This window comes from Nostoc sp. CALU 1950 (genome assembly GCF_051172895.1).
GTDB lineage: Bacteria > Cyanobacteriota > Cyanobacteriia > Cyanobacteriales > Nostocaceae > Nostoc > Nostoc edaphicum_A.
In genome coordinates this window covers 1-57,671 of the sequence record NZ_JBDNJQ010000028.1, presented here as the reverse complement: position 1 = coordinate 57,671, position 57,671 = coordinate 1, and the positions used below count along the sequence as shown (strand labels likewise).

The 57,671-nt window shown below is 41.6% G+C and carries 56 protein-coding genes and 1 pseudogene (1 of these 57 running past the window's edge); 33 read left to right on the top strand and 24 right to left on the bottom strand.

Annotated elements, in window-relative coordinates:
- Positions 1–610 carry the end of a DNA primase gene (gene dnaG / locus ABF638_RS10870; RefSeq protein WP_435022716.1) on the top strand. The gene continues 1,346 nt to the left of window position 1, outside the view, so the window shows 610 of its 1,956 coding nt (coding positions 1,347–1,956); its start codon lies off the left edge, out of view; the stop codon is at positions 608–610.
- Between the two features lie 211 nt (positions 611–821).
- Here dnaG and ABF638_RS10865 read toward each other — a convergent pair whose 3' ends face one another.
- Positions 822–2,153, bottom strand: a complete 1,332-nt coding sequence (locus tag ABF638_RS10865; RefSeq protein WP_435022706.1) for a DEAD/DEAH box helicase — start codon at positions 2,151–2,153, stop codon at positions 822–824.
- Between the two features lie 215 nt (positions 2,154–2,368).
- Between ABF638_RS10865 and infC the strand changes: the two genes are divergently transcribed.
- Entirely contained in the window at positions 2,369–2,881 is a 513-nt protein-coding gene (gene infC, locus ABF638_RS10860) for a translation initiation factor IF-3 (RefSeq protein WP_181928348.1), read from the top strand.
- A gap of 270 nt (positions 2,882–3,151) precedes the next feature.
- Here infC and ABF638_RS10855 read toward each other — a convergent pair whose 3' ends face one another.
- Positions 3,152–3,766 carry a TetR/AcrR family transcriptional regulator gene (locus tag ABF638_RS10855; RefSeq protein ID WP_435022703.1) on the bottom strand — a complete coding sequence of 205 codons (615 nt, stop codon included), beginning with the start codon at positions 3,764–3,766 and terminating at the stop codon, positions 3,152–3,154.
- Between the two features lie 219 nt (positions 3,767–3,985).
- On the opposite strand from ABF638_RS10855, the gene ABF638_RS10850 reads away from it, so the two are divergent.
- The 8 genes from ABF638_RS10850 (at position 3,986) to ABF638_RS10815 (ending at position 13,617) form a co-directional block, all read left to right on the top strand.
- Positions 3,986–5,293, top strand: a complete 1,308-nt coding sequence (locus ABF638_RS10850) for an ABC exporter membrane fusion protein (protein WP_435022701.1) — start codon at positions 3,986–3,988, stop codon at positions 5,291–5,293.
- Positions 5,290–6,465, top strand: coding sequence for an ABC transporter permease DevC (gene devC, locus ABF638_RS10845; protein ID WP_435022699.1), 1,176 nt, complete (start codon positions 5,290–5,292; stop codon positions 6,463–6,465). Before ABF638_RS10850 ends, devC (ABF638_RS10845) begins: the two co-directional genes overlap by 4 nt.
- 273 nt (positions 6,466–6,738) lie before the next feature.
- Positions 6,739–7,443 (top strand): DevA family ABC transporter ATP-binding protein, encoded by a 705-nt coding sequence (locus ABF638_RS10840; RefSeq protein WP_420760721.1) that lies wholly within the window; start codon positions 6,739–6,741, stop codon positions 7,441–7,443.
- Between the two features lie 701 nt (positions 7,444–8,144).
- Positions 8,145–9,341 carry an ABC exporter membrane fusion protein gene (locus tag ABF638_RS10835; RefSeq protein ID WP_435022714.1) on the top strand — a complete coding sequence of 399 codons (1,197 nt, stop codon included), beginning with the start codon at positions 8,145–8,147 and terminating at the stop codon, positions 9,339–9,341.
- A gap of 111 nt (positions 9,342–9,452) precedes the next feature.
- On the top strand, positions 9,453–10,625 hold the full coding sequence (gene devC / locus ABF638_RS10830; RefSeq protein ID WP_435022697.1) for an ABC transporter permease DevC: 1,173 nt from the start codon (positions 9,453–9,455) through the stop codon (positions 10,623–10,625).
- A 95-nt stretch (positions 10,626–10,720) separates the two neighbouring features.
- On the top strand, positions 10,721–11,419 hold the full coding sequence (locus tag ABF638_RS10825) for a DevA family ABC transporter ATP-binding protein (RefSeq protein WP_435022695.1): 699 nt from the start codon (positions 10,721–10,723) through the stop codon (positions 11,417–11,419).
- A 601-nt stretch (positions 11,420–12,020) separates the two neighbouring features.
- Positions 12,021–12,956, top strand: coding sequence for a M23 family metallopeptidase (locus tag ABF638_RS10820; protein ID WP_435022693.1), 936 nt, complete (start codon positions 12,021–12,023; stop codon positions 12,954–12,956).
- A 121-nt stretch (positions 12,957–13,077) separates the two neighbouring features.
- Positions 13,078–13,617: a late competence development ComFB family protein gene (locus ABF638_RS10815; RefSeq protein ID WP_435022691.1), complete on the top strand. Its 540-nt coding sequence runs from the start codon at positions 13,078–13,080 to the stop codon at positions 13,615–13,617.
- Between the two features lie 394 nt (positions 13,618–14,011).
- Here the strand turns inward: ABF638_RS10815 and ABF638_RS10810 are convergent, their stop codons facing one another.
- On the bottom strand, positions 14,012–14,644 hold the full coding sequence (locus ABF638_RS10810) for a L,D-transpeptidase (RefSeq protein WP_435022712.1): 633 nt from the start codon (positions 14,642–14,644) through the stop codon (positions 14,012–14,014).
- A 696-nt stretch (positions 14,645–15,340) separates the two neighbouring features.
- Here ABF638_RS10810 and ABF638_RS10805 point away from each other — a divergent pair.
- From ABF638_RS10805 to ABF638_RS10795, 3 genes are all read left to right on the top strand, one after another.
- A complete protein-coding gene (locus ABF638_RS10805) occupies positions 15,341–15,493 on the top strand; it encodes a hypothetical protein (RefSeq protein WP_435022689.1) in 153 nt (50 codons plus the stop codon).
- A gap of 368 nt (positions 15,494–15,861) precedes the next feature.
- The gene (locus tag ABF638_RS10800; protein WP_181928358.1) at positions 15,862–16,518 is read left to right on the top strand and encodes a sigma-70 family RNA polymerase sigma factor; all 657 of its coding nucleotides are present in this window, start codon (positions 15,862–15,864) and stop codon (positions 16,516–16,518) included.
- Positions 16,519–16,675: 157 nt separating this feature from the next.
- On the top strand, positions 16,676–17,290 hold the full coding sequence (locus ABF638_RS10795) for an anti-sigma factor family protein (RefSeq protein WP_435022687.1): 615 nt from the start codon (positions 16,676–16,678) through the stop codon (positions 17,288–17,290).
- A 16-nt stretch (positions 17,291–17,306) separates the two neighbouring features.
- Here the strand turns inward: ABF638_RS10795 and ABF638_RS10790 are convergent, their stop codons facing one another.
- Positions 17,307–17,762, bottom strand: a complete 456-nt coding sequence (locus ABF638_RS10790) for a gamma-glutamylcyclotransferase family protein (RefSeq protein ID WP_435022685.1) — start codon at positions 17,760–17,762, stop codon at positions 17,307–17,309.
- 253 nt (positions 17,763–18,015) lie between these two features.
- Between ABF638_RS10790 and ABF638_RS10785 the strand changes: the two genes are divergently transcribed.
- The 5 genes from ABF638_RS10785 to ABF638_RS10765 all read left to right on the top strand — a co-directional run bounded on the left by ABF638_RS10785 (position 18,016) and on the right by ABF638_RS10765 (position 23,382).
- On the top strand, positions 18,016–18,807 hold the full coding sequence (locus ABF638_RS10785) for a hypothetical protein (protein WP_435022683.1): 792 nt from the start codon (positions 18,016–18,018) through the stop codon (positions 18,805–18,807).
- A 7-nt stretch (positions 18,808–18,814) separates the two neighbouring features.
- Positions 18,815–19,492 carry an alpha-ketoglutarate-dependent dioxygenase AlkB family protein gene (locus ABF638_RS10780; RefSeq protein ID WP_435022681.1) on the top strand — a complete coding sequence of 226 codons (678 nt, stop codon included), beginning with the start codon at positions 18,815–18,817 and terminating at the stop codon, positions 19,490–19,492.
- A 397-nt stretch (positions 19,493–19,889) separates the two neighbouring features.
- Positions 19,890–22,529: a leucine--tRNA ligase gene (gene leuS, locus ABF638_RS10775; RefSeq protein ID WP_435022679.1), complete on the top strand. Its 2,640-nt coding sequence runs from the start codon at positions 19,890–19,892 to the stop codon at positions 22,527–22,529.
- A gap of 175 nt (positions 22,530–22,704) precedes the next feature.
- Positions 22,705–23,037 carry a DUF433 domain-containing protein gene (locus tag ABF638_RS10770; RefSeq protein ID WP_435022677.1) on the top strand — a complete coding sequence of 111 codons (333 nt, stop codon included), beginning with the start codon at positions 22,705–22,707 and terminating at the stop codon, positions 23,035–23,037.
- A gap of 3 nt (positions 23,038–23,040) precedes the next feature.
- The gene (locus ABF638_RS10765; RefSeq protein ID WP_435022675.1) at positions 23,041–23,382 is read left to right on the top strand and encodes a DUF5615 family PIN-like protein; all 342 of its coding nucleotides are present in this window, start codon (positions 23,041–23,043) and stop codon (positions 23,380–23,382) included.
- Positions 23,383–23,976: 594 nt separating this feature from the next.
- On the opposite strand, the gene ABF638_RS10760 is transcribed toward ABF638_RS10765, so the two are convergent.
- Positions 23,977–24,150: a hypothetical protein gene (locus tag ABF638_RS10760; RefSeq protein ID WP_435022673.1), complete on the bottom strand. Its 174-nt coding sequence runs from the start codon at positions 24,148–24,150 to the stop codon at positions 23,977–23,979.
- Between the two features lie 594 nt (positions 24,151–24,744).
- Here ABF638_RS10760 and ABF638_RS10755 point away from each other — a divergent pair.
- Entirely contained in the window at positions 24,745–25,896 is a 1,152-nt protein-coding gene (locus tag ABF638_RS10755; RefSeq protein WP_435022671.1) for a pyridoxal-phosphate-dependent aminotransferase family protein, read from the top strand.
- Between the two features lie 395 nt (positions 25,897–26,291).
- Here the strand turns inward: ABF638_RS10755 and ABF638_RS10750 are convergent, their stop codons facing one another.
- The 6 genes from ABF638_RS10750 to petM form a co-directional block, all read right to left on the bottom strand.
- The gene (locus ABF638_RS10750) at positions 26,292–26,519 is read right to left on the bottom strand and encodes a DUF2949 domain-containing protein (RefSeq protein ID WP_181928365.1); all 228 of its coding nucleotides are present in this window, start codon (positions 26,517–26,519) and stop codon (positions 26,292–26,294) included.
- A gap of 514 nt (positions 26,520–27,033) precedes the next feature.
- Positions 27,034–27,540 carry a DUF192 domain-containing protein gene (locus ABF638_RS10745; RefSeq protein ID WP_435022669.1) on the bottom strand — a complete coding sequence of 169 codons (507 nt, stop codon included), beginning with the start codon at positions 27,538–27,540 and terminating at the stop codon, positions 27,034–27,036.
- A gap of 293 nt (positions 27,541–27,833) precedes the next feature.
- Positions 27,834–28,520: a response regulator transcription factor NblR gene (gene nblR / locus ABF638_RS10740; protein ID WP_069072197.1), complete on the bottom strand. Its 687-nt coding sequence runs from the start codon at positions 28,518–28,520 to the stop codon at positions 27,834–27,836.
- A gap of 304 nt (positions 28,521–28,824) precedes the next feature.
- Positions 28,825–29,742 (bottom strand): NAD(+) kinase, encoded by a 918-nt coding sequence (locus ABF638_RS10735; RefSeq protein ID WP_181928367.1) that lies wholly within the window; start codon positions 29,740–29,742, stop codon positions 28,825–28,827.
- 129 nt (positions 29,743–29,871) lie between these two features.
- Complete coding sequence (locus tag ABF638_RS10730) at positions 29,872–30,870, bottom strand: SDR family oxidoreductase (RefSeq protein ID WP_435022666.1); 999 nt, start codon at positions 30,868–30,870, stop codon at positions 29,872–29,874.
- Positions 30,871–31,103: 233 nt separating this feature from the next.
- On the bottom strand, positions 31,104–31,208 hold the full coding sequence (gene petM / locus ABF638_RS10725; protein WP_109009093.1) for a cytochrome b6-f complex subunit PetM: 105 nt from the start codon (positions 31,206–31,208) through the stop codon (positions 31,104–31,106).
- A gap of 205 nt (positions 31,209–31,413) precedes the next feature.
- Between petM and pdxA the strand changes: the two genes are divergently transcribed.
- On the top strand, positions 31,414–32,493 hold the full coding sequence (gene pdxA, locus ABF638_RS10720; RefSeq protein WP_435022664.1) for a 4-hydroxythreonine-4-phosphate dehydrogenase PdxA: 1,080 nt from the start codon (positions 31,414–31,416) through the stop codon (positions 32,491–32,493).
- Here the strand turns inward: pdxA and ABF638_RS10715 are convergent.
- Positions 32,478–32,819 (bottom strand): protein rep, encoded by a 342-nt coding sequence (locus ABF638_RS10715; protein WP_435022662.1) that lies wholly within the window; start codon positions 32,817–32,819, stop codon positions 32,478–32,480. The two genes, pdxA and ABF638_RS10715, sit on opposite strands and share 16 nt — an antisense overlap.
- Positions 32,820–32,967: 148 nt before the next feature.
- Complete coding sequence (locus ABF638_RS10710; protein WP_435022660.1) at positions 32,968–33,687, bottom strand: response regulator transcription factor; 720 nt, start codon at positions 33,685–33,687, stop codon at positions 32,968–32,970.
- A gap of 6 nt (positions 33,688–33,693) precedes the next feature.
- On the opposite strand from ABF638_RS10710, the gene ABF638_RS10705 reads away from it, so the two are divergent.
- The 5 genes and pseudogenes from ABF638_RS10705 (at position 33,694) to fghA (ending at position 39,923) form a co-directional block, all read left to right on the top strand.
- Positions 33,694–33,897 (top strand): hypothetical protein, encoded by a 204-nt coding sequence (locus ABF638_RS10705; protein ID WP_435022658.1) that lies wholly within the window; start codon positions 33,694–33,696, stop codon positions 33,895–33,897.
- Between the two features lie 339 nt (positions 33,898–34,236).
- On the top strand, positions 34,237–36,594 hold the full coding sequence (locus tag ABF638_RS10700) for an NACHT domain-containing protein (protein ID WP_435022656.1): 2,358 nt from the start codon (positions 34,237–34,239) through the stop codon (positions 36,592–36,594).
- 503 nt (positions 36,595–37,097) lie between these two features.
- A pseudogene (locus tag ABF638_RS10695) lies at positions 37,098–37,544 on the top strand (rhodanese-like domain-containing protein); the annotation flags it as partial.
- Positions 37,545–38,143: 599 nt separating this feature from the next.
- Positions 38,144–38,899 (top strand): class I SAM-dependent methyltransferase, encoded by a 756-nt coding sequence (locus ABF638_RS10690; protein WP_435022654.1) that lies wholly within the window; start codon positions 38,144–38,146, stop codon positions 38,897–38,899.
- A gap of 175 nt (positions 38,900–39,074) precedes the next feature.
- Entirely contained in the window at positions 39,075–39,923 is an 849-nt protein-coding gene (gene fghA, locus ABF638_RS10685) for an S-formylglutathione hydrolase (protein WP_435022652.1), read from the top strand.
- Between the two features lie 78 nt (positions 39,924–40,001).
- Here fghA and ABF638_RS10680 read toward each other — a convergent pair whose 3' ends face one another.
- Together ABF638_RS10680 and ABF638_RS10675 are read right to left on the bottom strand one after the other, a co-directional pair.
- On the bottom strand, positions 40,002–40,505 hold the full coding sequence (locus tag ABF638_RS10680; protein WP_435022650.1) for a hypothetical protein: 504 nt from the start codon (positions 40,503–40,505) through the stop codon (positions 40,002–40,004).
- 221 nt (positions 40,506–40,726) lie between these two features.
- Positions 40,727–41,032, bottom strand: coding sequence for an RNA recognition motif domain-containing protein (locus ABF638_RS10675; RefSeq protein WP_435022648.1), 306 nt, complete (start codon positions 41,030–41,032; stop codon positions 40,727–40,729).
- 362 nt (positions 41,033–41,394) lie between these two features.
- Here ABF638_RS10675 and ilvA point away from each other — a divergent pair, with 362 nt between their 5' ends.
- The gene (gene ilvA / locus ABF638_RS10670; RefSeq protein WP_435022646.1) at positions 41,395–42,906 is read left to right on the top strand and encodes a threonine ammonia-lyase, biosynthetic; all 1,512 of its coding nucleotides are present in this window, start codon (positions 41,395–41,397) and stop codon (positions 42,904–42,906) included.
- A gap of 237 nt (positions 42,907–43,143) precedes the next feature.
- Here the strand turns inward: ilvA and ABF638_RS10665 are convergent, their stop codons facing one another.
- On the bottom strand, positions 43,144–44,184 hold the full coding sequence (locus tag ABF638_RS10665; protein WP_435022644.1) for a hypothetical protein: 1,041 nt from the start codon (positions 44,182–44,184) through the stop codon (positions 43,144–43,146).
- Between the two features lie 16 nt (positions 44,185–44,200).
- Complete coding sequence (locus ABF638_RS10660; RefSeq protein WP_094327534.1) at positions 44,201–44,446, bottom strand: hypothetical protein; 246 nt, start codon at positions 44,444–44,446, stop codon at positions 44,201–44,203.
- A gap of 189 nt (positions 44,447–44,635) precedes the next feature.
- On the opposite strand from ABF638_RS10660, the gene ABF638_RS10655 reads away from it, so the two are divergent.
- On the top strand, positions 44,636–44,857 hold the full coding sequence (locus tag ABF638_RS10655) for a hypothetical protein (RefSeq protein WP_435022642.1): 222 nt from the start codon (positions 44,636–44,638) through the stop codon (positions 44,855–44,857).
- A 164-nt stretch (positions 44,858–45,021) separates the two neighbouring features.
- On the opposite strand, the gene ABF638_RS10650 is transcribed toward ABF638_RS10655, so the two are convergent.
- Positions 45,022–46,434: a TonB family protein gene (locus tag ABF638_RS10650; protein WP_435022640.1), complete on the bottom strand. Its 1,413-nt coding sequence runs from the start codon at positions 46,432–46,434 to the stop codon at positions 45,022–45,024.
- Positions 46,435–46,777: 343 nt separating this feature from the next.
- Here ABF638_RS10650 and ABF638_RS10645 point away from each other — a divergent pair, with 343 nt between their 5' ends.
- Together ABF638_RS10645 and ABF638_RS10640 are read left to right on the top strand one after the other, a co-directional pair.
- Positions 46,778–47,431, top strand: a complete 654-nt coding sequence (locus ABF638_RS10645) for a MotA/TolQ/ExbB proton channel family protein (protein WP_435022638.1) — start codon at positions 46,778–46,780, stop codon at positions 47,429–47,431.
- Positions 47,415–47,816, top strand: coding sequence for an ExbD/TolR family protein (locus tag ABF638_RS10640; RefSeq protein ID WP_435022636.1), 402 nt, complete (start codon positions 47,415–47,417; stop codon positions 47,814–47,816). The genes ABF638_RS10645 and ABF638_RS10640 overlap by 17 nt, the downstream gene beginning before the upstream one ends.
- A 215-nt stretch (positions 47,817–48,031) precedes the next feature.
- Here ABF638_RS10640 and ABF638_RS10635 read toward each other — a convergent pair whose 3' ends face one another.
- The gene (locus ABF638_RS10635) at positions 48,032–48,787 is read right to left on the bottom strand and encodes a thioesterase II family protein (protein ID WP_435022634.1); all 756 of its coding nucleotides are present in this window, start codon (positions 48,785–48,787) and stop codon (positions 48,032–48,034) included.
- Positions 48,788–49,304: 517 nt separating this feature from the next.
- Here ABF638_RS10635 and ABF638_RS10630 point away from each other — a divergent pair.
- From ABF638_RS10630 to ABF638_RS10620, 3 genes are all read left to right on the top strand, one after another.
- Complete coding sequence (locus tag ABF638_RS10630; protein WP_435022632.1) at positions 49,305–51,005, top strand: ATP-binding protein; 1,701 nt, start codon at positions 49,305–49,307, stop codon at positions 51,003–51,005.
- Between the two features lie 143 nt (positions 51,006–51,148).
- Complete coding sequence (locus ABF638_RS10625; protein ID WP_181931406.1) at positions 51,149–51,673, top strand: DUF937 domain-containing protein; 525 nt, start codon at positions 51,149–51,151, stop codon at positions 51,671–51,673.
- Between the two features lie 116 nt (positions 51,674–51,789).
- On the top strand, positions 51,790–52,344 hold the full coding sequence (locus tag ABF638_RS10620; RefSeq protein WP_435022629.1) for a pyridoxamine 5'-phosphate oxidase family protein: 555 nt from the start codon (positions 51,790–51,792) through the stop codon (positions 52,342–52,344).
- 34 nt (positions 52,345–52,378) lie between these two features.
- Here ABF638_RS10620 and ABF638_RS10615 read toward each other — a convergent pair whose 3' ends face one another.
- The 3 genes from ABF638_RS10615 to ABF638_RS10605 are packed head-to-tail and all read right to left on the bottom strand — an operon-like array spanning position 52,379 to position 53,827.
- Positions 52,379–52,858 carry a GNAT family N-acetyltransferase gene (locus tag ABF638_RS10615; RefSeq protein ID WP_435022627.1) on the bottom strand — a complete coding sequence of 160 codons (480 nt, stop codon included), beginning with the start codon at positions 52,856–52,858 and terminating at the stop codon, positions 52,379–52,381.
- A 22-nt stretch (positions 52,859–52,880) separates the two neighbouring features.
- Positions 52,881–53,537 (bottom strand): glutathione S-transferase family protein, encoded by a 657-nt coding sequence (locus ABF638_RS10610; protein WP_435022625.1) that lies wholly within the window; start codon positions 53,535–53,537, stop codon positions 52,881–52,883.
- 5 nt (positions 53,538–53,542) lie between these two features.
- Positions 53,543–53,827, bottom strand: a complete 285-nt coding sequence (locus tag ABF638_RS10605) for a hypothetical protein (RefSeq protein ID WP_435022623.1) — start codon at positions 53,825–53,827, stop codon at positions 53,543–53,545.
- 311 nt (positions 53,828–54,138) lie between these two features.
- Between ABF638_RS10605 and ABF638_RS10600 the strand changes: the two genes are divergently transcribed.
- Complete coding sequence (locus ABF638_RS10600; protein ID WP_435022621.1) at positions 54,139–55,032, top strand: LysR family transcriptional regulator; 894 nt, start codon at positions 54,139–54,141, stop codon at positions 55,030–55,032.
- Positions 55,033–55,186: 154 nt separating this feature from the next.
- On the opposite strand, the gene ABF638_RS10595 is transcribed toward ABF638_RS10600, so the two are convergent.
- Both ABF638_RS10595 and ABF638_RS10590 read right to left on the bottom strand, forming a co-directional pair.
- Entirely contained in the window at positions 55,187–55,828 is a 642-nt protein-coding gene (locus tag ABF638_RS10595) for a transaldolase family protein (RefSeq protein ID WP_181931401.1), read from the bottom strand.
- Positions 55,829–56,152: 324 nt separating this feature from the next.
- Positions 56,153–57,538, bottom strand: a complete 1,386-nt coding sequence (locus tag ABF638_RS10590; protein ID WP_435022619.1) for a sensor histidine kinase — start codon at positions 57,536–57,538, stop codon at positions 56,153–56,155.
- Positions 57,539–57,671 lie beyond the last annotated feature (133 nt).

The window sequence follows — 57,671 nt, the reverse complement described above, 5'->3', positions numbered from 1 at the left end:
GGCTGCGGCTACATACTCTAAACCTGTGTCAGCGAAGAAAGCATGGGGAAGTAGCAAATCCCTACTCCCCACTCCCCACTCCCCACTCCCCACAGAACGCAGCCTTTTAGAACACGCAGAAGCCTTGTTATTGCGAATCTACTTACATTGTCCTGAACAGCGTCAAGCGATTATTGCCGAACTAGAGGAGCGAGATTTGCAATTTAGTCTTTCCCACCACCGATTTTTATGGCAACAGATTTTAGAAATTTCATCTGGTGATGGAGAAACAAGAAATTTTGCGTCTCTACCAGATTTAATTTCCCGACTGCAAGACCAGTTCTTAGAATTTGACAGCGAGATCGAGTTAATTTCCCATTTATTTCATGTGGATGAAAAAAACCAGAAAGAAATACTGCGGACTCCGCAAGTAGTTCAAGCTGCGATCGCTTGCATGGATTTGGTGATGCTTGAAAAACGTTATCGCCACTTTTTGGAACTATGGCAACAAACCGATCCCGAAACTGAACCAGAGCGCTATCAATCGTATTATCAGGCTTTCTACGCTGAAAAAATCAAGCTTCAGCAAATAGACCGACAACGGTTATTTTCGATCACAGACTTACTGTAGTTTTGCACTCACGTCATTAAACAACGCTATCAAGATGCGCTAGAGAGGGAAGAACAACTGTCAAAGCTTTTGTTAAGAAAAATGTTTATAATGCATAGCTTAAAAAGGGGGGAACCGGAGTCAAAGTCCCCCTTCAAAAGGGGGATTTAGGGGGATCTAAAACTTTTGATACCGACAAGAGGACTTTTCAAACATCCTCTAAGAACGAAGATCAGCGATCGCGTTTCGCAGAACGGCGCGATGCGGAAGAACGATTATCGCCATTCGTGGCAGGTGGCGCTGCCTTACGTTTAGCCGATGTCTGTGGTTGCGGTTTAGCAGTCCGAGCCGGACGCTTATCACCTCCAGTCTTGGCTCTGTGTTGCCGTCCATTTGGGATTGGTTCAGCCTTGATGTCGGGGTTGGGGCCAAAGCCATCAACCACTTCCTTTGGTAAGCGCTGCTCGATCAGTTTTTCAATATCTGTCAATAGATGCTGTTCATCAACGCACACCAGCGACACGGCTTCACCTGATGCGCCAGCGCGACCGGTGCGACCAATGCGATGAACATAATCTTCTGGTACATTGGGCAAATCGAAGTTGACTACATGGGGCAGTTCGCTGATATCAAGACCCCTAGCAGCAATGTCTGTCGCCACCAGCACTTGTAATGTGCCATTTTTGAACTTTGCCAGAGCATTAGTACGCACCGGCTGGCTCTTATTACCGTGAATTGCCAGTGCTTGAATCCGGTCTTCGCCCAACTGCTTAACCAAACGGTCAGCACCATACTTAGTGCGAGTGAACACTAGCACTTGATACCAATTATCTCGCCGAATCAAGTGAGCAAGTAATTGACGTTTCTTGTCACGGTCTACCTGGTAAACTTTCTGGGCGATCGTTTCGGCGGTAACGTTGCGGCGTGCTACCTCAATCATCTTCGGGTTATTGAGCAGTCCGGCGGCTAGTGCCTTAATTTTGTCTGAGAAAGTAGCGAAAAATAGCAAATTCTGTCGCTGTTTGGGCAGAAGTGAAAGGATGCGGCGGATATCATGAATAAAGCCCATGTCCAACATCCGATCTGCTTCATCCAGCACTAAAACCTCAATATGCGACAGGTTCAGCGTCCCCTGCTGTACATGGTCTAGTAGTCGCCCTGGAGTAGCGACCAAAATATCTACTCGACCCCTCAAACGCTGTTTTTGCAGATTAATACCGACTCCGCCAAACATCACCATTGAGTTTAGATTTAAGTACTTGCCATACTCGCGCACGCTTTCTTCCACTTGTGCAGCGAGTTCGCGAGTCGGGGTGAGAATCAGCGCCCGAATTGGTGGGTATCCATTAGATGTACCTTTGCCCTTGTTAGACGATAACCGATGCAAAAGCGGTAGTGTAAAACTAGCGGTCTTGCCAGTGCCAGTTTGTGCGCCAGCTAACAAATCGCTACCCGATAATACAGCCGGAATCGCTTGCATCTGGATTGGCGTGGGTTCCGTGTACCCTCGTTCGGTAACGGCACGGATAATTTCATTGGACAAGCCGAGATGAGAAAAAGACATAAGACTCCAAAAATAACATCGGCCTGTCGCCAATGAGGCGTCAGTCTTAGGCGGACGGATAAAAAATTATTGAAAGGCTGGATGGGCAGTAGCGCCAAGACTGAGAGCGAGTGCCGCAGTACTTAATCCTAACAGATTGCCGTCTATTGTGTTGTTAAAGTTGCTCTGATTCAGTGTTGTGTTAAATTGGCATTACCTGCTTGTAAAGCAAAGTATTGAACAAATGGGAGAAATTCATTATCGCAATCCAAAAGCAACTGATTAATTCACAAATCAAGTCACCTAGTGTCTTCTTGATTGACCATGAGAATAACAATCGTGGTCTGATCGACACCAATGAGGCGCTACAGCTAGCCGAAAGCTTAGAGCTTGACTTAGTTGTAGTCTCCCAAGGTAAAGACGCTCCGATCGCGAAGATTCTCAACTATGGGAAGCTTCAGTATCAAAAGAAAAAACGTCAGAGCCAGAGTGCTAGACCTACGGTAAAGGAAGTTAGGTTCGGTCTAAACGTGGGTGTCGCTGATTACAATTTACGTATTGAGAAAGCAGTTCAGTGGTTGAGTAAAGGCGATTCAGTCAAATTTGCCATCCGTTTACGAGGCCGAGAACATCAATATCGTGACCAAGCAGGAGAACTGCTAGACCGAATTGCCAATGATCTCAGTCAAGTAGGTAAAATCCAGTCACTGGATAAACGCGCACTAATTGTTCAAGTCATTCCTGCCTAGTTATCTTGCGATCGCTGGAGGATGTATTTGTGGCAGCTTGTAAGAAACCAAAAAAGCCGGAGACAGTACTGTAACTTCTATAGAAAAAATAATGAAGATTGCTCAGTGCTGAGTTAAAAGACCGTCCATACAACAATAGTTGGGGCATTTACTAAGTACATAAGTATTAAGTAATTTTTTAATTAAATCAGCACTGAGTGTAGTCAACTGTTTCTCAAGGTGAATTTGACCTTCTGACCAAACAAGCGCCACGCGCCGGGATCTAACCAATCAATCGGCGCGTTTAGTGATTAAGTGTGTCAAGGCATCAATCAAGCGATCGCTTTCCATTGGTATAATGTCTCTCCCATGCATCACATCCTGAGTAATATGAAAATGCACTAACGCTCCTAAAAGAATTCTTGCTGTTGCCTCTGGGTCAGGTATATTTAGCTCAGGAGCGGCCAAGTATTGAGTGAGAGTTTCCGCCACTGGCTTAATCATCGCTCGGACACAAATTTGAGCTAACTCAGGAAAACGACCAGATTCCCCTATTAATACTCGCATAAATGCAGTATGTTCTTGGTCGCTATTCATCAAATCTAATGCTTTGGTACCTAAGTGATGTAGTACGGCTGCTGGTTCTCCGGCAATCGGTTCTGTGCCAAAAATGGAGTTATTCTTTTTGCTCGCCAGTTGCTCTAACAGTACTTTAAAAAGTCCTTCTTTATCTTGAAAGTGGCTGTAGACTGTCGCTTTAGAAACACCTGCTGCTACTGCTACTCGATCCATACTTGTACCAGCATAACCATTTTGGAGAAACTCTTGCATTGCCCCTTGCAGAATTTGCTCCACTTTATCAACGGAATTATCGCGATCAACTTCGTCAGATTTAATGCGTACCATTTATTAATCATCCTCTCTTATAAACAATTTTAATAGATGTGGCAATTTACCCTACGTCATTAATCCCAGTCCTGACAAGCATTCTGGTTTATAACTCAAGGCAAGCTGATTAAATTGAGAATTCTACCTTGGTGCTATTGACTAAACTACTCCGTTTAGTTTAGCATGAATTGAACTGAACAGTTTAGTACAAGTTGCTAATGGGGAAAGGTGAACACTATGGTGCAGAACTGGAAACTAGAGGATTTAAAGTCTCCCCAAAATCTTTTGCGATCGCCAACTACACTAGCAATAATTACATCTCTACTAATAGGTGGAGTTAGTGTTTACACGGTACTAAAGTTTCAGGCTACCGCCAATGAGAAGCAAATAGCGCCAGTAGCTGTTCAGCCAGTAGTAAAAACAGTTACAGCATTGGGACGCTTAGAACCAAATGGAGAAGTAATAAAACTGTCTGCAACTTCTTCAACAGAGGGAAGTCTGCTTCAGAAGCTATTGGTGAAAGAAGGCGATCGCGTCCAGGCTGGACAGGTAATTGCCATTATGGATAGTCGCGATCGCTTGCAAGCAAGTTTAGTTGAAGCCCAAAAACAAGTTCAAGTTGCCAAATCCAACCTTGACCAGGTAAAAGCGGGAGCAAAACAGGGAGAAATTGGAGCAAAACAAGCTGCTGTCAGCCGTCTGCAAGTCGAATTAGAGGGAAATGTCAAAACTCAGCAAGCCACAATTGATCGCCTAGAAGCAGACTTGCAAGGACAACGAGAGAGTTTACAAGCAACGGTGGATCGTGTTGCAGCCGAAAAGCGGAACGCTCAAATAGATGTGCAACGCTACGAAGCTTTATACAAAGTAGGGGCAATTTCTAGTCAAGAAGCTGATCAAAAACGCTTGAGTGCAGAAACTTCTACTCAGCAGGTAATCGAAAACCAAGCCAATAAGACAAGAACTGTAGCTACTTTAGAACAGCAAATTAAGGAAGCCAAAGCGAACCGCAACCAAACCCTCGCTAGCTTGCAACAGCAGATTAACGAAGCCAAAGCCACCCTTAACCAAACCGCTGAAGTCCGTCCTACCGATATTGCCAACGCTCAAGCAGAGGTAGACAGCGCTCAAGCGACTGTGGCAAAAATTAAAGCGCAACTTAATCAGGCTTATGTCCGCGCACCGGATGCGGGACAAATTCTGAAGATTAATACAAGGGCTGGAGAAACCGTTTCTAATGACGGGATTGTGGAACTAGGTCGAACCGACCAGATGTATGCAGTTGCAGAAGTTTACCAAAGTGATATTAACAAAGTGCGATCGGGGCAACGGGTCAAGGTAATCAGCGATTCCCTCCCTGGAGAATTACAGGGAACCGTCGATTGGATGGGGATGCAGGTACAGCGGCAAAATCTCGTCAACAGTGACCCCTCTAGCAATATTGACGCCAGAGTAGTGGAAGTACATGTGCGACTAGATGAAGTATCTAGCGTCAAAGCTGCAAAGTTTACCAACCTACAAGTAAAGGCGGTAATTGAACTGTGATTGGATTTATTCAACAACTGCGGCAGCGAACCCCCCTGGGATGGTTGCAACTGAGTCATGAAAAAAGCCGTCTATTGGTGGCATTGGGAGGCATTGCTTTCGCTGATATTCTTATGTTCATGCAGCTAGGGTTTCAGACCGCCTTGTTTGAAAGTAATACTAAGTTGCACAACAGTATCCAGGCTGATATTTTTCTAGTTAGTCCTCAAGCCCGTAACGTGTTAAATGCGTCCACCTTTACGCGGCGGCGGCTGTATCAGGCAATGGATGTACAAGGGGTGAAGTCCGCAGAACCAATGTATGTCAACATTGTCGATTGGAAGAATCCTAAAACACGCCAAAAGACATCTGTGCTAGTTATCGGGATCAATCCTGAAAAGCAAGCCTTTGACTTACCGGATGTGAACAGCCAGATAGATCGGGTGAAGTTACCAGATACCCTTCTGTTCGATCGCGCTTCTAGAGGAGATTATCAAGAAGCGATCGCTCAAGTCGCACAAGGACAACCTGTGACGACTGAAATTGACCGCCGGACGATTACCATTAGCGGCTTATTTTCAATCGGCGCTTCCTTTGCGGCTGATGGCAACCTGATTACCAGCGACCAGAATTTCTTGCGGCTATTTCCTAAACGAGAAGCAAGTAGTGTCAGTATAGGTTTGATTCAACTAGAACCAGGTTATGATCCCAAACAAATCAAAGCAGCTTTAGAATCTCATTTAGATGATGATATTAAAGTTTTAACTAAAGCAGAATTTATCGAATTTGAAACAGATTATTGGAAAAAAAATACAGCCATCGGGTTTATCTTCAGCCTGGGTGTAGGAATGGGGTTTATGGTGGGCGTGATTATCGTCTATCAAGTCCTTTCTACAGATGTGAATTCCCATATCAAAGAATACGCCACTTTCAAAGCAATGGGCTATAACAATCTCTACTTATTAGGCGTGGTGTTTGAAGAGGCGATAATTTTGGCAATCTTGGGCTTTATTCCAGGAGTGATCGCACCTTTAGGACTTTATGCTTTAACTCGCAATGCCACCAATTTGCCACTTTATATGACGGTAGCGCGAGCCACCACAGTGCTAATGCTAACAATGATTATGTGTATTATTTCTGGTGCGATCGCCACTCGGAAATTACAGTCCGCTGACCCCGCAGATATGTTTTAAAAACTGTCATTAGTCATTAGTCATTAGTCCTTTGTAATTATACCAATTTGAAAAAAGAATGCGACAAATAGACCATTTGTAGAGACGCGATTCATCGCGTCTTTACCCAAGGATGTGTTGCAATCATTAATTTAACTGGTATTAGGACTTACGGAGACTCTAGGAATTATTATCTACGACAGCGAAATTAGCAATTTTGGCGTAAGTCTTGGTAATAACAAATGACTAAGAACAAAGGACAAATGACAATCATCAGGAATAATCGAGCTATTTATGACTAGTCAATCCGTTATCTCTGTTAAAAATCTCGACCACTATTTTGGTAATGGTCAACTCCGTAAGCAAGTTCTTTTTGATATCAACCTGGATATTAACGCTGGCGAAATTATTATTATGACTGGGCCTTCTGGTTCTGGTAAAACGACACTTCTCACCTTAGCAGGCGGCTTGCGTTCTGCCCAATCCGGCAGTTTGCAGATATTGGGACAAGAACTTTGTGGCGCTAGTACAGGACAACTTACCCAAGTGCGACGCAATAATGGTTATATTTTCCAAGCGCACAACTTGCACGGTAGCCTGACAGTACTCCAGAACGTCAGAATGGGCTTGGAAGTGCATAATAATATTTCACCGGACGAAATGAAAACCCGGTCAGCCCAAATGTTAGAGGAGGTAGGATTAGGTCATCGCCTCAATTATTATCCTGATGATTTATCTGGGGGACAAAAACAAAGAGTTGCGATCGCTCGTGCATTGGTTGGTCGTCCTAAAATTGTTTTAGCAGATGAACCTACCGCCGCCCTTGACAGCAAATCGGGACGAGATGTGGTCAATCTCATGCAAAAACTAGCTAAAGAGCAGGATTGTACCATTCTCTTGGTTACTCATGACAACCGTATTCTAGATATTGCCGATCGCATCGTCTATATGGAAGATGGCAAGTTAGTAAATGACCGTGCTGTTGTTGCAGCCAGTTAGGCTACTAGTACAGCACGGCGGAAATAAACCACCCATTCCCAATCAACAAAACCCTTACGCTGTCTTCATTTTTAATTTTTAATTTTTAATTCCGCCTTGCGGTACTAGGTCTTCCAATAAATTTCTAACGGCCGATTTTAGATTAAGTTTACTACTCCGTATTGCACCCAAATGATAGATTTTAAATATCCCTTAACTTTTCAAAGTATCGGATAAAAATATCATGATTTTTGAGTGGAAATAACTCTAAGTTTTAAGTAGACATAATTTAGTGTCTACTTATGTTTTGTAGATTAATTATTATACCTGCAATCTGGTTTTTATATAGAATTAATCATCAAAAGTTGTTATTGTTCATAATTTTGACAAAAAACACTTATTTTATTGGCTTAATTTGATTCTGATTGTTGGCGCTGTTACAACTCGTAATTTTAAAACGGTTTACTATACCTGAGTACTTTCATCAAACAAAAGTAGTTTGCTAAAAACATAAACCTCTAATTTGGTAGAGATGTTAGTTGTTATCCCAGCCAGATAAATCACTTTATCCAAGTTAAATCTCAACAATTTCCAAATTATTTTATGGATTTGAAATTGATAAATCAACAATAACTGACTCAAAAAGTAGGAATTAGCAAATAAATACTGAAACAAGCCTAATTTGTTCTTTTTCTGCGCCACTAGTTAAGAGGTAATCTATGGTGCGAAACTCAAAGCTAGGGTACAGAACGTTCCCTAAGTCTATTCTGCGTCCATCTGTTGCTATAGGTATAATTGCATCTTTATTGATTGGCGGAATAAGTTTTTATATAGTAAAACGCTGGCAAAATTATGCAAATCCAGAGACACAAGTGCCAGCAACACAATTGCCACAGTTAAAAACGGTAACAGCTTTAGGGCGGCTCGAACCACAGGGGAAAGTTATTAAACTTTCTGCTGCGGTGTCTGCGGAAGGAAGCCGGGTAGAAAAGTTGTTGGTGAAGGAGGGGGATAGAGTAAAGGCAGGACAATTGATCGCAATTTTGAACAGCCGCGATCGCCTCCAAGCAGCTTTAAAAGAGGCCCAAGAACAGGTAAAAGTAGCCCAGGCAAACCTAAACCGCACCCAAGCAGGTGCTAAACGTGGTGAAATTGCTGCCCAAAAAGCTGCGATCGCTCGTTTAGAAGCCGAACGCCAAGGTGATCTTAATGCCCAAGCCGCGACAATTGAGCGATTCCAAGCCGAAGTGCGTAACGCCCAAGCCGAAGACGAACGCTATCAGCGACTATATCAACAAGGCGCAATTTCCGCTTCTCAACAGGATAGCAAGCGTTTAAACTTGGAAACCGCCCAAAAAAGCCTACAAGAAGCCCAGGCACTATTAAATCGTACCCAATCATCTAGTCAGCAACAAATTAAACAAGCCACAGCAACACTTGATGAAATCGCTGAAGTGCGCGGAGTGGATGTAGAAGCAGCTAAAGCAGAAGTCAATCGTGCCGTAGCAGCCATGAATCTGGCAAAAGTTAATCTTGAACAGGCTGTAGTGCGATCGCCCCAAAATGGCCAGGTATTTGAGATCCATACCCATCCTGGAGAATTAGTATCAAATGATGGCATTGCAGATATCGGTCAAACCAGCCAGATGTATGTCATAGCCGAGGTCTACGAAAGCGATATCAGCAAAGTGCATTCAGGACAGCAAGTGCGAGTATTTGGTGATTACCTCCCGATTGAATTACAGGGAATCGTAGATCGCAAAGGCTTGCAAGTGCGACGACAGAATGTCATTAACACAGATCCCGTCAGCAATATCGACAACAGAGTAGTAGAAGTCCATATCCGACTAGATGAAGCTTCCAGCCGAAAAGCTGCCACCTTAACCAATATGCAAGTTAAGGCAGTAATTGAATTGTGAAATTTGTCATTAGTCATTAGTCATTTGTCATTGGTTATTAATTCTTCTTCGTTACTCCCTTATTCCCTCATCTCCCTTGTCCCCTCATTCCCCCACTCCTCACTTCTGATCATGGGATTGCTCAAACAACTGCTACGGCGAACTCCTCTAGGATGGCTGCAACTGAATCATGAAAAAAGCCGTCTTTTCGTGGCATTGTCAGGTATTGCCTTTGCGGATCTTCTGATGTTCATGCAGTTAGGCTTTCAAACTGCGTTGTATGACAGTAACACCAGATTACATCGCAGTTTGCAAGCAGACATTGTTTTAACAAGTCCCCAAGCCCGTAACTTGCCAAGCTTGTCTACATTTTCTCGTCGGCGACTTTATCAAGCAATGGATATACCAGGGGTGAAGTCAGCCGAACCAATGTATTTCAATAATGCAATCTGGAAAAATCCCCAAACACACCGTGAGACAGGGGTGTTAGTTATCGGCTTTAACCCAGACAAGCCAGCCTTTGACTTACCAGATGTTAACCAGCAATTGCAAACGATCAAAATGCCAGATACCGTTTTGTTTGATCGTGGTGCAAGAGGAGATTATCAAAAAGCGATCGCTCAAATTGACCAAGGTAAAACCCTGACTACAGAAATAGAACGGCGCACAATTAACATTAGTGGCTTATTCCAAGTCGGGGCTTCCTTTGGTTCTGATGGCAACGTGATTACCAGTGATCAGAATTTTTTGCGGCTATTTTCTGGGCGACAGTCCAGCAGTGTCAGTCTAGGTTTGATTGTTCTTAAACCAGGCTATGAACCGAAAAAAGTAGCAGCAATGCTCAAAGCCTACCTGAGAGATGATGTCAGAGTATTAACCCACGCCGAATTTATTGAATTTGAAAATAACTTCTGGAGAACAAATTCACCCATTGGGTTTATTTTCAGCCTGGGTGTATCGATGGGCTTTGTCGTAGGCGTGATCATTGTCTATCAAGTCCTTTCCACCGATGTTAATGCCCATGTCCGGGAATACGCCACCTTTAAAGCAATGGGATATCGCAATTACTACCTGCTAGGTGTGGTGCTTGAAGAATCGTTGATCTTGGCAGCACTCGGCTTCTTCCCTGGATTGGGAGTATCTTTAGCACTTTACCAACTGACTCGCAGTGCCACAAATTTACCCATGTACATGACTGCGATTCGGGCATTGCAGGTATTCGTGTTGACTATCATTATGTGTACAATTTCCGGTGCGATCGCCACCCGCAAACTCCAAGCCGCCGATCCTGCTGATATGTTCTAAATTTGTCATTTGTCATTTGTCATTGGTCATTTGCAAAGGAAAAATGACAAAGGACAAATGACCAATGACGATCATCACGAGTAATCGAGCTATTTATGACTAGTCAACCCGTCATCTCTATTAAAAATCTCGACCACTATTTTGGTCATGGCTCACTCCGCAAGCAAGTTCTGTTCAACATCAACTTAGAGATTAACGCTGGTGAAATTATTATCATGACTGGGCCCTCTGGTTCTGGCAAGACTACTCTGCTGACCTTAGTAGGTGGATTGCGTTCTGCCCAATCTGGTAGTTTGCGGGTGTTAGGACGAGAACTTTGTGGCACTAGTGCTGAACAACTAGTGCAGGCGCGACGCCGTAATGGTTATATTTTCCAAGCACATAACTTGCATGGTAGTTTGACGGCACTCCAAAACGTCAAAATGGCTTTAGAATTGCACAAACATCTTGGGTTAAAAAAGATGCAAGCTAGGTCAGCCCAAATGTTAGAGCAAGTAGGATTAGGAAATCATTTGCATTATTACCCTGATAAACTGTCTGGGGGACAAAAACAAAGAGTAGCGATCGCTCGTGCCCTAGTCAGTCATCCTCAAATAATCCTCGCGGATGAACCCACCGCCGCCCTTGACAGTCAATCAGGACGAGATATAGTTAATCTCATGCAAAAACTGGCAAAAGAACAAGGCTGCACCATTTTGATGGTTACTCATGACAACCGCATCCTAGATATTGCCGATCGCATCGTTGACATGGAAGATGGCAAACTCAAGTCAAAAGTAATACTATCAGCCTAAAGTTGATCAGCGTATTCCATCATGCAAAGTTAATTTCTAAAGTAAATCTTAAGTATGGCGTGTCCATACTAAATTTGTGCATTATTTTTATGCTTTTTTGGCGTTAAAGCGCTACTAAGAGCAAATTTTAAGATATTTACATTATTTAATATAGTTTAATTTATCCTCGCGGACTTACTTAGCTAGTTTAAGTAATTTCCCCATACCGATTTCAACCTAACAGTGTGATATTAGTGTCCAGTTGAAAAAGTGTCTAGTTGATTCCAAGATTTTCTTCAAGTATCATTATGTAACGAGTATAATCACAACGAGTTTCCTTTGTTGCCTAACAAGTGAAACCTATAGCAAGCCACAAGAGCAATTTTTGCCATCAACCATAGTTAAATTTTATGCTCATTATCAATGTCATATACATTAATTGTTAGAGTTAATACCAATTCACTAATAATTACAGATAAAATCATTCGCCCTTGCAATCCATAAGTACTTAGAGAATTTGCTAACATTTATGGTTGACAACAACATCGGCTTCAAATAGGAAACACTAGCAATAATAAGCTAGTCTATTTTCCAACACAAGCAAGGGTTTTTTTGTAGTTCTATGATTATTGAGAATAGCGCTAGTAGTTCAAACAAAAAGTTGCTCGGCTTTGATGTCAAAACTTTGACAGCCAATCGTCGTGCAATAAATGTGTTAAAGGGAATATTTGCTGTTCTCCCAATCGCTTTGGCATTGCCTGTAGATGCTTTAGAAGTAAAAGTGACTCCAACTAATCCTAAATTAGGGGATACACTCTCGGTGGAGATCAATCTAGATAATCCAAAAAATGGTACAAATCCAACAGTAGCTAGTGGTAAGAATACATACCCAGCTTTTGAAATCGCACCCAATCAGTATCGGGCTTTTGTTCCCACAACTCCACTAGAAAAATCTGGAACTAGAACACTTCGGGTTGCAGGGGATGGTCAAGTACAAAACTTGGCAGTGAATGTGCTTAATCGCAAGTTCCCCGTACAACGCATTACTTTGCCACCTGGTAAAGCTGGAGTGAATGCCACAGAGCATGAACTTCAGCGTGTGGCAGCTTTTAAGGCATTACAAACACCAGAAAAGTATTGGAATGGAGTATTCCTGAGACCAAATGCAGGGCGAATGAGTACAACCTATGGTGTACGTCGCTACTATAATGGTACATTTGCAAATGACTACTATCATCGTGGTCTTGACTACGCTGGTGCTACCGGTTCATCCGTAATTGCCCCAGCCGCTGGGCGAGTTGCTTTGGTAGGTAGGGTATCCCAAGGGTTTCGGGTTCATGGTAACGTAGTTGGCATTGACCACGGTCAAGGAGTAACCAGTATTTTCATGCACCTTAGTCGTATTAACGTTAAAGAAGGTGATTTGGTGAAAGCTGGTCAACTAATTGGCGCAGTAGGTTCAACAGGTGCTTCTACGGGGCCACATTTACACTGGGGTTTGTATGTCAACGGACAATCTGTTGATCCAACACCTTGGCGAACTAAGGTCTTTAACTAGTAGAGGCGGAGTTGATCACGTCTGTGCATGATTTGTGTATTTTTTGCTGAGAATTAGGCAAAACAAATTGGATTGATACCGTCCCTACCTTGCTTGGCTAACATAAATGATGATAAGCGTTATGAGTATCGAAAAAATTGTAGAACAAGCTCTCCAGGATGGTTATTTGACACCAGCAATGGAAGCAGAAGTCGGTAGAATCTGTGACAACGCCTCGGAACTCTCAATTGAAGAGTATATGGCGCTGGATCGGCTGATGGGTGCGCTATTGACTGGTGAGGTAGTGGCGGTACCTCGCAAACAATTCATTAACGTTATGGAAGAATTGGTACTAACGGAAGCGATCGCACGAGTCGCAGAAATTGAAGCTACCAGCGAAAGTTCTCTGGATGTCGGGGATATTGCCGCTTACGCTCTCAATCGACTACCACCTCTGTATGCTACTACAGAAGAGGGTGCTAACTTTCAGCGCCAAACGGCTCAGGAACAACTGCAAGACTTAATTTCTCAGCAAGTAAGTGAGGCGATCAACCGTTACCTAGATCGACCCAATTTCTTCCCAGAACGGCAAGCCTTGGGCAAAAACACTGGTAATGAGGTTGTACGCCAAGTTAGTGCTTTACTCCAGACATACGCACCTAATTTTGAGCAAAAATTATAATTTTAAGAGTCATTGGTCATTGGTCATTGCCCATTGCCCATTGCCAATAAGATAAGTACAAAGTTTTGTGTTTCCTAGTTCCCAGCCTGGAGGCTGGGAAACCATTCTGGGAGGCTCCGCCTAGGCTGTTGATTTTGGCTATTTTTTGGGGAATTACCGAAAAATTATTTGTGCTGGTTTTTGCTTGTGTGAAAGCGCCCGCAACAGCCATCTTTACGCCAAAATAAAAAACACAATTTCTGCATGAAGTCTTGTGGGCTAAAAGGTACAGAGTCAACAGCCTAGGCTCCGCCTCCTCTTTCTTGAAGAGTTTACACAAGCCTTTCGGCTTTTATTAGTGCCATTCAGTCATTTGTTTTAGACAAATGACAAATGACAAATGACTCTTAATAAATTAATCACGTACTACCACTGCTGTACCTAAACTCACTTGGTCATACAATAATCGGACATCAGAATTACGCATCCTTAAGCAGCCGTGGGATACCGCCGTTCCTACCAGGTCAATTTCCGGCGTCCCATGAAAGCCAATTTCATTCCGTCCATCTGTCCAAAAACCAATCCATCTGTCTCCCAAAGGGCTATCCGTACCAGCTTCAAATACTTTGCCCGTAATTGGGTGACGCCAGATTGGATAGTGTCGCATGTGGATTATCTGGAAAGAACCTGTAGGCGTTTCCCAACCTTTCTTACCTATAGCAATTGGGTAGCTTGCTATCACCTCATCCCCTGCGTATACATAGGTGCGGCGATCGCTTAAATCAACTACCACTTGCGTCTTGGCATCTGCCAGCCTATTAGATGCTACTTGCTGGGCTGAAGCCTTAGACCATAGAGCTTTTGGCCAACTATCCGCAACCGGATTTTGTCTTTCTGCTTGTGCCACCAACTGCGTCTTAGTTGGTAGGTCAGTTGCTTTCGCGATGTTCTTCTTAATGGTTTGAGGCTGAGTTTGAGGCTTAATAGTAGAAGGCTTAAATGTAGATGCCTTTCGATTAGTTACTTTCGCTACAGGTTTCTTAATTATTTTCGACTTAGTTTGAGACTTACCACCAGAAAACCTGAGTGTAGCAGCCTTCCGAGTCGTTGCTTTGGCTACATTCTTCTTAATTGTTTTTGACTTAGTTTGAGGCTTAAGAGCAGAGGGCTTTGGTGTAAATTCCCTCTTCTGGGCAGTTGAGCCTTGGGTCACTTCACCAGGTGGCATAGAAGATGCGCCCATAGCAATTTCCCCTAAACTCACTTGAGAAAGATTCTTGTAGACTCCCTCTGGGCGGCTTCCCTTGGGATTGCTTAGGGTAGAATCTCGCCGCATCGAAGTAGATGCAGTCTTCTCAAACTGCCGTTCCGCCGTAGTAATGCGCCAATGGACACCTAAAGATAGAAATGCTGTGCCAAAACAGAGCAACATTACCATCCGCCCTACAGATTCATTTCTTAGCATTGCCATCGCCTATTGTTTATCCCTGACATATCCAGCCGAGCAATTGAATGGGTTCATCATCCTATTATCAAAAATTTATCAATACTTATCATTTCTGCTATAAATCTGCCAACACCTCTGGGCAAACTAAGACTATGCGAATTGTCCCAGCGGCAAAACTTCAAGCGAGAAACCTGATTACTCAAAAGTTCTGGGGATTGTAAGCCAATACTTGGACTTTTTGGTGGAACTCTTGAAATGTAGCAATCAATCATTAATGGTGTAGGTGGAATAAAAACCATGTTTGAAAAACTATTGCTAGCAGTCACAATTACATTTTCCCTCAATTTCTTTTTTCAAGTTCGCGTACCAGAGCAACATAACTCTAGTGCTGCCTACGGCCCACAACCAGAACAATCAGCAACTATTCTGGTAACAAAATCAAAAAAATAAATCACTATCTTAACAACCACAGCAACCCAACTTCCAGAAATTATTACCTGAATTTTAAAGGTATCAAGAAGTTAGAATTACAAAATTTTTATCTTCATCCTTATAACCAGATTTAATTATTTTTATCAAGCGTATATACCCAGTTGCGAAAAGTACTAAAATGTGCATATTATAGTAACTTTGTTAGTTGATGGGTGCAAAGGCAACTATGGGAGCAGTATAAGGAAAAAGTGGCTCTCCTTATTGCTATAAATGTATCCAAAATTGTATGCTTCAGTGTTCCAGTAATAAATCCGTCACCTTAGTATGGAACTTATGTCCCATTAGCAGGTCTAATAGATAGGGATGATTTAGAGCCAGTACGATCTATGAGTCAGTCGATTACTGTATCCTGGTCAACGGTTGATGCAAAGTATCCAGAAGCATCAGTGCAAGTTGACAAACTCCCTAACCACGATTTAATTTTGCGCTGTCAAGCGGGACTGCGACCAGATCGTGTTGCGTTTGCAGAACTATTACGCCGCTATCAAAGTCAAGTTGATCGAGTTCTTTACCACCTGGCTCCAGATTGGGCTGACAGAGCCGATTTGGCTCAAGAAGTTTGGATTCGAGTGTATCGGAATATTAACCGATTACAAGAACCTGCTAAATTTCGGGGCTGGTTAAGCCGCATTGCCACCAACTTGTTTTACGACGAGTTACGGAAACGCAAGCGGGTTATGAGTCCTTTGTCGCTCGATGCTCCCCGCTCCTTAGAGGACGGCGAGATGGATTGGGAAATCGCTGGTGATACCCCAGGGCCTGAAGAAGAACTGACAACTAGAGAATTTTACGAGCAATTGCGGGAAGCGATCGCGGATTTACCAGAAGTTTTTCGTACTACCATCGTCCTGAGAGAAATCGAAGGCATGGCTTATGAAGAAATTGCCGAAATCACTGGAGTTTCCTTAGGAACTGTGAAGTCAAGAATAGCCAGAGCTAGATCGAGATTGCAAGCTCACTTGCAGAATTATCTAGACTCCTAATTTACAGTATCTTGCCTCTGTCGAATGGCAGAATTTAAGCATAGATTAAGAATTACCAGAAAGACGTAGATTACTTCTGCCCTAAGGAGGAAAATTGGCTAATTTTCCCGAATTTCCCGCCCAGTTTACCCGTGTATGAATTGGTAATAATGTTAAGATGACTACTGATTCTCAGTTTTACGACCGTTCACCTTTGCAACTTCCTCAAGATTTGCCAGATGGAATGGCCAAGCATACCAATGAATCAACGGGTCTTATGGATATGGTGAAGCGCGATCGCTTCGAGTTATTGAGTGCTTACCTCGATGGTGAAGTCACAGCTACCGAACGCAAGCAAGTAGAACAATGGCTGGCAAATGATGCCTCGGTTCAATGCTTGTATGCCCGACTGTTAAAGCTACGCCAAGGCTTGCGGACGCTCCCAGTGCCAGCAGCCCAAGAATCCCCAGAAGCAACAGTTCAGAAAGTTTTGACACGTTTGCACCGTCGCTCTCGTCTCAACTGGATGCTGGGAGGTGCAGCCGTTGCTGCTTGTGTGATCGGCGCAGTATCTAGCTTAGTACCTGGCGCTTCGAGAGTACCACAACTGGCACAACGACCACAAACAGAACCGATACAAACATCGTCAGCGTCTATAGTTCCCCCTTCGCCGCTGATGGTGGGACTAAATAACCCGGTAATTGAAATTCCTAAAGCAGCAGTAGCTTCTCCAGAAAATCCGGTTTATCGGGTACAGCCGCAACGCCAGGACTCTAGACAAGACATAAACTAATCACAAAGTTAAGAGTTCACAGTTCATGACTGTACTTTGCAGTTAAACCTGAGCCACTCCACCAACCGTCAGGTTGGAGGCAGCCTCTTAATTGCTCAACTCGGTCTAGAGTCATTAAATAAACCCAAGCCCAACCCAAAGAGAGCGACTGTGAATTGTAAACCTCAATCATTTGTCGATTATAGAGGTTTGCTGTTGGTTTTCTAGTTGGCTGGTAACTTTCCAGCACATCTAATTCATTTAAAATCTTTAGGTTGGGAAAAAAAAGTAAATATCCGTGAACTTGACTATCTCCTAACGTCATCGCCGGGTATCCCATTGGTAGAGCAAACAATTTACCTTGTGCAAGAGCTAATTTGACATCAACGACTTTATCAGCACAATATCTTTTATAGTTAGCTTCACCTGGTTTGAGCGTGCCATAGACAAAAACCCGCACCAAATCAGAATACTTTATATTTGATTTAACCATCGCCCATTTTAACCATCTAAATTTTTTCCCACCACAGTACTGAGTATTGTAAACGCATGATGTGAGCATAGCGAAAAAGTGAGTGAGTCTCATTACAGAGACACAAAAATAATGTAGAGAGGAATATCGTAAGTTTCACTAATAATCCCCTCTTCACATCATACATAGAAAAATCAGGTATAATAAGTAGATAATTAGTATCAGTGATTTGGGCAACTTAAGAGAGTAGTTAGATCGACTCTTAAGGTTTCTCATGATCATTTCTAGCCCACAGGAAGCACAGATACAAGTTAGATTTTTTGAGGATATTTACAAATCCAAAATAGAAAAACTTCCATTTCTGCGAGATGTCGATATAGATCATGGTAGGAAAGTACTCAATACAGAAGCGGAATGTGATAAGTATATTGCTCTCTACGGCGGACACCATTTTCACAAGCTCTATGCAGCGTTTCCTTCAACTAACTTTCAGTACACAGAAGGTAAAAGTGTAGAAATTATCGATTGGGGATGTGGACAGGCGCTTGCAACCTGCGTTTTAATGGACTATCTTATTGAAAAACGTATCAGCCCTAAAATAGAATCAATTACACTCGTAGAACCATCTTCAATTGCATTATGGCGAGGCTATAGCTTTGTTCGCCAAATGTTACAGCCCACTTTCTCTAATAACTCTCTAATCCAAACGGTCAACAAGTGTATAGATAACTTAAACTCTAGCGACTTTGTTTCAAGTTGTAGCAACATTAAGATTCATCTATTTTCAAACATACTAGATGTTGAAGATTTCGATCTAAAGAAGTTATATCAGCTAATAATTAATTCATTTTCAGGATTTAATCGTATTATTTGTACAAGTCCATATCATAACGCAAGGAACTACAGGATAGATAGTTTTTATAACTTATTCAACGAGTATCCTATGGTTAAAAAATCCTTTTACTCAGACAAAGCAATTTACGAAGAGATTTTTTATAATAAAACTGGGAAATTTCAAAATTGCAAAATAGAAAGATATGAAAGACAGTTCACTATAAAACTTTGAGGATTTTATGAAAAATAGACCAGCTAGTAATGCAATTCAGGGAGACTTATTTTCCGGGTTTGACTCCGTTGTAGATGAGTCAATTGATAGCAGGTATAAAGAAGTTTTATCTATGCCAGATGCAGAGGTTACTTTCTATCGCAATTTTTTCAATCAGCAAGAAAGTGATGAGCTTTTTCAAACCTTACTTAACGAAATAAAATGGCGACAAGACAAGATGAATATTTATGGTAAAGAGGTAAACTTACCAAGAAAAACTGCTTGGTATGGAGATAGAAATATGTCATATAAATTCTCAGGTATTCATCTTGATCCAGAACCTTGGATACCTACCCTGCTAAAAGTAAAAGAGAAAGTTGATGAGATTGCAAAAGTTAACTTTAACAGCGTATTACTAAATCTTTATCGAGATGGGAACGATGGAATTTCCTGGCACACAGATGCTGAACCAGAGCTAGGTAAAAATCCTGTAATTGCTTCTATTAGCTTGGGCGGAGCAAGAAGGTTTATGTTTAGACATAAACAAAGTCGGGATGTGAAAGCAGAAATTGAGTTAATACATGGCAGCTTCCTTCTGATGGCGGGTGTAACACAGCATTTTTGGCAGCATCAAATCCCCAAAACATCGAAGCAGGTTCAACCAAGAATCAATTTAACTTTCAGGGTAATTAATCATTTTTGTTGATGGTATTTAGAAACACAAACAATAACTAACTGACATTACGGTAGTTTATAGCATCCCCTCCAGTAGGGGATTCTTTCTGTCTGTTCATAATGGTTAGAGATATTCTGATTTGTATCTAAAATGCCCTTGAAGCGTCTAGTGGTAAGGCAATGAGAATAGTAAAAATGGCTGCATTATACAGAAAAATAGCTAGGATTATTATGGTGTAAGCATTATGGTAGATTTAAAGTATTACTTCAATAACTTTAGGCAACTAAGGGAGATAGGAAGATAATGAGAAGGAAGTGAGCATTTGTTGAGCATGGTTACTCGGTACGAAAATAGACTTATAGTTCGCGTTAAAATGCTGAAAACAAGTGTTTCGAGTATTATTTGAGCATTCATTATAGAAATAAAGATGGCTGAAAGCACTAATTTTTCTTTATCTAGATATAACCCAGCAGCAATTGAGGAAAAATGGCAAAAAACATGGGTAGAACTTGGCTTAGATAAGACACCGACAGTTAGCAATAAGCCAAAATTCTACGCTCTTTCCATGTTCCCTTATCCATCGGGCAGCCTACACATGGGTCACGTCCGTAATTATACGATTACCGACGTGATTGCCCGCCTCAAGCGAATGCAAGGGTATCGGGTAATACACCCAATGGGTTGGGATGCCTTTGGCTTGCCAGCAGAAAACGCCGCCATTGACCGTGGTGTACCGCCAGCAAAGTGGACTTATCAGAATATGGCCCAGATGCGGCAGCAATTGCAGCGTCTTGGTTTATCCATTGATTGGGAATGTGAACTTGCTACCTGTTCACCAGACTATTACAAGTGGACGCAATGGATTTTCTTGCAGTTTTTGCAAGCAGGGTTAGCTTACCAAAAAGAAGCAGCGGTAAACTGGGACCCTATAGATCAAACTGTACTGGCAAACGAGCAAGTTGATAACGAAGGACGTTCCTGGCGCAGTGGGGCAATAGTTGAGCGCAAATTATTACGCCAGTGGTTTTTTAAGATTACCGACTACGCCGAAGAATTACTCAATGACTTGCATAAATTGACAGGTTGGCCGGAACGCGTCAAGTCGATGCAGGCAAACTGGATTGGTAAATCTACAGGCGCTTATTTAGAATTTCCTATCGTTGGGATAGATGAAAAAATCGGTGTCTACACCACACGCCCAGATACTGTTTATGGTGTCAGTTACTTGGTGTTAGCACCAGAACATCCTTTAACAAAGCGTGTTACTACAAAAGAACAACAAGCGGCGGTAGAAGTTTTTATTAAAGAAGTTTCCAATCAGAGTGAGTTGGAACGTACCGCTGAAGACAAACCTAAGCGGGGTATCCCCACAGGTGGTAAGGCAATTAACCCATTTACAGGCGAGGAAGTGCCTATTTGGATTGCTGACTATGTACTGTACGAGTATGGTACTGGAGCAGTGATGGGTGTACCGGCACATGATGTTCGGGATTTTAAGTTTGCCAAAAATTACGATTTGCCGATTGATTTTGTCATTGTTTCCCCAGATGATGTGGCAGGTTTTGACTTAACTCCAACATCAGAGAATGATGAAGTCACGCAACTCATCCAAATTGAATATAACCAGGCATACACTGAACCAGGAATTTTAATTAATTCTGGGGCTTTTACTGGTATGGTTTCCACAGAGGCTAAACAAGCAATTATTGAATACGCCGAACAACAAGGTTTTGGTAAAGTGCGGGTGCAATATCGCTTGCGGGATTGGTTAATTTCGCGGCAGCGTTATTGGGGCGCACCCATACCTGTAATTCACTGTCCCAACTGTGGGATAGTGCCAGTTCCTGATAAAGATTTGCCAGTAGAGTTGCCAGAAGAGGTTGAATTTACTGGACGTGGCGGTTCACCTTTGACTCAGTTGGAAAGCTGGGTAAATGTGCCTTGTCCGACTTGTGGCACTCCGGCGAAGCGGGAAACTGACACGATGGATACTTTTATTGATTCATCGTGGTATTTCTTGCGGTTTCCTGACGCGAAGAATGAACAACAGGTTTTCGATTCCAGTAAAATTAACGACTGGATGCCAGTTGACCAATATGTGGGTGGAATTGAACACGCAATTTTACACTTGTTGTATTCGCGGTTTTTTACTAAGGTGTTGCGAGATAGAGGGTTACTGAACTTTGACGAACCCTTCCAACGCCTGTTAACTCAAGGTATGGTACAGGGTTTAACTTACCTTAATCCCAAAAAGGGTGGTAAAGATAAATGGATTCCCTCTAATCTAGTAAATTCAGCCGACCCGCGCGACCCCCAGACAGGTGAACCGTTGCAACGTCTCTATGCCACTATGTCTAAATCAAAGGGCAACGGTGTAGCGCCAGAAGATGTAATTTCCAAATACGGTGTAGACACAGCGCGGATGTTCATCTTGTTCAAAGCGCCACCAGAAAAAGATTTGGAATGGGATGAAGCCGATGTGGAAGGACAATCCCGCTTTTTAAATCGGGTTTGGCGTTTGGTGACAGATTATATTGCGGCTGGGGTATCCCGTAAGAAAGCCCAATCTGATTTAACTAAGGCAGAAAAGGAATTACGGCGGGCAATTCATACGGCTATTCAAGCAGTAACGGAAGACGTGGAAGATGAATATCAATTCAACACAGCGATTTCAGAATTGATGAAGCTGAGTAACGCCTTAACTGAGGCTGACGGCAAAAATTCACCAATTTATGCAGAAGGTATTCGGACTTTGGTGGTTTTACTAGCACCATTTGCACCACACATTGCTGATGAATTGTGGCATTTATTGGGTGAAAATAATTCAGTTCACACTCAAACTTGGCCATTATTTGACCCTGCGGCTTTGGTAGCTGATGAAATCACTTTAGTGATTCAAGTTATGGGTAAAACTCGCGGCTCGATTCAAGTACCAGCACAAGCAGATAAAGCAGCGTTGGAGAAATACGCCCGTGAATCAGAAATTGCCCAGCGTTACATCGAAGGCAAAGAGATTAAAAAGGTAATTGTGGTGCCTGGAAAGTTGGTGAATTTTGTAGTCGGCTAAGTACAGTTTTGCGTAAACTCGTGGCGAATTAAGTGGTGAAATTTAAACACAGATGCGCTTTGCCTTTCCGCAGGATAGGGGGGCAGAGAATTCGCTACGAATTAATGAAACATTGTACTTAGCAATCGATAAAATTGTAAGTGTAGCCTAAAAAAACATCAGAGGATTTACATCCGTGACACTCAAAGAGTTAGAACAAAAACTTCTTGCCCTCAGTCCTGGTGAAAAATTGCAGGCTATACAGTTACTTGCTCAAAGCCTCGGCAACAATTGGCATTGGCAAGGAATTGAGAAAACTTCTAGAGTCTGTGGTGGAGAGGCTTGCATCGCTAAAACTCGTATTCCCGTATGGGTACTTGTGGAAGCTCGCGGTCTTGGATATAGTGATGCTGACCTTTTGACAAGTTATCCAACCATTACAGCTACAGACTTAGCCAATGCTTGGATATATGCAGAAACTCATGCCGATGAAATCGAATTGGCAATTGAGCGTAATGAGGCAGCCTAGTTGATGGCACGATTTTACGCAGATGAGCAGTTTCCGTTCCCAGTTGTGGAATTATTACGCGCTTTGGGACATGATGTTTTGACAGTTCAAGAAGCAGAAAATGCAGGTCAACGTATAACCGATGAGGAAGTGCTAGCATTTGCTATAAGTCAAGAACGCTCGATATTAACTATCAACAGAGATGATTTTATCCGTTTGCATCGTCGTGATTCTAACCACTTCGGTATTATTGTTTGTACGAACAATCGTAATTGGGAACAGTTTGCAGCACGGATAGATGAGGCTGTGACAGCAGAAGAACCTTTGCAAGGAAAACTAATTCGTGTGGTACGTCCAGTCAAGTAAAAAGGATTTGAAGGATGGCACGGATGTTAAATCCATTAATTATGTGTTGTAAGAAGTACTGTTACAGTAATTTTATAAAAAGAATTCAGAACTCAGGAGTCAGAATTCAGAATTGAATTGGAGTCCGACTGGGTAATGAATATTGGTTTAAAACCTTGCCCGCAAGTGGCGCGAAAAAAATTAAAATATTCTCACCTTAAAACTCTATCCCTTTATGGGTAGAGTATTCTGAATTGTGAATTCTGAATTCTGACTCCTGTTTTATTTATACACGAAAAAGCGCTTGAGAGTTTTGCTCACTCAAGCGCTTTCCCGTAAAAGCTTATACCAACTCACTCGTTTGATGCAACATTTGAAATCTGCAACATTCCCTGAGGAGGGAGCATTACGGGGATAACTTGTGACAAACATGTGGTGAAATGGTATCACTCCTTGCACTAACTAAGAATATCTCTTTTGCAAGAATACCGGGGATCTGGTGAGTGACAGTTTATGAACTGAACACTAGTTAAAAACGACTCACCATGAATAGTAATTAAAAAGACTAGGCACGATTGTAGCAATTTTGTAAGTGTTAGTATAAAAACTTATAATTTATAACGTAGGCGTAGCCCGTTTTAGGCATCGCTTTCCACTAAGTTCAACATCATAACGTACAGCAATTAGTAGCATAAATATCTCAACTTCTGTGGCAAATAAATCGTTATTGAGTAAGCCAGAAAAGTCTTGGATATTAGCATAGAAGTAATTTGGACTGAAATAAATCATCGCCTCCTTTTATAGATGGAGGTATTCTTTAAAGAATGGCAACCTAAGAACAAATTTTCGCCCCAAGTACATTGAAAAGTTTGGGTTGGGTATCTTCTATCTCTTAGCAAACGGTAACATCCAAGTCTTCCGCATAGTGTAGGTGGTTACTTCCTTCGTGGAAGCAAAACATTGCTTTTTCACCGACTATTCCCGCGATATTCAAAACTATTTCGTCTGTTTTTATCAAAACCGCCGCAGCGAATTATGGGTAAGATTTAAGAATTGATCATATCTATGCCTCATCTAGATAGACGTTTCACCCTTAGCTAAAATAGCCTCTCCCCTATGAGCAAACGCCTTAACCTGGCGTCTAAGTGTGTGGTAAGATTGCCTGGAACAAAGGTTTTATCTGAGTTGGAGTCTCTGTATAAATTGCAAAGTTCAAGCTGACCGAACAGTAACTCTCATGATACTTTTCCTATAGATTTGGAAAATATACAACAAGGCTGGTGACAAACTGTGTGTAATTTGTAGATGAATATCTAGGATTTGCTATCAGACTTAACCAACTTTCCACAATTTTGACTTTTATTTGACTTTTAGGATACACACATGAACGATAAGCTGATGCTGATGATTCCAGGCCCAACCCCGGTGCCAGAAGCTGCCTTACTGGCATTAGCCAAGCATCCGATTGGGCATCGTACCAGTGAATTTAGCAACATATTGGCAGAGGTGACGGAAAATCTTAAGTGGCTGCACCAAACCCAAAGTGATGTGTTAACGCTGAATGTCAGTGGTACTGGTGCTGTAGAAGCCGGAATAATTAATTTCCTCTCTCCAGGCGATCGCATTTTAGTTGGCTCTAATGGTAAATTTGGTGAACGCTGGGTAGAAGTTGGTCAAGCCTACGGTTTGAATGTAGAAGAAGTTAAGGTGGAATGGGGAAAACCCTTAGACCCTACAGTATTTGCTGAAAAACTCCAAGCAGATACCCAAAAGCAAATTAAAGCCGTAATCATTACCCACAGCGAAACCTCGACGGGTGTGTTGAATGACCTAGAAACTATCAACCGCCACGTTAAAGAACACGGTGAAGCTTTAATTATCGTTGATGCTGTAACCAGCTTGGGTGCGTTCAATCTACCCGTGGATGCTTGGGGTTTGGATATAGTCGCCTCCGGTTCCCAAAAAGGTTATATGATTCCGCCGGGATTGGGTTTTGTCTCTGTTAGTCCCAAGGCTTGGGAAGCTTACAAAACTGCGAAGTTACCAAAATATTATTTGGACTTAGGCAAATATCGTAAAGCCACAGCCAAAAATACAACCCCATTTACTCCGCCTGTGAACTTGATTGTAGCGCTGCACACCACGTTGCGAATGATGAAAGAAGAAGGCTTGGAATCAATATTTGCTCGACATGAACGGCTTAAAAATGCTACCCGCGCCGCTATTCAAGGGTTAAATTTACCCCTGTTTGCAGCAGATAGTTCCGCTAGTCCAGCGATTACGGCTGTAGCACCACAGGGAATTGAACCTGATAAGATTCGGTCAGTGATGAAAAAACGCTTTGATATTGCCCTAGCAGGTGGTCAAGACCATTTGAGCAACAAAATTTTCCGCATTGGTCACTTGGGTTTTGTGAGCGATCGCGATATCCTCAGCTGTATAGCATCCTTAGAAGTTACCCTCTCAGAACTTGGCTACGAAGACTTTACCCCTGGTTCTGGTGTAGCAGCAGCAGTTAGAGTGTTTACACAATAGTCATTTGTCATTGGTCATTGGTCATTGGTCATTGGTCATTGGTCATTAGCAAAGGACAAAGGACAAATTAAAAGAGCGAGTTGATAATTTAACTCGCTCTTTTAATCTGTATATAAATGAGTAGAAACCGCCAGAGTCAATAGATTCAGATATCAACTTTTGCACAACGTAGAGTTGATGTGACATGGCTCAATTCTCCTAAATCATACCAAGTTGTCCTAGATAGTATTATTTGCTCTCGAAACAGTAGCACAGCGTCTTTGACACCAAAGGAACTAACTTTGTCAACTTAGTATGATACCAAATTGGTATAAATAGTGTTTGTTTGAGATTCCGTTAACGGTCTTTTGGTAAAGACTTTAAATCTAAAACCCAAAAGCCAAAATTGGTGTGATTTATGCCGTCTCCAGCCAATCATAAATTTGTTCTAACTGCTCTAAAGTAATCAACCCATACTGCCAAAGAATCATTGCTAAAGGGCCTGGGTCTTGCTCACGATGTCGAAGCACCACCGCCAGTGAGGCTGTGGAAATGGCCAAATCTTCTTGTAAAAAATGCATCAGTCGAGAATATTTTGATGGTGACATTTGTATCTCACCTCCTTGTGCAGAATGTATTGTCATATATCAGTTCACCATTGCTCGGTAGACAGTAGCCAGTATTTAATCTGTCACTGTGCCGTTATCGGCTATACACCCACCCCAGCACAGCTTTTTTTGATTTGCCTTAGAGAGAGGCTTCTCATAAAAGGTCTAAGAAATAGAATTTTCCTACAAACCATCTGCTTGAAAATCGAGCAGTATTTTTGCTTAGTTAAATTAACTCTATCTCGTTGACTTTTGTGCTTTATTTAATCACACATGTAGTAACAAAGATTCCATAGCCTATACTCTCTTATTGGCAGCTATTTACACTTACGCCCAAGGGAATATTTTTGCAACCAAACCTCAATAGCGCAATTTCAGGTTGGAGACATTAGAATTTTACATTATTACCACAGTTTTCAAATATTAGCGTTACAAGTGACTGTTTTACCACATAAAGTGATTTTTTTTACAGAAAAAACATATACTTAGACCGTTTAGGTTCTCAACAGAGTAACTACCTAAGTCTTTATGGTCGCAAAGCACTGAAGTCTCAAAACTCTATTTTGACAGTATCGCCCACTTTCAAGTTCAATTCAGCAGCTCTTCCAGAGCGAAGTTCAATTACCTTATCTATTGGTGTGTTTGGGCCATAGGTAGGACAAGGCTGACTTGCACAAGGAGGTGCAGAAGCCTGAATATATTTAACTACACCGTTCTGTAAAAATACCATATCCAAAGGCACTGGTACATTCTTCATCCAAAAACTTACTGGCTGTGCTGAAGGGAATCCAAACAGCATCCCTCGGTCATCTGGCAAAGCTGGTCGATACATCAAGCCCATCGCTTGCTGTTCTGGGGTCTGCGCCACCTCTAATTTAATTGTTGTGCCATTAGGAACAATGGCCTTAGCAGAAATTGGTAGTGTTTGACCTAAATTCTCTGGTGCTGGAGTTTGAGAACCAGAGGTGAAACTGGGAGGTTTAGCTGTTGTTGGCATAGAACAGCCCATCAGAAAAATACTCAGCAATATCGAGAGCAAACTTAGCCGACGACTCATATATTTGTTCGATTTTGTAATTTAGATTTCAATTTTACAGAATTTAAGCTGGAAAACCCACGGCTTTTATTCGTCCCATAACAATACTTGTCGGTTAACGGGAAAAGGGGAATGGGAAAGGGGAAAGAAAAAACCTTTAACCTTTACCCTTTAACCTTTTCCCAAAGCCAAATTCCAGTTTAAAATCCTTAACCGAGCAGTATTGCGTCCCATAACACACCCCAGTTTTCAATCTCAATTAGACAAGGGCAAAATCCCCTTGTTAAAGATAAGCAAACTTCCGTCACAGTATATTAGGATTCTCTTAAAACATACCCTACGCCGCGCACTGTCTGAATGAGGCGCTTTTGACCTTCATCTTCAATTTTTAGGCGCAAGTAGCGGATGTACACTTCAATTACATTCGACTCACCCAGAAAGTCATAACCCCAAACATTTTCTAAAATTTGTTCGCGGGTTAACACCTCACGGGGATGTTCCATTAAGAATTTTAATAGTTCAAATTCCTTCATTGTTAAGTCAATTGCCCGTCCGCTATGTATAGCACGGCGAGTTGCGATGTCTAAAATCAAATCCCCAAAGCGCAATTGCTCCGTGGTATCCACATCGGGTTTTAAGTAGAGGCGAATTAACTTCAAAAAGTCTTCTGAACGGTAAGGCTTGAGGATGTAATCATCCGCTCCAGCTTCTAGACAGGCTACACGATCATCGACTGTATCCCTTGCCATTAAAATCAATACAGGCGATCGCATACCAGTGCTTCTCATATTTTTACACAACGAGAGTCCTGATTCTCCTGCTAGCATTCGGTCTAAGACAATTAAAGCAGGTTGGCGATCGCGACAGTGTTGTAAGCCACTGGTCGCATCATGAGCCAAAATTGATTCATAGCCGGCTTCTTGCAAATCGCAAGCAAGCTGGTTTGCTAGGCTCTCATCGGTTTCAATCACCAAAACACAGGGACTTGAAGCAACTGTCATAACAATTTAGGATATTGGATTTGGGATTCGTAAAGATATTCCAGAGAAAATCTTTACATCAGTCATAAAGTGCAGTTACGAGTTTTTCGTGACGGAGCAATCCTGATTTGACACGCTGCCAAGAATCTTTTAGCACGTTCAGGTGTCAGCTATCTAATTCTCCGATGCAATCTTAATAACTAACTCCAAATACCATCCCTACACCAGTAATTCTGGAAGGAAATCAGTAAATCGGGTATTGGGCATAGGGAATAGGGCATGGAGAAGAATTAATAACCAATGCCCAATGCCCAATGCCCAATAACTACGGCAATTCTACCGAAGTTGGTTTAGCGATATGTGGCAAACCCCAACCTAATTTTTCTCGCAAAATTCGGAAAAACTCAGGCGGTTGCAGGCGAATAAATCTGGCACTATATTGCGATCGCTCCATATATACTCGATCTTCTGGTAGGATATAACACCCGCCATTGCCATCTACTACCATCACCAGTCGAGGAATATTGACTGGATAGATGTTGACCGAATCGGTATCTGGAAATACCAATGCTCTCGAAGCTAGAGAATGGGGACAAATGGGTACTAGCTGTAAAACAGGTACGCCAGGAGTAACGACTGGGCCACCAGCACTCAATGAGTAAGCTGTAGAACCAGTAGGTGTAGAAACAATCACACCATCCGCTGCAATATCTACTGGCGCATGACGCCCTATGGCAATTTCAAAATGGCACATAGAGGTCAAGGGTTCCCGATGCAGTACCATTTCATTTAAGCAGAGAGCTTCCCATAGTACTGAATCTCCCCGAAACACTTTGACGGTGAGCATAGCTCGTTCTTCAATTTCATACTCACCCGCCATCGCCTGTTCTAATGCTTGGGGCAATTGATTCAGGAAAGTTTCTGTCAAAAATCCCATGTGGCCGGTATTCACTGTTAGCAGTGGAATACCACAGGGGGCTACTTGACGAGACGCTGCTAAAACAGTGCCGTCTCCCCCTAATACCACTGCAAACTTCATATCTGAGTCAAAACCAGGGGGGGTTAGACCATCAATGGGGGTGTGGCATACAGAACTCTCAGGTGTAGAGTAGCCCAGTATTCCACCGATACTCGATGTGATACATACATTCCAACCGGCTGCGGTTAGCTTGTCTTTCAACTCGATAGCGACACGGCCCGCTATCGGTTTAACGTCATTGTAGATAATGCCTGCTTTCGGCACACTCAAATATCCAAGTTTAGGCGGTGCTCTGTATTATGTAATCCTTACACATTTTGGTCATGTAGTCATTAATCTAGAGTCAAATATCCAGAGTCTAGAGTTGAACGACTAATGTCTATTTTGTAATGACTATTGACTATTGGCTTTTGAAGACTGTTTAAAGGGAGTTTTTTTAGGTTTCTGCTTTTTATTTTTATTTTTCTGGTAATCTACCTCTTTGAGCTTCTTCATTATTCGGCTGAAGTACTCTTGTAGATAGCTTTCTAGGGTTGTGGTTTGTTGTGGATCTAAACCAAAGACTGTATATACTTCATCCATTGAAGCATTTAACTGTTTACCACTAGCTAATACTTCTGTAAACGCTAGCCTGTCAGCTACGTTCCATCCCCACTGAAAGAACCGCATTAAGCCCCGCACAGCACGCAACAAGTTTATTGGCATCCGCGTTATTCTGGCGTCTTTTCCAGATAAGCGTTCGCACAGGTTGATGATTTCTTCTGCACTCCATGCACGAGTACCGACTACAGGAAAAGCTTGGTTTTCGGTTTCTGGTACACTCAATGCTCGGATTGCAAACTTAGCAATGTCCTGAGTATCCATATAGGCGATGGGAGAAGAATTACCTGTTACCCAAACTGGCTGTGCTTCTAAAATAGGAATCCCATACTGGCCAATTAACCCTTGCATAAACCCAGCTAGCCGCAAGATGGTGTAATTCAAGCCTGACTCAGCCAGGAAGAGTTCTGTACACCGCTTAATTTCCATTAACGGCACTTCTGGGTATTTATCAGCATCTAAAATCGAAAAGAAGATAAAACGCTCTACACCCGCTGCTTTTGCTGCTTGAATTAATGCTACTTTGCCGTCCCAATCCACTTGTTTGATACTCAGTGAATCTGTAGGGCGGGATGTTGACGCATCAATAACTTGGGTTACGCCAACTAAAGCTTCCGCTAGGGTATCGGGGTAACGCAAATTTCCGGGTACGAGTTCTGCACCCCATTCTTTGAGAAAAGCTGCTTTTTTACTGCTGCGAACAAGACAGCGTACTTTATATCCCTCATCGATTGCCCGACGAGCCACTTGTCTTCCTAAGGTGCCAGTGGCACCGACGATTAATAATGTCATGAGGGTTGTAATAAATTTTAATGTTTTATGAAAAGAATGTTATCAGAATAACCTATGCAAACAAAAGTTTACATCTTTTCTCAGAAAATCAATTTATTTGGATAAACTCATGGGAAAATAGCTGTCCGGTTAACGGACAAGCTTTTTTCTCATTTCGATGAAAAAGGGAGTGGGGAGAATAAAATAACTCCTAACTCAGCACTCAGCACTCAGCACTCAGCACTCAGCACTAATTATTCTTCTCCGCCCTGAATTTTAAGTAACAAAGCACCTAAGCCCCAGCCCACGAAGATTAAACCGAAAGACAATAGAGCTGCATTCAAAATTTCGCCGCCCATTGGTGTGATTCTCCTTATGCAAGTGGTGTGTAAACTAGGTCTAACAGAAGCTCTTGAATTGTTACTCTAGGATTAGACCTGTGTAAATAATTTTAAACTAGTTTAGCAAGTAATCCCTACTGGTTTGGGGGGCAATCCCTACTGTGCAGTGGTGGAGATAGGGAAATGTGAGAAAACTTGATGATAATTATTATGAATAAATTTTATGTATCAAAATAATCAAGGTAATTTAATAAATTTTGCTAAAGAAAATCGTCCGCGCTTGGCGTTGACGTTGGGAGATCCGGCTGGGATTGGGCCAGAGGTGATTTTGAAAGCTTTAGCAGATACGGAAATTAGTAAAAAATATGACGTTACAGTATTTGGTAACAAGGATTTGCTGGTACAGACTTATCGCAAACTGAATTTAACTGAGAATTTAGCACCTTTGGCAAATCCAGATGAGTTGTCAATTAACGATGTGCAGTTGGATGGGGAAATAAAAGGTGAAATTATCTCAGGAATAGGTAATGCGGCGAGTGGTGCGGCTAGTTTTGCCTATATGGAATATGCGATCGCTCAAACACTAGCTGGTAAATTTGATGGTATTGTCACGGGGCCGATCGCTAAATCTGCTTGGAAAGCCGCAGGATATAATTATCCAGGGCAAACGGAACTTTTGGCGCAAAAATCAGGTGTTGACCGTTTTGGGATGTTATTTGTGGCGCGATCGCCTCATACTGGTTGGATACTCCGCACTTTACTTGCCACCACACATATTTCCTTACGTCAAGTAGCTGATACATTGACACCAAAGTTGCTGACACAAAAACTAGATTTACTGGTGGAGTGTTTAGATAAAGATTTTGGGATAGAAAATGCGAGAATTGCGATCGCAGGTTTAAATCCCCACAGTGGCGAACAGGGACAATTGGGACATGAAGAACAGGATTGGTTAATTCCTTGGTTGGAGCAAGAGCGGCAAAATCGTCCACAATTGCAACTAGATGGCCCAATACCGCCAGATACGATGTGGGTTAAACCTGGTCAAGCTTGGTACGGAAATTCTTTAGGACAAAATCCTGCTGATGGCTACTTGGCACTTTACCACGACCAAGGCTTAATTCCTGTGAAGCTGATGGCGTTTGATCGGGCAGTTAATACTTCTATAGGTCTTCCTTTTGTTCGGACTTCACCGGATCATGGAACAGCGTTTGATATTGCGGGTAAGGGAATTGCTGATGCTACGAGTATGAAAGCAGCTATACATTTAGCGGCTGAGTTGGTTAGTCAAAGGCAGAGATGATGCTTAAAAGCATAAATTAACCTATTTATTTTTATAACCCGAAGATATTTTTTAATTTTGTACTTTTGTAACTTGTGCTTCCACCTGAAAGACAAACTTGCTTTATCAGCCTCATCTCTTTCTTCACTTTCATCAATGAGGTCTTGGTTTTTTTCTTCTAACTCGCGCATATACTGCCTGAGTATACCCCCAACAGCGATCGCTCTACTTCTATGCAGCTGACGGGTTAACTCTAAAAACCATTCTCTATCACCCACCAAATCTGACTCTTTTACCTGATAATTGAGAATTTCTGGAAAGTTAGCATCTGAGGCTTGAGCAGACACGAAATTACCAAATAAGTTTGTATCAACGTTCCAAATTAACGCAAGTTATAGGGTCAAGCCTCAGTAAAAGTATTTAGGTAAACACTAAGACTAACACTGACTACGATGAGTCATTCTTTGTGAGGAAGTTTTCCTGAAATCGGGAAACTTAGGAATTACTAATCTCATCGGGGGCTTCAAACTTGTAACCATAGCCCCGCACAGTTTTAATAAACTCCGGTACGCTAGTATCAACTTCCATCTTCTTACGCAACTGACCAATATGCACATCAACTACCCGTCCATCTCCTATGTAGTCGCAACCCCAGATTTTTTGGATTAGCTGTGGGCGACTCCAAGCCTGATTCGGATGACTTGCCAAAAAATGTAAGATATTAAATTCCAGGGCTGTTAAGGCGAGAGGTTTATCGTTAAGTGTTACCTCCCGACCTTCTGGATTAATTGCTAGCTGCTTGAAAACGATCCGTTGTGTTGGGGAGGGGTTGATGTAGCGTATCCGCCTCAAAAGAGCTTCTACTCTAACTTCAACCTCTGCAAGACTAAATGGTTTAGTCATGAAATCATCAGCACCTGCGCTTAAGATTCTAATTTTATCAGCCTCGTCAGTCCTACTAGTCAGTATCAGCACTAAAACATTAGTACGACTCTGCATTTCTTGGCAGAGGTTATAACCAGTAACATCCGGCAAATTCCAATCCAGAATTACTAAAGCTGGATTAAATTGCTCAAATAACGATAAGGCAGTCTTACCATCTGCTGCGGACTCTATTTGATATTTTCGACTTAAAAAACGATAGACGAGATTTCGCACACCGAAATCGTCATCGACGATCAGAATTTTAGGAGTAGTAGCGGGAACTGTAACCATAATGCAATGCTGCCTATTATTGATTGGGCGATTCGCTGTTGCGTCAGTTTTGCTTTACGTGTTTCTGTTGAGAGTGTATTCACGCGCGTCTCTGCTGAGTACGATCGCTACTGTAGTACTTGTGTACAATTAATTTTCCATGAAGTTTATGAAAACTTCAGCCATCGTAATGCTGATAAAATGTATAAGTCTTGTATGATTTTTGTATAATTTTGAATTTGTATTGTATATTTTTAAACTTTCATACTTAAAATAAGTGTCCTTGAAGACGATCTCCATAACCGCAGATAGTCCAAAGAAACACTAAATAACTCTGCAATTGCTACAACTTTGAAAGAGCAACCGCACTCTCTGATGAATTAGATATCTATAAAAGGCTTACAAACGAAGCCATAAGCCAATCTAGATTCTAAACTCCTATTTAACCCAACCGTATTTTAGCCAACGAGTATGTCTTCTTGAAGAAGGTCTACGAAAATCTACCCTGGTGCATTTACATGTAGTTACCCTCTTAAGCATATACTATACTACAAGTTTCAGCCTGAGACTATGATAAGCCAAGGACTGAGAGCATCACCAGAAGGTATAAGGGCAGCAAAAACAGCTTTAACAGACAAAACTTGGAGTCAGCATAAATTAGCAACAGCTTTAGGAATTACACGTCAACCAGTTTCCAAATTTTTTGCAGGTGAGTCTGTTTCTCGCTCTTGTTTTGTCCAAATTTGTCAACAGTTAGGATTATCTTGGCAAAAAGTAGCTAGTTTACCTGAAGATGTCGCATTTGATGCAACTCCTAAAGCGCAATTCAAAGGTGCTGACATCGATACATTGGTGCGGGAAGTGCGCCAAAAGCGCCAAGACAAAATTCAAGACCAGTGCAATACCATGCAAATGTTGGACATTTCCCAGACTGTCCAACTGATGGATATTTACACCAATATTAATGTCTTAGAGAAGATAACTAGCCTGGAATGGCGAGAAATTTCTGACCTGTTGCAAGACTTCAAATCTGAATCGAACTTTAATCAACTTGGAGGATATAAACGTCAGAGACGATTACCAGGCTTAGAGGCGGTATTGCAACACTCAAAACTAATAGTGCTGGGTAAACCAGGGTCAGGTAAAACCACATTTTTACAATATCTCGCAATTGAGTGTAACAAAGGCGAGTTTCAGCCAAACCGCATCGTAACTTTTATTAGGCTGAAAGAATTTGCTGAAGATGCTAAAAGTGACAGCCAATTCAATATATTGAACCACATCAGCGAAGAATTTCTGAGTTGCGGTATTGAAAAAGAATCAACTAAAATTCTGCTGACTGAGGGCAAACTACTGATTTTGCTAGATGGATTAGATGAAGTACCAGCAGAAAAGACAGATAAAGTCACAGTAGAAATTCGTAGATTTACCCAGAATTTTTACAAAAATAAGTTTGTTATTAGCAGTCGGATTGCTGCCCAAAAATATAGATTTCAAGGATTTACTGAAGTTGAGGTGGCAGACTTTGACCAAGAGCAAGTGGAAGTTTTTGTCAAAAAATGGTTTGTTGCAGTTGCTCTTAATTCTAGAGAAGATGGGGAAGCCATAGGAAATTTATTTATTAATCAGCTACATCTACCAGAAAATCAGCATATCCGAGAATTAGCGGTCACTCCAATACTGTTGCATTGGATTTGCATAGTGTTCCAAATAAAAGATGGATTCACCTTAAATCCAGCCAAGTTATATGAGCAAGCACTGAACATTTTAATGTTCAGGTGGGATGAGATGAGAGATGTAAAACGCGATCGCGTTGGTTGTAATTTGACTCCATTAAGTAAAAAAAAGCTCCTTTGTAAACTTGCAGCTATAACTTTTGAGCAAGAAGATTACTTCTTTGAAAAGGAAAAACTTTTGCAACTTATTGCTGACTATCTGGATACATTAGAAGGAACTCAATTGCAGCTAGATCGAGAAGCAGTTTTGAAGGCAATTGAAGTACAAGATGGGTTATTAGTGCAAAGGGCACAAGAAATTTACTCATTTTCTCATTTGACGCTCCAAAAGTATTTCACAGCTAAAAAAATTGTTGAGATTTCCCAAGTCCAAGCTTGGAACAGTCTGGTTAGTCACATGACCGAAAAGCACTGGCAAGAAGTATTTTTACTAACTGTTAGTATGTTGTCGAATTCTGATGAAATGCTACAGATAATGAAACAAAAAATTGATTTGTTGATGGCTAGCGACGAGAGATTACAATATTTTTTAACCTGGCTGCATCAAAAATCTAGTTCAATCTCTACTAATTACAAAGCAGCAGCCGTTCGTGCTTTTTACCTCGTTTGCGTTGAACAAAGCTCTTGCAATAGACCTCGCGCCTTTGTCTATACTTCTGGTTATGATCTTGAGTACGCCCTTGTTGGTAACATAGCTTTTGACCCTGAGCTTGCTCTTGATGAGTTTCTGTTTAGTACTGTTGCCTGTGTTAGCGAACTTGATTTTGCTTTTAAGCATAGTCTCAACGATGCCCTTGATCATGTTCATGCCCTCACCATTGCCTTTGATAAAGCTGTTGACCTTGTTGTTGATCCTAAATTGAAGCAAGTCTTACAAAAACTGAAGAAACAACTGCCACCTATAGACAGCAATCTAGATAAATTTAGGGATTGGTGGGAAGCTAAGGGTAAAATGTGGGGTGAACAATTAAGAAATATACTGATTAAATATCGCAATATTGGTTATTACTGGCAGTTCAATGAACAGCAAAAAGTATTACTTCAGCAATATTACGATGTCAATAAGTTGCTGGTAGATTGTCTCAATAGCGCCGCTTATGTAAGCCCGATAGTACGGCAGGAAATTGAAGAGACATTATTATTAGCGATCGCTGATATTGAAAGGATACGCAATTCATATAGGAATAGTTGATTTTTCCTTTTCAATTAATAATTTATCTGATGTTTTTAAGGATTTAGTAAAATTAAAATTATCTAAATTAGTACAACATCAGAAACGGAAACTTTAAATCTATTTAATTATTTTAATATAAAACAGAAGTCAGAATACATAATTCAGAATTCAGAATAATCTACCCATAAAGAGATAGAGTTTTAAGGCGAGAATATTTTAATTTTTTCGCTTTACTTCGGGCATTAGCGTAGCGGGACGAAGTACAGTTTTAACCAATATTCGTCACCCACTCGTACAGAATTCATACTGAATTCTGACTCCTGAATTCTGAATTCTTCTTAGAAAATCTTGTATTCCCATACTCTTAAATGGTTGTACTCGCAATTGATTAATTGGTAGAAATTATTGAAATTACCCAGTCTATCTGAGGAGAGATTTCGAGGATATTCATACCAGCGAAAGAGCAATTAAATATATTGAGTTAGTTAAATTGCTATTAATATCGTCAGCAAGGAGCAGTTATGGCAAATAATTTAGTAGGCGGGATCATTCCCCCACAGCCACCAATAGAAGCACAATCTGATGCTCATGTCTTGAAATCTCGCTTGGAATGGGGTGAACCAGCTTTTACAATTTTGGATGTGCGCGATCGCAACACCTTCAACCAAGGTCATATTATGGGAGCGATGCCCATGCCAGTAGATGAATTGGTAGAACGTGCAGTACCTTCTTTGGATAAAAGCCGTGATATTTACGTTTACGGTGCAAATGAAGAAGAAACTGCTCAAGCCGCGCAGCAACTGCGTTCTAATGGATTTGAGCATGTCTCCCAACTCAAAGGTGGTCTTGGCGCATGGAAGGCGATTGGTGGCCCAACAGAAGGCATTATTGAATCAAAAACTCCCCCAGGAGCAGATGACTACAATGTTGTAGCTCGGCTACAAAATCACCAAGAAAATCTGCAAAAGGGAGGTACTAGCGCCACGGAAGCCATTAAGAAGGGAGCAAGTAACCTCAAAGAAGGAATTCAAGAAGGAGCTAGTAACCTCAAAGAAGGCATTCAAGAGGGAGCCAGTAATCTCAAAGAAGGTGTTAGTGAATCTAAAACTCCTAGAGACACGAATGATTCCAACATTGGCTCTTAGGTAAAAATCACTTGAGTAAGTGGGCGTGAATAATTAAAGTTTTGTAGTAATACCAATTTAATGTGAAGTTGCACATATCTCGATCCCCCTAAATCCCCCTTAAAAAGGGGGACTTTGATAGATGTTTTTCCAGTTCCCCCCTTTTTAAGGGGGGCTAGGGGGGATCTAATTCTATGCAGCTTCATACAAAATTGGTATAAAGTAAAATTGATAAATTCTGGTTACATGGTTAAAAGAGAATGCAATTAGTGGGAGGATTTAGACCCAATACTGATTGTGTAGCAGTAGCAAGCCCACTGTCTATAAGATTTGCTAAACAAATATTTTTGTCCAAATTACAAGATTTTAGTCTAAACTCCAGAAATAAGTAACCAGGATTAACCTTGATTTCACAAAACTCTCACATTGAGGAAATAAGCAAAATGTCAGTGAACAGGCAACTCCAAAGTACTGAAGAGGACTCCTTGCGCCCTGAAGAGTTATTCAATGAGCAATGGAAAATTTATCAGAAGTTGCTCAACGAAAATTTTATGAAACATCGTGATATTTACGATGTACTGCACAACTTCCTAGTTAATTACTTTCCACAACCCTTTAATATGCTTGACTTTGGGTGTGGTGATGCCAGCTTCACTGCTCAAGCTTTATTAAATACCAACATTGCTGCCTATAAAGGTATAGACCTTTCCACGCAAGCACTAGAAATTGCTAAAAAAAACATGGACATAATTCCATGCGAATTAACTTTTATCCAAGGTGATTTTTCTCAATTAGATTCTGAATTGATTAACTTCCACATTCAGCAGGATAAATTTGATGTTATTCTCATCTCTTTTGCTCTCCACCACTTTCAACTTGAGCAAAAAGAAAATTTTATTGGTCAATTAAAACATCTTCTCAAATCTGGTGGTGTTTTTATTCTTATTGATGTTTTTCGTAGAGAAGAAGAAGACCGAGAAACATACCTTACACGATACCGAGATAATTTAGCGAAATATTGCTCCACACTCACGGCGCAAGACTATTCAATGATTGAAAACCATATTTCTTCATGTGATTTTCCAGAAACGCAACAAACTTTATATGAGATATCTCAAAAACAAGGTTTCAATAGGTTTGAATGCCTCTACCGTGATGATAACTTTGACGCGTCACGATTATTATGCATTTACAAATAAAGCTAATTATAATCGTTAGCGGCGGTTAGTTCATGCGATCGCTTGGGTTTTCCTCTTTCAACGTCCACTTACACATGGCAAATCCGATGCAGTCAAATAATAGCGTGCTAATTACCAGGTAGTTCAGGGTAAAATAATCATTCTCCGCAACCGTTCAGGAAAGAGAATACAACCAATGGCTAGCCTCAACCTCATTTCAGAATATAAAAGCTTTGGTGGCAAACTCGGTTTCTACAGTCATCACTCCTCCATATGTAACGGTGAAATGCGCTTTGCTGTCTATCAACCACCACAAGCAACTCAAAAACCTGTGCCGATTCTCTATTTCCTCTCTGGATTAACTTGCACAGAAGAGAATTTTATGGTCAAGGCTGGGGGAGTGCAGCGGTTTGCAGCTGAGTACGGTTTGATATTGGTTGCACCAGATACCAGCCCGCGTAATACTGGCATTACAGGTGAGGATGATGACTGGGACTTTGGCACGGGTGCGGGCTTTTATGTTGATGCTACAGAGGAACCGTGGCGTCAACATTACCAAATGTATAGTTATGTAGTCCAAGAGTTACCTGCTTTAATTACGGCAAACTTCCCCACCCAACCTGAGAAACAAGGCATTTTCGGTCATTCGATGGGTGGACACGGGGCGCTTGTCTGTGCGATGAGAAATCCAGGACTCTACAAATCAGTATCAGCTTTTGCACCTATTACTGCACCTATGCGTTGTCCTTGGGGTCAAAAGGCTTTCAGTGGTTATCTTGGCAACAATCAAGAAAGTTGGCGTGCTTATGATGCTAGTGAATTAGTTAAAAAAGTAGGATATCACAGTCCAATTCTTATTGACCAAGGCACTGCTGATAATTTTTTAGCTGAACAATTACTACCAGAAGTGTTTGAGCAAGCTTGTGCAGATGTTAACCAGCCGCTAAACTTGCGTTACCAAGAAGGCTATGACCACAGTTATTATTTCATCGCCAGTTTTATTGAAGATCATATCCGTCACCATGCGATCGCTTTATTAAAGTAGTTTTCATCTATTTATCTATTTAGATCCCACATTTATAGAGTTTTAGTTGGTTGCAAAAATCAACTTCAGCACCAACCATTAAGATATTGTCGAATTTGCAAGAAGCCAAGCTTTCTGAGTCCATGCGTTTTTAAATAACCCGACCTCTGGCACTTTTAATTCAAATGAATGAGGTGGTGACTGTAGCAATAAAGGCGAACTTTTGTCATGAGCCTCAACTAAATTAACTATCCAGGGAAGAAAGTCTAAGATTTCTTTTGGTAGCACAGTTAATTCAAAATCCCACACCAAGTTAAGACCTCGGCATACTTGTCCTTTTCTGATCACCGTCACTCTACCAGCACTTTTGTTAATAGCCAGTCGAAGAATGAATGGGCGGAATGGCACAAATTCATCTGGTGCTGTATAAGCATATACATTTATATAGTTTAGTCTTTGCCTATGATCCATCCAAGATGCGATCGGTGAATTACTACTATAAGATGTACCAGTTATGCTCACTGGCATATTCATAGCATCTGCAAAGTTAGAGTAGAACTTATGCCTTAGCTCGCTAACAATATGTTTAGCTTCTGGGTTCATTGTTGCTACACCTGTGACAAAAGCGGTCGCATAGCTTCATAAGATACACTTAATCCCTTCACTTTCGCCTACGATTATTTGAGTCATACTATATTTTTTTTACTAAATAGATTTAATTAGTGGTTGGGTTGTGGTAAATAGTCCAATCAATCAAAGCATAAAAAAAGGCAGACGCCTTGTCTGCCCTCAAGACCTTAGAGTTAAATTCTTGGTTTTAGACCTTAATAGCGGCCAGAGCCACCGCCACCATAGTTTCCTCTTCTACCACCAGAGGAACCTCCATCTGTTTTGGGCTTCGCTTTATTAACTTTTAAGCTCCGACCCATCCACTCGGCATTATCAAGGGCTTCAATTGCTGCTGTTTCTTCAGCGTCTGATTCCATTTCTACAAAACCGAAACCTCTGACGCGACCTGTTTCTCGGTCGATAGGCAATTGAACATTTTTGACAGTTCCGTATTCTGCAAAGACGTGCCGGAGGTCTTCTTCTTTAACCTCATAAGATAGATTACCGACGTAAATTGACATAGAATGTCTCCAGAATCAGGGGGTGTAGAGATTTAGATCCGGAGAGGTCTGTAATACAAGTATGTATATATAAAAACAAACTACACAGCCGAATTTAATCTTCCATGCAAATTTTAACATAAATTGAAAAGTTATGTTCATAAGCAACAGCATACTTATTTGTTGATGTTAAGAGGATGTTTGAAAAGTTGTTTGTGATGTAACAAAGACTTGTAGATAATCCTAAATTCCCTTAAAAAGGGAAATTTTGATTTATTTTTATTCACTCAAAATTTCGAGATAGTGCAATTAAATAAAACCAGTGCGATCGCTTCTAACGTAAAATTAATCTCCATCCAGCATTTGCTAACAGCTTGACGCCCATGTTTTGCGACTACCTGATCCAAATTCTAACTGCCCGTGTATACGATGTTGCCCAAGAAACACCACTGGAGTATGCTCCAAATCTATCTGCGCGGCTGAATAATCAACTCCTGCTGAAACGTGAGGATATGCAGTCAGTATTTTCCTTTAAACTCCGGGGTGCTTATAACAAAATGGTGCAACTGCCACCAGATATATTGGCACAGGGTGTAATTGCAGCATCAGCGGGAAACCATGCTCAGGGAGTCGCCCTTGCAGCCAATCGCTTGGGAACCAAAGCAATTATCGTTATGCCAGTAACTACACCCCAAGTCAAGGTGGACGCGGTTAGAATGAGGGGCGGAGCAGTAGTGTTACATGGAAACACTTACGACGATGCTTATAGCTATGCCCGTGAATTAGAAGTAGAAAAAGGATTGACCTTTATTCATCCTTTTGATGATCCCCATGTCATTGCTGGACAGGGAACAATTGGGATGGAAATTTTGAGGCAATATCAGCAACCCATCCATGCAATTTTTGTCGCAATTGGCGGGGGCGGATTAATTTCTGGGATTGGGGCTTATGTAAAACGGTTGCGTCCCGAAATCAAAATTATTGGGGTTGAACCAGTAGATGCTGATGCGATGTCTCAATCACTCAAAGCCGGACATCGGGTGCGCTTGTCCCAAGTGGGGTTATTTGCTGATGGCGTAGCGGTGCGGGAAGTAGGTGAAGAAACTTTCCGTTTATGTCAGCAGTATGTAGATGAAATTATTCTGGTGGATACAGACGATACTTGTGCTGCGATTAAAGACGTGTTTGAGGATACGCGATCCATTTTAGAACCAGCGGGTGCATTAGCGATCGCAGCTGCCAAAGCCTACGCCGAACGAGAGCAAATTGAGGGACAAACTTTAATTGCTGTGGCCTGCGGTGCAAACATGAACTTTGATCGCCTCCGCTTTGTGGCAGAACGTGCAGAGTTGGGTGAACGTCGCGAAGCGATCTTTGCAGTCACAATTCCTGAGCAACGGGGAAGTATTCGCCAGTTTTGTGAATGTATTGGCAACCGGAATCTGACCGAGTTTAATTATCGTATTGCTGATGAAAAAACAGCCCATATTTTTGTAGGTGTACAAATTCAAAATCGTGCTGATGCTGCAAAGATGGTAGAAAACTTTGAAGCTCAAGGATTTAAAACCCTTGATTTAACAGACGATGAACTAACTAAATTACATCTGCGGCACATGGTGGGTGGGCACTCTCCCCTGGCTCACAATGAATTGCTTTATCGTTTTGAGTTTCCCGAACGTCCCGGCGCATTGATGAAGTTTGTTACTTCCATGAGTCCCGACTGGAATATTAGTCTTTTTCACTACCGCAACAACGGCGCAGACTATGGGCGAATTGTTGTTGGTATCCAGGTTCCCCCCCACGAGATGGAAGAGTGGCAAGCTTTTCTTAATAACCTGGGCTATCGCTATTGGGATGAGAATAAGAATCCGGCATATAAGCTGTTTTTGGGATAGGTGGGCTGGGGATTGGGGACTGGGAACTGGGGATTGGGAACAGAGGAGCAATGGGCCAATACGGTTCGGATAAGTACTCTTCACTTTCTTTGTGTTCTGGGAATTGGTTTTGGGGTAAGGGGGAAAGGATGAATTTAAAACCTTTTCCCTTTCCCCGAATCGTATTGGGCAATGGAGCAAGAGGAGAATAACAATACCCAATCCCCAATCCCCAGCCCCCAGTCCCCGATTCCGAATTTAACGAGAACTACCCTTCAATATCAAATTGGAGTCCCAAGTATAGAAGCCGATTTGATTAGGAACCCTAGAGAATCTGCCTGTCCGATAGCCTCTAGATAGTTCATTCAGCACCTTATTTTTGATCTCTCTAATTTGCTGAGAATCTAGTTCTCCATAAATTCCGGCGATGACTTCAGCAACGCTGAAAACTTTACCTGGATTTTCTTCCAACAGAGAGGTGAGGGCATCAATTAAGAATTGACCCTCAAAGGCTTTGAGCATCGGTACTGTTTTTGTCGGGGGTACGAAAGGCTTCTTATTTTTGTTTTTGATACTCTTAGAAGCACCATTGCGATTACTTGGGGCTACCAAACTTAAATCCAGAGTATAACAACCTGGCTCATCGGGAATAGTTACCCAGTAATTCCTTTCTCTGCCTTGGGTGAGGGAAGATTGAACCCTACCTTTAACTACTTTGAATAGATTTGAATCTAACTCTCCATAAAGCGATCGCACGATAAAATCAATATGACAAACAGTCCCTATCTGCTCTTGCAATAGCTGTTTTATAGCTTCCATTCGCGAGAGGGCGTGCTGATATTGGGGTAGCATAGGAATTTCCGCTACCTTCGTTGAACTATCGTTGTTCTCTGGAACGATTTTTGGAGATGTTGATGTAGTTAGAGGTTGACTCTCTTTTGTATCAACAGCAGCAGAAAAAGAATTATCTATCTCAACCTGATCTGAGTCTTTTCGTACTGACCCTACAGACTCTACCAAGTTGATTCCGTTGATGTCATCAAGGGGTGATAAAAATCGCAGAGAGCCTTCTTGGGAAAGATTTGAGGTTTCATCAGCCGCCGTCAGTCTAGATATCTGCTTGTTAGCATCAGAGAAAGACCAGTTAGACAACAACGCTTCTACATGATCGAGTTGCGATCGCGCCTGCACAAAAAGACGTTCATACTCTTCTGTGAGGCGAGCATAATAGTCTCGTAATTCCAACAGTGGTGAGAGAAAAGTCCCCGGAGGTGGTTCTAATTGTCCATTTTGAGTCATAAGGCGTCAATCAATATCAATTTAAATCGATGTCACTTTTGTAAGACATTGCTCTGGGTTTTGCTTTGTGAGATGTTGGCTGGGATTTCTTGGGCGGTTGGGGAGGGCGACATCTCTCACAATATAAAGGTCGAGGACCGAAAGTCTCGCGCTTTGTCAGATCGTTACACTCTTTACAGACAAACTGGAAAACACGAGTATGAATCTGTCTCTTGTGCGCCCTGACAGTATATTCTCTAACATCAATGAATTTACTTGCCATAATCAGGAATTGTGAATTGCCGACGTTATCAATGTCCTATCAATATAGCTATTCAAGCAAATCAAACCGCATCAGTGTGTGTTTATGTAGAAGTTTTATTCAAATCAGTGAATTTGACATCTAGACATAAAGTGCAGATGAGCAACTTGAGAGTTAGCCATTGACTATCTTCTCAGCATATAATTGGTGATGAGCAAACACTACTACCATTCCTTAGGCGCAGGCGATTTTCATTGCCCTCATCAGAGAAATTGGGGATGGAGAAGTGCAGAATTACTCACTTCCACTTCCATCGATTTGCAAATCAAGCGATCGCCAGTGTGTCTAATTGCCCATCATAAAATTACCGCACTCCTAACCCCTCTTCCTCATGGTAGACGGGTGACACCTAATGAAGCCATTCCTGTCTAAAAAACAACCGCCTCCTGTTTTTAGGAGGCGGCGATTTAATAAATAAGTTCGTAGTTAGGACTAAAGTCCTAACTACGAATTACGTTAGCGCAGCGGTAGCGAGTCCACGAGCGTCATTACGAATTACGAATTACGAATTACGAATTACGAATTATGTTGACAGATTACTCCTGACTAGGAGCAGCAGGTTGCGATTGAGGTTTTTGACGTAAACCGCGTAAAGATTCCCGCAACTTGTTTTGGCTAGCAGTATCTCTTCGCCGCCGCCGATTTGTGGTTGGTTGTGGCTTTTGCGATGAATTAGTAGTTGCTCGTTCACGCTGGATGCGGCGTAAGGACTCTCTTGCAGTTCCTTGAGTGCGAGTTGTTCTAGCTCCAGATGATGGGCTTGTAGCAGTATTTTCGACTCTTTGAGGTTGCAAGCGTCTACTAAATCCAGATATTGCTGGTTTTGATGGGGGTGACAACTCTCTGCGCCGGCGTCTTGGATTTTCCTCTGTGGAATTGGCAGCCCTTGTTTGCTGGGTTCTTTCTTCTGCTTGCCTTTGTGCCTGTCTTTGTGCTTGCCGTTCTTGAACTTGGCGCGATCGCCGTGAACCTTTGATGGCAAATTCAGTCGCGATCGATACTCCTTGTCTACCTCCTTCTGCGGGTTTTAATTTCCAGTTACGCGCTTGTCTGGCGGTTTCTTCATCTAAGTCGCGGTTTCCACTGGAGCGAGCAATCCGCACATTGGTAACATTACCTTGGGCATCAGTATCTACAGCTACTTCTACTCTGCCTTCAACTCCTCGCCGTCTTGCTGCCTCTGGATACTTGGCATTACATTCACGGCAAGCTGCACGACCATTACCATCACCTGAAGTGTTAACTTTTGGAAGTGTTGGCGCTTTTGCTACTGGCAGACGGTTTACTGGTTCATTGCCTGTACCAGAGCCACTTCCTGAACCCGTACCACTACCAGAGCCACTTCCTGAACCTGTACCACTACCAGAGCCACTTCCTGAACCTGTACCTAAAGCAACACCAGAACCGGAGCCTGTGAGAACTCCACTACTACCGCCACCCCCGCTAGGGTTTTGACTGGCTCGTGAATCTCTTAAGCCGTTCAAAACTCCTCTTAACTGTTGACTGCTTTGGTTTGTGGAGGGAGCAACAGCTGTCACAGAGGCTTCTGTCTTGGGAGCAATTTCCCTATTTGTTGGTTGGGGGTTTTGAGTAGTTTGTTTTGGTTGTTCTTGAACTGGCTGAATTTTTGGTCTTTCAATAAATTCTTGTACTGGTTTTTGTACTTGTGGAGTTTGTATAGACTGTTTTTGGATAATTTCTGGTTCTTTTTTCGGTTCTTCTAGAATCTTTTCAAGTGGTTTTTCTGGTTCCACAGTCGGAGAATCCACGATCGCAAATTCTATTGCGTCATCTTCTTCTGTGGGCACTCTCGTCAAATAATTGCCTATGCCTGAGGACAGTACGCCGATATGCAGCGCCAGTGAACCTATTAGACTGTAAGTCAGAAAAGACTTGAGAGCCTCAACTTCTTTGGAACGTTGCTCGACAGTAATGCCGGAAAAGCTCATAGCTATTGCTACCTATTCTCACTAACTTAGTCATCTTAGAATGTACGGTTACAAATATCAAGTAAAAAATTAAAATTACTTGATATAGCCTTACGGAACCACGTACTAGTGAAAACATCTTTATCAAACTACTAAAATCATGGTTTTCAGACAAAATTAATTTTTGTTTCAATTCAATTAAATAAATTTATATAAAACCAACAAACAATTAAATAAAATTCATGATAGTTACATTTGAAAAAATTATCATTATATTTTATATTTTATTGAGAATAACTTTCAGCTTTCCGCTAGATTCTGGTAGTCTGATTTTGTACTGTGGATGAGGTTATAGAGGCACTACATGGGAATTCAAAATTTGTTTGCAGCAGGTGGTGTGGTCATGTGGCCCCTGTTGGCGTTTTCGGTATTGGGTGTGGCACTGATCATTGAGCGGATTCGGTTTTGGGTAAGGATCAATCAGCGTCAAAGCCGTGTGGTGCGAGATGTTTTGAATCTCTACCGACTCGATAATGTTGTCGGTGCAATGGATAAACTTCAGAAAAACGCAGATTTGCCACTCGCCCGGATTTTTCTGGCAGCTTTAGAATTAGAGGAGCCAAATCCAGAGGAATTCCGTTTGGCTTTAGAAAGCGAATCGCAGGCTGAGATTCCTGTGTTAAAACGTTTCCAAAACCTTTTCGAGACAATCATTAGTTTGGCACCACTGTTAGGTCTTCTTGGTACAGTATTAGGATTGATCGCCTCCTTTGCTTCCCTAAATCTTGGTGATGTGGGAGGTAGCAAAACAGCTGGTGTTACCTCTGGGATTAGTGAAGCCCTAGTATCAACAGCATCAGGATTGATAGTTGCTATATTCATACTCTTGTTTGCCAATACCTTTCGGGGACTGTATCAGCGGCAAATTGCCCTAATTCAGGAGTATGGGGGACAGCTAGAATTACTCTACCGCCGTCGTTATGAAAGAGGAGAAAAAACTTATGCGTCTACCAGATGAACCAGAACTTCCGCTACAGATCAACATTTTGCCGATGATTGACGTGATTTTTGCAATTTTGACATTTTTCATCATGTCAACTCTGTTTTTAACCCGTTCAGAAGGTTTGCCAGTAAATTTACCGAAGGCAGCTACGGCAAAACAACAGCAAGTTCCCTCTAAAATTACGATCACGGTAGATGAACAAGGACTGGTAAGCCTAAACAAGAAACAAGTTGCAGTTGATGATTTGACACAGCAAGTGCGGACTTTAATTGGTTCAAACTCAGAAATGTTAGTGATTATTAATGCTGATGAAAAAGTTGGTCACGGGAAGGTTGTGGCTGTGATGGATCGGGTACGTGAGGTTCCAGGGGCAAAATTAGCGATCGCTACCCAAAAATAATAAGTATAAATATTACTTATCAATCAAGGCAGAAGGCAGGAGGAAAACTGCCCTCTGCTTCAGTAATAAAGTGAGCAGAGGGAGCAAAGGTTTATGTGATGACCACAGGGACGATGTTTACCATACTTAGTTGATAAATGCTGAGTACTCTTCTTTTTACTCAGCACGGGCTAAACGCCCCGCTACCGCTAACAGCACTCGCAACTCAGCACTCTTCATGAACTGCGCTTACGCATCTGCAACTCTTGAGATATAAGTTTAAGTAATGATTGTTGGTGTGAATGGATAAAAAAGTGGTCACTGTTGAACTCATGTAATGAGAAAGCAGCGATTGTCTGCTCTTGCCATGCTTGTAGCTCCTCATGACTAACTTCTTGGTCTTGCAAACCACCAAAAACAGTAATAGGACACTCCAGTGGTTGTTTTTGAGTGTAAATATAAGTTTCCAGAACGGCAAAATCTGCCCGCAAAATAGGGAGAAACATCTGCATCAATTCCGTACTCTCTAGTACTGCTTTGGGTGTACCGTTAAGATTGCGTAGCTCGTGAATCAAATCATGGTCTGAGAGAACGTGTAGCGGTGGTTTTGTCAGGGGGATTTGCGGGGCGCGACGAGCAGAGATGAAGAGGTGAAAGGGAGCAAGACTATACTGAGAGCGGAGTAGACGTGTCAACTCGAAGCTAACTAATCCACCCATGCTGTGACCGAAGAAAGCGAATGGCTTGTCTAAATATGGTATAAGAACTGGAGCGATCGCTTGAACTAGAGATTCTAATCGCGGCAATGGTGCTAACTTAATCTGTCTTCCCCGTCCCGGATATTCCACAGCACAGACTTCGACATTACTAGGTAGATGATTAGGCCATGTGCGAAAAATTGCCGAGCTACCACCAGCGTAGCAGAAGCAGAATAAACGCAAGTTGGCTTGAGGATTTGGTTGTGGACAGATAACCCAGGAATTGAAGGTCATTTTTTTTTACTCGCAATTTATTGTTTCTTTACTATATAAAGTCGGTTGGATTAAGTAGTCATTTGTCATTGGTCATTTGTCATTGGTGCATACCTCTAATTGGAAAACCGAGTGATATTCCAATACGGTTCGGATAAGAGGTTGTTTGAAAAGTATTGGGCGAATATAATTCAATACAGTTCAGATAAGACCAAAACACTTGTAGAGACGGCGATTTATCGCGTCTCGAAAACCCAAAATTTTTGCCAATAGCCCTTAACCCAAGCGTATTGGAATATAATTCGCTACTGGACTAACGAGAACTGAAAGTTTTTAACCCGCGCAGGCGGGTTTTGTCTGTGTAGCCGCGACTTCTAATCTTCATAATTTCAGTATTTTTCGCTAGGGTAGAAAAAAGCAACTTTTGATAAACTAAGAGCGCATTTTGGATCAAATGTGTTCTGACTCACTTGCGGCTGGATTTCTTGTTTTTGATGAAAAAACACCTACTAAAAAAAATTCAACAGCGAGTTGTACCATGATTGCGACACCTAAATTAAGATACTTAAACTGGGTAAAACAAGGATTCCACCAGCTTAGTATTCGGCAAAAAATTTTTTATGGCTACGGTCTGGCTTTGGGAATTGCAGTTTTGGGAACAACAGCGGGGTTGGTAATAGGCGATCGCTATTTTCAGCAAGCTAAACAACAAATGATCGTGGTTGATGAAGAAGGAAGCTTGTTAAGTAGTTTGCAAGGCGAACTCTTGGAAATACAGATTCACCAACAAGAAATACTGCCTTTTTTGCAGCAGCCGCAAGCGTTGCAAAGGGGAGTTGCTGATTTCAAAAGCGATCTAGCGGATGCCGAAACCTTGCTTGCTCAAGCGCAGGAATTTAGTCAAACTATTTCGGAAAGAGATTTACAAGCTCTGTTCACAAAGTATAACAGCACGATAACCGGATATTTTGAACAATTCAGGTTACTGATTCGGCAAATTTTGCCATTAAGTTCACAGCCATCGGGAGCTACAAAAGCGCAGCAATTAATCTCGAAATTCAGTCAAAGTCAGGACGCTCTCAAGTTTTATCAATTTGCCCATGAGTTAACCGACTTTGCCAAAACGCTTCAAAAACGGCAAGAGGAGGCTCATTTAGCTCAAGAAAAGGCTGCGTTAATCCAAGCTCAGATTATTATTGTTAGTATGCTGCTGTCAGTGGCGATCGCTGCCATCCTAGCTTTCTACACAAGCACAATCATCGCCTATCCCATTAATGCGGTGACGAATATTGCCCAAAGAGTTACCCAAGAAGCTAATTTTGACTTGCAAGCACCTGTAATTACACAAGATGAAGTTGGAGCGTTAAGTAGCTCCCTCAATCAACTTATTCAACAGGTGAAGCACCTTTTAGAAGAACAACAAGCCGAGTCCCAAGTCCGACTCATTCAAAGTGAGAAAATGTCTAGTTTAGGACGGATGCTGGCTGGTGTCGCCCACGAAATTAATAATCCGATAAATTTCATTTCTGGAAACCTCGTACACGCGAAAACCTATACTGACGATCTATTAGCGCTACTGCAAACATACAAAGCCGAAGTTCCTCACCCTTCGCCTGCGGTGCAAACATTAGCAGAAGAAATTGATTTGGAATTTTTGGAAGGAGATTTGCCAAAACTCTTCAACTCAATGACAGTTGGCGCTGACCGCACGCGAGAAATTGTGCGGAGTTTGAAAGATTTCTCTCGTTTAGATGACGGGGAAGTGCAGTTAGTAGAGCTACACGCTTGTCTAGATAGTACGTTGTTGATTCTGAACAATCGGCTGAAAAATGGGATTAGCCTTGTTCGCAATTATGGAGAGATTCCACCGATTCCAGGCTATACAGGTTTACTTTATCAGGTATTTATGAATCTTCTCAGCAATGCCATCGATGCATTAGAGGAAAAATTGGCTGAAAATCCCGAATTTTTACCCGAAGTCACCATTACCACAGAATGCTGGCAGAATGATTTAGCGATCGTGCGAATTGTGGATAATGGCCCTGGTATTTCACCAGAAAATCAGCAAAAGATATTTGAAACATTTTTTACAACCAAACCACGCGGTATTGGTACAGGTTTGGGGCTAGCGATCGCATATCAGATTGTGGTAGAAAAACATCAAGGTAAAATTACTTGCAAATCTGAGCTAAATCAAGGAACAGAGTTTGCATTAGCTTTACCAATTTCTCATCCTTAAGCTAGTAGCTTTCAAAATTTTATTCGTTCATTATGAAGCTTGCGTGTCCTCATGTTTTAGGAGACTGACGCAAGTCTGCCTACACATAAAGACTCTAAGCTAGTTTTGGCAAGCTTTTTGAGAACAAAGGAAAAAACAAACTTATGGGACTTTTCGATCAAATTCTCGGTGCCGTCGCTAATCCCAATCAACAGGGCAGTTTAGGTCAGTTGGGAAGTATTGTTAACACTGTACAGCAATTGAGCGATCGTACAGGTGCAGACCCATCTACCATCCAATCAGTTTTGTCAATTGTGGGTGGTCAAGTGCGTTCTGCTTTACAACAAAAGCAAGCCACTGATGGGAATGAAGCTGCACAAACTCTAGTGAATCAATATGCTGGGACTTCTCCTAACCCCCAAGCCGTCAATTCGCTATTTTCTCCTCAGATACAACAACAGGTAGCTCAGATTGCTGCTCAACGCACTGGGTTAGATGCAGGGATAGTTCAACAATTGCTACCTTTAGCCGTACCTTTGGTACTGAATTTTTTGCAATCAGGTGCCAATGCTCAAAATCCCCAAGCTGGCGGAAATTCTGTACTGAATTCCTTCTTAGATGCTGACGGCGATGGTGATGTCGATATTGCTGATGCCATCCAAATGGCTAGTCGATACATCAAACGGTAACACTTTTCTCCACTCCCTTCTGATAAGCTAGACATCGGCAATTAGGCCTTGCTAGATTCCTAGCTAAGACATAGGCTGAGAAGATGGGAAATTTGCCAATATAAATCAGACAGTCTATGGCTAAACTTTTTGACTGTATTACTGAGGAACTGCAAGACTTTATTGTTGCCCAACACCTTTTCTTTGTTGGCTCTGCACCATTAAGTCCTACGGGCCATATTAACCTGTCTCCTAAAGGTCTGGATTGCTTTCGCATCCTCTCTCCCAACCGAGTAGGTTACGTAGACCTCACAGGCAATGCTAACGAAACATCTGCCCATTTGGAAGAAAATGGGCGGATAACCTTTATGTTTTGCGCCTTTGAGGAACCTCCCTGTATCCTGCGTCTTTACGGTCAAGGAAGCACGATTCTACCGAGTTCTCCAGACTGGAACTCCCTGTACTCTCAGTTTTTGCCGATACCTGGAACTCGTCAAATTATCGTTGCTGATATTGAAAAAATACAAATATCCTGTGGTTTTGGTGTACCACTCTATGAATATCGAGGTCAGCGCCAGACTCTAGTAAACTGGGCTAATAAAAAAGGCGAAGAGGGAGTTAGAGAATATCAACAGCAGAAAAATCTCGTCAGCATTGACGGTTTACCAACACCACTGAGTAAACTAACCTGAAAGTTTGTTGCTTGTAAGGTGGGAACTAGAATGCCTACTCTACTGTAATACTTAGACCATCTAAGCGACACAATTTTACTTTATTGATGAGCTTTGCACCTATTTTTTCATAAAAATTGATTCCACCTTCGTTAGATACAGCTACAGTCCAATCAATTCTGCCGCAACCTTTTTCCTGTCCAATCTGGCGCAAGCGTAGCATTAACGCCTGACCAACTCGGTGGCTTCGATATTCAGCTTTGACATATAAATCATCAAGCCAAATTCCAGGTTTGGCTAAAAAAGTTGAATAGATAAAGTGATAGGTTGCCAACCCAATAATATCCCCATCAACTTCAGCCAAAAGAACAAAAGCAAGGGGCTTTTCTCCAAACAAATCAATTTCTAGCTTTTGAGGAGTTGCTTCTACAGATTCAAGACAACCATCAAATTCAGCTTTTAAATGAATCAATTCCATCATGGCAGGAATATCTCTCTGATTTGCATCTCGAATTAAAATATTTCTACCCTTCATGTTCTTCTTATTTGCTATTTATCTAAAACTCGTATTGAGAGATAATTTCTGTCTCACTCTTTGCTGCATTTATCCACTCCTGCATTGCTGGAAGTGCCAAAACTGTCTCAACATAATCTCTAGAAATATTATCTAACTGCACATCATAGGTGACAAACCGCAGAACAACTGGAGCAAAAAACGCATCTGCAATAGTGAACTTGCCAAACAATAAATTGCCACCAGCCCCAAATTTTTGACGTGATTCTTTCCAGATACTAGTAATGCGGTCAATATCTTGTTGTACACCAGAAACTAAACCTTTACCAGGATATTTAGTACGGCAGTTCATTGGCATATTCTGACGCAAATTTTGAAACCCTGAGTGCATTTCCGCACTGATGGAACGGGCTAATGCCCTTGCATATTTATCCTCTGGCCACAATTGCAAAGTTGGAAACGTTTCAGCTAGATATTCACAAATAGCAAGAGAATCCCACACGGTTTGTGTATCGTGCAATAATACAGGTACTTTTCCTGATGACGAGTATTGCTGAATTTTCGATGAAAAATCTCGGTTGTTGTAGAGAGGAATCCGAATCTCATTGAATTCCAAACCGAATTGCTTCATCGCTAACCAAGGACGAAGTGACCAAGATGAATAATTTTTGTTGCCAATTACTAAAGTAAGTTGCGTCATTTTTTTTAATATCTATAAAGCTGTTCAATCCACAGACACACATCAGCTTGAGAACCTGAAGAAAAAGATTTTCCCGTAGCAGGATCGTAAGCTTGCCAATAAATATTACCGTGGCGGTCAACCTTTTGCCAAACTTGTAATTCGTTAGGATTTTCTAGGAGTTTTTTGAGAAATTTTTCCCAGAAAATATGCAGAGATTTCCATAAATTTGAGTTATTTGTTTTCTGGGATAACGAACTACAATTTATTTCTATATCTTCTGTTGGTAGACACCTAATGTGATTATTCATAGAATTGTTTCTGAAAGTTGCTCAGTAAATAAAACAGTAGCCAATACTACTCGGTTAAGCATTTTGAACCCAAAGTTTGGTTTTGGGAAAGGGTTACTGGGTTTGGGTTAAAGGTTTTAATTTCCCTTTCCCCCTTCCCCTTTCCCCCTTAACCGACAAGTATTGAAACAGTAGCAACATCTCAGTTAGGAATCAAATCATGGCTTGCATAGGTTCTATAAATGGGATTTATAGATATGAAAAGTCACTAATTCAACCTTTTTGTCACAATAAAGTCAGGATGTGTATACCCTTGTTTTAATCAATTGCCCATGAAATTATCCCAACTCCGAGCCATAGTTGCAGTAGCAGATCGTGGTAACTTTAGTGAGGCAGCCTTAGAATTGCAGCTTTCCCAACCTGCGATTAGTCATGCCATTGCCACCCTAGAAGAAGAACTGGGTGTGCCTTTATTTGCCAGAGGTCGTCACGGTGCGGTGCTGACACCGGCTGGAGAGCGGATTTTGTATCATGCACGTCAAGCAATGCAGCATCTAGAGATGATGCAACACGAAGCAAACCTGCATAAAGGTTTACACGGTGGTCATGTGCGAATTGCGGCTTTTCGGAGTGTCGCCACCCATCTATTACCAAAAGCAATAGCCCAATTTCACGATCAATTCCCAGAAATTGCTGTCACAATCATAGAATGCTCTGCTTTCACGCATGTAGAACAGTGTTTGCGTGATGGACGTGCCGATATTGGTATTACTTGTCTACCAACTGGTGAGGAATTTGAAACCTGGGAAATTTTTCGGGATGAATATGTAGCTTTACTACCACCACATACCAAAATTAGCAGTCCGAAAATTACGTGGGAAGACATAGCAGCCTATCCGCCGGTTTTGCTTCCTTGTACACCCTGTGGACGCATTCTTCACAACCACCTGAAGACTTTGGCAATTCCAATCAATACTGCTAGCGACATTCAAGAAGATTCCACAGTCGTTAGCATGGTAAATCAAGGACTCAGAGCAGCTATTATGCCTCGTTTAGCAGCTGTACCCATTCCCCCAAAGGTTCAGGTATATAGTTTACCTGCACCACTTGAAAGAGTTATTGCAACTGCAATTTTATCTAATGTTCTCCAAGTACCTGCGGTGTTCACATTTCTGGAGATGTTGAGAAAATTTGACTTTTATAGTTTAGCTAAATTCGCTTATTGATCACATATAGGACTCATATTTGATTGCTGAAAAAACTCCGTAAAACTAAAAAACCCTTCTTTCCTATTGCCTTCTTTCCTATTGCCTTCTTGCCTATTGCCTATTGCCTGTATACGCAAATCAATTCAAAAATCAAAGCAGATTCCTATACGAATTACGAATTAGTTAAACCAATGCCTCCTTTAGCGAATTCTTCAACAGTTTTTTGTGAAAATTCATGAGTTGCGATCGCCTGCAACATTGCTAGTGGTAAAGTCAGATGATGCGCCCCAGCTTGCAATGATGCGGCTGCTTCTTCAGGAGATTTGATACTAGCTGCCAAGATTTCCGTATCACTGCCTTTGAGTACGCTAGCCATATCCCGCACCAAAGCAATACCATCACCTAATAACCGAGTAGCTCGATTTACATAAGCTATGGCAATTTTAGCTCCTGCTTCCCGTGCTACTGCTGCCTGTGCTGCACTGTAAATCGCTGTCACTGAACAGGTAATCTCTGGCGATAGACTCGCCACCACTTCAAAACCTAACGGTGTTGCGGGAATTTTCAAAATTGTTTGTGAACCAATAATCTCAAAAGCTTTTCTACCTTCAGCTAGCATCCCAGCTTTATCAGATGCCATAAGTTGATAGTATAACGGGCCAGAAGTCAAGGCAACCAATTTTTTCAGCGTGGTTTCTGGTGGAGTATCGCTTTGAGACAACAGCGTGGGATTTGTTGTAATACCTTTCACCCATCCCCAAAGCTTAACAACTTCAGCTTCCGATGCGATCGCTGAGTCCAAATATAGTGCCATAATTTTTCCTGAATCAATTGTTAAAATTAATTTACCAGATGGGCAACTTAGACTTTCTTACCTATCAAAATATTCTGTACTATTTCCTAGCCCTTAGCATACTATAGGAATCCGCTTTGATTTCTGAACTAATTTGCGTGGTGCGCGTTCGCGGAGCGTGTCGCAGACAAGCGCGATAGGCAGGCAATAGGCAACAGTCAAGAAGGAAGAAGGCTTCTTAGTTGTACGGTGTTTTTCAAAAATCAAAGCAGATTTCTATCTTGATTCAAAACTGCCATCCGGGAGTAGTTCAGAAGCAGGATATTTTCATTAATTATGACTGCTTCATTTATTCTTGATTATTACTGTTCCCTGTTGGGGAAATTTTATCGTAAAACTTGTTCCGCCTCCTACCTCAGTATCTACATAAATTTCTCCTTGATGTATTTCTAAGCATTTTTTCACCACAGCCAGTCCTAGTCCACTGCCAACTATCTTGCCTACATTATTAGCACGATGAAAAGGCTCAAATAAATGCTGATGAAATTCTGAAGGAATTCCTATACCATTATCTTTGACTTGGAAAATTATTGCGTGTGCTTCACAACTAAGAATTAGGAAAATTCTTCCCTCTGGAGGTGAATATTTCATCGCATTTGAGAGTAAATTAGTCAAAATAGAATACAGTATATTTTCATCTAATTTGGCATGAGTACAGTTACCTTGACTAATAAATTTAATAGTATGTTGCTGTTGATTACAAAATTGGAGGTCTTCTATTAAATTAATGCAAAATGCTTCCAAATCCATCAGTTCTGGATGAAATTCTAATTTACCAGCTTCTGCCCTAGTCAAAGTTAAAATATCGGTCAGTAACTGGTTCATTGACCTAGCTGAAGATTGAATGCGATACAGATTTTTAAGTTTCTTCTCTTCTGTCCACTGCTGATTACTTTGAGCCAATAGTTGAGCCGACCCTAAGATAATACTCAATGGTGTACGAAATTCATGGGATACCATTGAAAAAAAGCGCAACTTCAATTCACTAAGTTCTTTTTCTTGAGCTAGAGTTTTTTGAATAGTTTCTGCTTGCTGACGCTTAACTAATTGTTGATAAAGCAAGGCATAAACCCCTAGTAAAATAGCAAAACTCAAGAAAGTACCGAGGAATTCAATTAACATCCGGTTGCGGATATTATCTTGAGAATCTCTGACCGAAATTTGCAATAACTGTTCCTCTCTAGCTTGCATTTGGGTAAGTATTTCACGGATTTGATTACGGTTTTGGTTGCCTTGAATAATTAAAGGTGCTTGAATGGCAAAGCTTGATTTACCTGTTTTTTTGAGGTTAATTGACTGTTTAGATAACTTAACTCTTTGAGTAATGAAGAATTTTAGCTTCGTTAGTTGCTGCTGTTGGGAGGAGTCATCAGCAAGTTGTTGCTGCAACTTTTGAACTTTGGCATCTAGGCTTTGCATTGCCTGATAGTAACGTTTGAGTTCTGATTGCTCTCCATATAGGATATAACCCCTACGTCCTGCTTCTGCATCGGTTAGTGTAGCAAAGATGTCGATAATATTTTTCATTACCTCATGCGTATCCTTCACTTGATTGCTACTTGCAATTAGCTGAGTAGCATTTTGGTAAGAAATAAGACTAGCTGTACCCATTAATAATAAACACAAGCCAAAAGCAGAGGCAATCCATTTCCTTTCCAGCGACCATTTCATAGAACAAATCAATTAATGCTTCAGAGTCCATATCTTATCCAAGACCTTACATCAAAGTAAATATTTTCCAACAGAAGCCTAGTACCGCAAGGCGGAATTAAAAATTAAAAATTAAAAATTAAAAATGAAGACA

Excerpts from the sequence above, each read along its gene's own strand:
- devC (WP_435022697.1), top strand. The coding sequence starts at position 9,453 with ATGGGATTGCTCAAACAACTGCTACGGCGAACTCCTCTAGGATGGCTG.
- ABF638_RS10795 (WP_435022687.1), top strand. The coding sequence starts at position 16,676 with ATGACTACTGATTCTCAGTTTTACGACCGTTCACCTTTGCAACTTCCT.
- ABF638_RS10825 (WP_435022695.1), top strand. The coding sequence starts at position 10,721 with ATGACTAGTCAACCCGTCATCTCTATTAAAAATCTCGACCACTATTTT.
- ABF638_RS10850 (WP_435022701.1), top strand. The coding sequence starts at position 3,986 with ATGGTGCAGAACTGGAAACTAGAGGATTTAAAGTCTCCCCAAAATCTT.
- ABF638_RS10690 (WP_435022654.1), top strand. The coding sequence starts at position 38,144 with ATGTCAGTGAACAGGCAACTCCAAAGTACTGAAGAGGACTCCTTGCGC.
- ABF638_RS10820 (WP_435022693.1), top strand. The coding sequence starts at position 12,021 with ATGATTATTGAGAATAGCGCTAGTAGTTCAAACAAAAAGTTGCTCGGC.
- ABF638_RS10700 (WP_435022656.1), top strand. The coding sequence starts at position 34,237 with ATGATAAGCCAAGGACTGAGAGCATCACCAGAAGGTATAAGGGCAGCA.
- petM (WP_109009093.1), bottom strand. The coding sequence starts at position 31,208 with ATGGGCGGCGAAATTTTGAATGCAGCTCTATTGTCTTTCGGTTTAATC.
- nblR (WP_069072197.1), bottom strand. The coding sequence starts at position 28,520 with ATGACAGTTGCTTCAAGTCCCTGTGTTTTGGTGATTGAAACCGATGAG.
- ABF638_RS10730 (WP_435022666.1), bottom strand. The coding sequence starts at position 30,870 with ATGACATTATTAATCGTCGGTGCCACTGGCACCTTAGGAAGACAAGTG.
- ilvA (WP_435022646.1), top strand. The coding sequence starts at position 41,395 with ATGTTTTGCGACTACCTGATCCAAATTCTAACTGCCCGTGTATACGAT.
- ABF638_RS10780 (WP_435022681.1), top strand. The coding sequence starts at position 18,815 with ATGAAAAATAGACCAGCTAGTAATGCAATTCAGGGAGACTTATTTTCC.
- ABF638_RS10600 (WP_435022621.1), top strand. The coding sequence starts at position 54,139 with ATGAAATTATCCCAACTCCGAGCCATAGTTGCAGTAGCAGATCGTGGT.
- ABF638_RS10755 (WP_435022671.1), top strand. The coding sequence starts at position 24,745 with ATGAACGATAAGCTGATGCTGATGATTCCAGGCCCAACCCCGGTGCCA.
- ABF638_RS10855 (WP_435022703.1), bottom strand. The coding sequence starts at position 3,766 with ATGGTACGCATTAAATCTGACGAAGTTGATCGCGATAATTCCGTTGAT.
- ABF638_RS10745 (WP_435022669.1), bottom strand. The coding sequence starts at position 27,540 with ATGAGTCGTCGGCTAAGTTTGCTCTCGATATTGCTGAGTATTTTTCTG.
- ABF638_RS10640 (WP_435022636.1), top strand. The coding sequence starts at position 47,415 with ATGCGTCTACCAGATGAACCAGAACTTCCGCTACAGATCAACATTTTG.
- ABF638_RS10610 (WP_435022625.1), bottom strand. The coding sequence starts at position 53,537 with ATGACGCAACTTACTTTAGTAATTGGCAACAAAAATTATTCATCTTGG.
- ABF638_RS10705 (WP_435022658.1), top strand. The coding sequence starts at position 33,694 with ATGCTGCCTATTATTGATTGGGCGATTCGCTGTTGCGTCAGTTTTGCT.
- leuS (WP_435022679.1), top strand. The coding sequence starts at position 19,890 with ATGGCTGAAAGCACTAATTTTTCTTTATCTAGATATAACCCAGCAGCA.
- ABF638_RS10840 (WP_420760721.1), top strand. The coding sequence starts at position 6,739 with ATGACTAGTCAATCCGTTATCTCTGTTAAAAATCTCGACCACTATTTT.
- ABF638_RS10680 (WP_435022650.1), bottom strand. The coding sequence starts at position 40,505 with ATGAACCCAGAAGCTAAACATATTGTTAGCGAGCTAAGGCATAAGTTC.
- ABF638_RS10595 (WP_181931401.1), bottom strand. The coding sequence starts at position 55,828 with ATGGCACTATATTTGGACTCAGCGATCGCATCGGAAGCTGAAGTTGTT.
- ABF638_RS10605 (WP_435022623.1), bottom strand. The coding sequence starts at position 53,827 with ATGAATAATCACATTAGGTGTCTACCAACAGAAGATATAGAAATAAAT.
- ABF638_RS10760 (WP_435022673.1), bottom strand. The coding sequence starts at position 24,150 with ATGATTTATTTCAGTCCAAATTACTTCTATGCTAATATCCAAGACTTT.
- ABF638_RS10655 (WP_435022642.1), top strand. The coding sequence starts at position 44,636 with ATGAGCAAACACTACTACCATTCCTTAGGCGCAGGCGATTTTCATTGC.
- ABF638_RS10645 (WP_435022638.1), top strand. The coding sequence starts at position 46,778 with ATGGGAATTCAAAATTTGTTTGCAGCAGGTGGTGTGGTCATGTGGCCC.
- ABF638_RS10675 (WP_435022648.1), bottom strand. The coding sequence starts at position 41,032 with ATGTCAATTTACGTCGGTAATCTATCTTATGAGGTTAAAGAAGAAGAC.
- ABF638_RS10660 (WP_094327534.1), bottom strand. The coding sequence starts at position 44,446 with ATGGCAAGTAAATTCATTGATGTTAGAGAATATACTGTCAGGGCGCAC.
- ABF638_RS10805 (WP_435022689.1), top strand. The coding sequence starts at position 15,341 with ATGTTTGAAAAACTATTGCTAGCAGTCACAATTACATTTTCCCTCAAT.
- ABF638_RS10865 (WP_435022706.1), bottom strand. The coding sequence starts at position 2,153 with ATGTCTTTTTCTCATCTCGGCTTGTCCAATGAAATTATCCGTGCCGTT.
- ABF638_RS10620 (WP_435022629.1), top strand. The coding sequence starts at position 51,790 with ATGGCTAAACTTTTTGACTGTATTACTGAGGAACTGCAAGACTTTATT.
- ABF638_RS10630 (WP_435022632.1), top strand. The coding sequence starts at position 49,305 with ATGATTGCGACACCTAAATTAAGATACTTAAACTGGGTAAAACAAGGA.
- fghA (WP_435022652.1), top strand. The coding sequence starts at position 39,075 with ATGGCTAGCCTCAACCTCATTTCAGAATATAAAAGCTTTGGTGGCAAA.
- ABF638_RS10710 (WP_435022660.1), bottom strand. The coding sequence starts at position 33,687 with ATGGTTACAGTTCCCGCTACTACTCCTAAAATTCTGATCGTCGATGAC.
- ABF638_RS10665 (WP_435022644.1), bottom strand. The coding sequence starts at position 44,184 with ATGACTCAAAATGGACAATTAGAACCACCTCCGGGGACTTTTCTCTCA.
- ABF638_RS10750 (WP_181928365.1), bottom strand. The coding sequence starts at position 26,519 with ATGACAATACATTCTGCACAAGGAGGTGAGATACAAATGTCACCATCA.
- ABF638_RS10650 (WP_435022640.1), bottom strand. The coding sequence starts at position 46,434 with ATGAGCTTTTCCGGCATTACTGTCGAGCAACGTTCCAAAGAAGTTGAG.
- ABF638_RS10765 (WP_435022675.1), top strand. The coding sequence starts at position 23,041 with ATGGCACGATTTTACGCAGATGAGCAGTTTCCGTTCCCAGTTGTGGAA.
- pdxA (WP_435022664.1), top strand. The coding sequence starts at position 31,414 with ATGTATCAAAATAATCAAGGTAATTTAATAAATTTTGCTAAAGAAAAT.
- ABF638_RS10615 (WP_435022627.1), bottom strand. The coding sequence starts at position 52,858 with ATGAAGGGTAGAAATATTTTAATTCGAGATGCAAATCAGAGAGATATT.
- ABF638_RS10785 (WP_435022683.1), top strand. The coding sequence starts at position 18,016 with ATGATCATTTCTAGCCCACAGGAAGCACAGATACAAGTTAGATTTTTT.
- ABF638_RS10790 (WP_435022685.1), bottom strand. The coding sequence starts at position 17,762 with ATGGTTAAATCAAATATAAAGTATTCTGATTTGGTGCGGGTTTTTGTC.
- ABF638_RS10590 (WP_435022619.1), bottom strand. The coding sequence starts at position 57,538 with ATGAAATGGTCGCTGGAAAGGAAATGGATTGCCTCTGCTTTTGGCTTG.
- ABF638_RS10815 (WP_435022691.1), top strand. The coding sequence starts at position 13,078 with ATGAGTATCGAAAAAATTGTAGAACAAGCTCTCCAGGATGGTTATTTG.
- ABF638_RS10800 (WP_181928358.1), top strand. The coding sequence starts at position 15,862 with ATGAGTCAGTCGATTACTGTATCCTGGTCAACGGTTGATGCAAAGTAT.
- ABF638_RS10625 (WP_181931406.1), top strand. The coding sequence starts at position 51,149 with ATGGGACTTTTCGATCAAATTCTCGGTGCCGTCGCTAATCCCAATCAA.
- ABF638_RS10635 (WP_435022634.1), bottom strand. The coding sequence starts at position 48,787 with ATGACCTTCAATTCCTGGGTTATCTGTCCACAACCAAATCCTCAAGCC.